This is a genomic window from Ruminococcus bovis (assembly GCF_005601135.1).
Taxonomy (GTDB): domain Bacteria; phylum Bacillota; class Clostridia; order Oscillospirales; family Acutalibacteraceae; genus Ruminococcoides; species Ruminococcoides bovis.
In genome coordinates this window covers 1,095,760-1,152,699 of record NZ_CP039381.1, presented here as the reverse complement: position 1 = coordinate 1,152,699, position 56,940 = coordinate 1,095,760, and the positions used below count along the sequence as shown (strand labels likewise).

Below are 56,940 nucleotides of genomic sequence, written 5' to 3'. Positions count from 1 at the left end.
GATAAAGAAGGAGATTATATTCTTGCACTGAAAGAAACTATGGACAAGTTAGTTTTTAAAGTATATTATAGAAACATAATATATTTGGCTGGATACTTCAATAGATGATTATTGGTCGGTTTCGTTTCCACCATTAATGGCGGCAAAAAACAATAAAAAAATCAGATGAAACTGAAAACAACTGAAATATGTTGTAACTATTAACAAATGCGGCAGAGCAATTATTGTCTACTATTCACAAAAAACACCTCTTGGTATGGAGCTGTAATACGTCAGAGCCGCTCCAAAACCGCGTGCCGAGGGTTCAAGTCCTTCTGCCCCTGCCAAACAAAACACCTTAAAAACGGCTTAGGTATGCGGTTTTTGGGTGTTTTTTCTTTTATCTAATTCAACCAAATTTATGCAAAAATCCTCGGGTTGCCGTCCGTTTGCCGTCCAACACTATAAAAAATTATAAAAAATCATCAAAAATAATTAAAAGGCTTTGACTATTGAAAAAAATTTCTTTAGTCAAAACCTTTATTTTTTTACCCTATATTCTTTTTATTATTCCCATATAGTAAAGAGTCTAATTTCTCACTAGCTTTTCTATTGGCTGTTTGTATTGCGTGTGCGTATATATCCGCTGTGGTTGAACTTGTACTATGTCCTAAACGGTCGGCAACTGTTGTAATTGGTGTACCTAAAGCAATTTGTAATGTTGCGTTGGTATGTCTTAACTTATGCAAAGTAATATAAGGTAGTTGGTCGGTATGCTTTTTCATAAACTTACTAAACCAACTAGAAACAGTATTAGGGTTTAGGGGTTCGCCGAAGTCATTAGTAAAGATATATCCTTTATCCTTCCACCTATCCCCTACTTTTAACCGTTGTTCTGTTTGGTATCGTCTATAGTCCTTTAGTTCCTGCATTATGCTATGTGATAATGCTATAACTCTATTAGAACTATTATTCTTGGTTTCGTCCTCATACACTCCATTTTCCTTAGTGTATTGAATAGTTCTGCATATCTTCATAGTGTGGTTATCAAAATCAACATCACACCACTTTAAACCTAAGCACTCGCCCCTTCTCATACCTTCCATTAATAACAAGTGTATCAATGTTTTATATGTTGGTGTTTCGTGTTCTAATAGTTCCAATAGTATTTGGCATTGCTTTTCATCAAGATAAATAGGGTCTTTATGTGCTACTTTGGGCGGTTTAGTTCTCTCGCAAGGGTTAGAGTAAATATATCCCCATTCTACTGCTGTACTTAAAATACTAGATATTAAACGGTGGTGGTGTCTTATTGTTTCGTCTGCTAGTGGTTTACTAATATCTACAGCAGTAAAGATATTTTCTAGTGCCATATCTAAAGCATTACACACCTTTTCCGCGTTCTCTTTAGAAACATTGTTCCCTTTCCGGATAGAAATAACTGTAGTATTAGGAAGGTTTGACCGTCTGCAAAATTCCGCAGTAGTCAAGTTATTTTCCTTTAAGTAATCATCAAGGCTAATATTTAGCTTGTATTTAGTATCAAGTCTAATTCCGCCTTCTGCAAGGTTTTTATAGAACTTGCGTAGGTGTGGGGGCTGTATCTTTGACAACGATAAATGCCCGATAGCTTGATTTATACGAGGTAATAAAGTCAAGTACCTTTCATAGGTTTTAGGTCTTAAATCTTTCTTGCGGTCTTTAAACCAAATAACTGCAAAATCTTTGAATTTCATATTACCGTTAAGGACTTGACCGCTCAAACACTTTTCCTCAAATAATACAGCTTGTTTCTTTACCTCTTTTTCTATCTGCTTTGGTGTTTTGGCTGTTGGTGTATAGGTTAGATACTTTCTTATTCTCTTTCCGTTTACATCATAACCGAGGGAAACAGTAATTAAATAATTATCCTTGCGTTTCTTTATTGTTGCCATTACTTACATCACCACCTTTAAAAAGGTAAATCATCTTCATACATTTTTTTATAATAACTTTCATCAAGAAATTTTCTAACATCATTATCAGTAATGTTTGCATATCTTTCATAACAACCGTTATATAGGTTTGCCTTCATATCATCTGTAAGGAGTCCAACTTTTTCTACCTCAATAATTTTTGTACATTCATTTATGAAATCATATGCAAAATTTTTAGTAAACTGACAACAAGCAATACCGTAATAATCGTTATTATTAACAGTAAAATACCCATATTTGGTTAAATCTTTAAGTGACCGCATAAGTTCATCAAATGTTGAGTCAACACTTTTCTTTTCATTGCCACTATTATCAGACAAACCACATAACCAATCAATAGACACACCTAATTGTTTGGCTAATAAATAAACATTCTCTAATGTTGGGTTTTTTCCGGTTTTTGCATTTTCATTTTCATATGCTGAAATCATTACAGCAGATACACCCGATAATGAAGAAAGCTCTTTTTGAGTTAAATTTTTGTTTTTTCTTGCTTTTTTTAATCGTTCACAAAAAATTTTTATATCCATATTACACCTCATAAATTGAATATTTTTGACTATAATTAATTATTATTGATTAATAATGATTATTATTGTTGTTATCATTCTATAACATAAATAATTAAATGTCAAGATTTTTAAAATAAGCCACTTGCAAAATTTTATCATTGTATATATAATAATTATTGTTATAGTTGTTATTAACTATTATAACATAACAATATTGTTAAGAAAGGAGACTATAGGATTGCAAAAGAAAAATTCTATAATAAAGCAAACCGCCAAAAATAAAGGTGTATTTCTTTGGGAAGTTGCTGATGAATTAGGAATTTTAGATAGTAACTTTTCTAGGAAGTTAAGAAAAGAACTGCCAACAGAAGAACAAAACAAAATTCTTACCATTATTGAAAAGTTGGCAAAAGAAAAAGCAGTAGAATAATATCCTACTGCATAAAAGAAAACCGCTGTCATAACTCCAAATCAAAACAGCGGTACATCAGAAACAAAGACTATTATTGAATAGCCTTTAAGTTGATTATAGCATTATTTTATAGGTGTTTCAATAATTTTTATTTTTTATAGAAAGGAATTTTATTATGACTAATTATAACAATGTAACTCCTTTAAAAGTTCCTAAAATGCGAACTATAAAGGAATGTATTAATGAAATCAGGGAACTTGACCCACATACTGCAGTAACAGAATACCACCTAAGACAACTAACTATTACCGGTGTTATTCCTCGTGTTAAGGCAGGCAAGAAGTATTTAGTTAACCTAGATACTGTACTAGAGTATTTACAAAACCCTACAGCAGAGAAATTCAAGCAAAATAATAATACTGCTGTAAGTGTTGTAAATGGCATTAGGGCGGTTTATTAAGGTGGTGGCACAATGGCGGAAGAAAAAGAAAGAAAAGAACTGCCACAAGTTGACCCGATAGGAACGGTTAATATTGACTACATAGAAGTATTAGGAGAAAAAGCAAAAGATTTAGCAGAAAATTATATTGAGTATCTAGGCGGAAAATTAGAAAACATTTTCCCTCTTTATGATATGTATATTGTAGCTAAATCTAATGTACTAGACAGGATAGTTCTTGACTATATCTTTAATCTTGATAATGATGATATGTTTAGAGAGTTAGTGGACTATGAACTTACACCACTAGCAAAAGAACAGAAGTGTAAAACCGAGTTTTTGAACCATATCAAGCAAGAGAAAAGGAAAAGAAAGGAAAGAATTAAGAAACAACAGGAAGAAGAAAGGAAAAAATATTTTTCCGAGGTACAGAAGTTACACCCCTACTATGGTAAACCACTTTCAAAAAATGTTATAAGGGATATTCTTATAGAAAATTATATTGATATTAGTTACAATCAAGCAACTAGAAAAATAGAACTTTCTAAAAGTGATTTATTATCCCCTTACCCTAGAGAAAATCAACTTTCTGTATTGCCTACTATTCTCTATGATATATGCAAAGAAAACGAAGTTACAGGACTTCCCACCGGTTTAAAGATGATAACTAATTATCTAAATAATTTAGCATTAGAAAATAGGTACAACCCTATTTTAGATATGTTAAAGAAATATAAGAACGATAATGAAAGCTACTTACAGCAGATATATAATATTCTCAATCTTACTGACGATTTACAAAAAGAGTTATTAAGAAAGTGGCTTATACAATGCGTGGCACTTGCACATAACACAACGGAAAATCCTGTACAGGCGGAAGGTGTTCTCGTTCTTCAAGGCTTACAAGCTAAAGGGAAAACCTCATTTTTCCGTAAATTGGCAGGTAAACGGGAATGGTTTATAGAGGGTGCCTCTATTGATGTTAGGAATAAAGATACCATAATAAACGCGTTAAGTGGTTGGATATGTGAACTTGGGGAACTAGACAGTACATTGAAAAAGGAACAAGCAGAACTAAAAGCCTTTATTACTCAATCATTCGATAATATTAGGCTACCCTATGCCCCTACCTTTACCACTAACCCCCGTACTACTTCATTTTGTGGTACTGTGAACGAGGAAAAGTTCCTAAAGGATACTACCGGTAACCGCAGGTTTTGGGTAATTCCTATCACTTTCATTGATAAGGAAAAATTGCACAAGCTAACTGAGGAAGATATATTCAATATGTGGGGCTATATAGAAAACCTATACCAAAAGGATAATAATTCTTTTAGGCTTGCTGACTTTGAACTTCAAAAACTTAACGCGAAGAATGAAGAATACAAAACCGAGTTACCTTTTGAACAGGAAGTATTATCTTTACTAGACTTTAATAAGTCGGTTGAACTGTGGAATTATTATTCACCTGCTGAAATTTCTATGTGTATAAGAAGTCAAAATTTAGGTAATTGCACCGCCAAACAAGTAGGTACAATTCTTTCAAAGTTACAAAAAAGTTACAAAGATATGAACAAAAAAAGAACAAAACAAGGTTATAAGTATTTTTTACCTTTAAATATCGGTGAAATTGAAAGGCTAATTAATCGACACTTATTATAAATATGTTGAATAAAGTGTAATTCTGGTGTAGGTGGTGTATGAAAAGTGCATACATTTCCACTACCTACCTACACCCTCGATAACCTAGATAAATACTGTATTACTTAATATTTAGTGTATGTGGTGTATGTAACTTCTAATAGAATACCATAGAATATAAAAAATAATAAATTATATTTTTTTATTTTTTTTTTTAGTTTTATATAATATATAGAATTTAGGTGCTATACACCTTTTCACATACACCACAATATTGAAAGGAAAGGAATTTAATAATGATAAATAACAATTTATTTGCGAAACAGATAGAAGAATTTAACCAACAAATAGATATAATCAAATCTGTTTGTGGTGTTTCTACTGCTGAAAGTATTGAGATTTTAAAGGCTTATAAACTCAATGAAATCAAGTGTGAACTTGTACAAATCAGTTGCCGACTTGAAAAGCAGATATAAACAAAAAGACCGCCCCACCGATACAGCAGGACAGCCCTATAATTTTCCTATTAATTTTGCAGTTGACTGCAAAATAATAAATTATACTTACAGCAGTAAACATATCCCCCCTAATCAAAAGCACATATATTTTTCAATAGATACCGGTGCAAGAGTTTGAAAAAACACACATCTTACGCGTGTGACCCCCCCTCCCCTAAAATTGGATAAAATAAAGCAAAACACACCTAAGATTTGTAAATATCTCTTAGGTGTGTTACATTTTATTTATACTGCTGTATAGGGTGGTTTATTTATTGCTTGTAAAAGTACCGGATATAAAAAAATAACCGCCCTGCACTGCAATTGCAAGACGGTTATTAAATAATAAAAAGTTTTTCAATTGTGGAACAGCTTAAGCCGTTCTCCTATATACATTATACAGCAATAAAATCATAAGGCAAGTTATATTTGAACTATAATTCCTTTTATTTTGCCTTGTATGGGGTGTTGTGGTTTTATGGGTACAACTTCCCCACCATAATAATAAAACTGCTGTAGTGAGAATATAGAGCCTAAAGGAGAAAAGAAAGGATATACAAACACCACACATAAACATACTTCTATATTTTCCACATAGCAATAATAAATTATAGCAATAATAAATTGTGGATAAATTCAAGTATTATATACAGCAGTTTTCACACTATGAAATAGGGTTGTTTTTTTGCCCCTCGGGTGACCGTTTATTGACCGTTTATTCTACCGCGTAAACGGTCAAAATTACGAGAAGTTACAAAAATCAAAAGTGCTAAAAATGGCTTACCTATGCGATTATTTGAGATGGCAAAAAATGACAAAAAGTTAAAAATAGCACTCCAAAACCGCGTGCCGAGGGTTCGAGTCCTTCTGCCCCTGCCATCAATTTTTGGCTTCGGAAAGCGATTTCCGAAGCCTTTTCTCTTTTAATTCTACCAAAAATTATACCACCTTTATGCGATGTTCAAATTTATGGCGCTGTCGAGAGCGTTTATCGTCGTCTCCTTTGCGGTCTTTCGACGGTTGATATAAATCCTCTCGGTGGTCTGTACGCTTTCGTGTCCGAGCAAAACGGAAATGTCCTGAATCGGTACGCCGTTATCGTCGAGGATACTCGCCACAGAGTGACGAAAGCCGTGGATCGTACAATGCGACAAGCCGGCGTTTTCAGTCAGACGGTTTACCACTCGATTGATTGCGCTGAGGTTGACATACGGTTTTCCGAGAACGGTGCGGACAATGAAGTTGTGACTTTTGTCGTAGCCATTGCCCAACAGCTTGGCATAATCCTCCTGCCGTTGTTTTTCCTCTTTCAGTGCTTCCATAACGGTATCATTGAGCGGAATCTTGCGGTTACTGCTCGCCGTTTTCGGCGTTGTAATTTGCATTGTCACGTCCTTGCGACTGCCTGTTCTGCTCTTGTTTACCCGTAAGAGCTTTTTATCATAGTCTACATCATCCCACGTCAGGGCGAGCAATTCGCCCTTTCTCAGCCCTGTATAGAGCGCTAAAAGCAGGAATATGTAGATATGGCTCTCGTGCTCTTTTGCGTAAAGCAGGAGCTTTCTGACCTGCTGTGCGTTGTACTCAGGAACGTCCTTCTTGATACTGTGCGGAAATGACGGCATACGGCTCCTTAATACCGGATTCTCGTTAACGTAGCGATTCTCAAGAGCGTATTCATACGCCGAAGACAACACTCCCCGGATATTTTTGACCGTTTTGTAGCTCAATCCGCCCTTTCCGTTTGACTTACCGTGTTGAGAGAGAAACACAAAATACTTGGTGAACACCTCCGGCTTCATATCCTTGAACTTGTATCTCTTTGACTCAAAATAGGGCTTTAGCTTGCCGCTCACGGTCTTGTCGTAGGATTCCCACGTAGAGGGCTTTATGATTCCCTTGATACCCTTCAGCCATTTGTCGAGAAAGTCGGTAAAGAGAACATCGTCGCATTCAAGATTGATATCCTTATAGCTCTCAATGATTTCTTTCATCTTCTGCTCTGCTCGGCGTTTGTTGTTGCCCTTAACGGGTATCTTAGTGGCAATCATTTTCTGTTTGCCGTTGACACGAAATTTGGCATAGTAGTAATTGCCTTTTATTATTAAGCTTCCTTCCAAAACAATTAACCCTTTCTAAAAAATGATTCTCCTGTTGAGATAAAGTCGATAATGCTCTGCTTGGGAATGATATACTTTTTGCCTACCCTGATTGTGCGGATGATTCCTTCACGCAACAAGCGATAGACAGCTACTCTTCCCAAACCTAACATTTCCATTACCTCGCATACTGTGACAACGTCTTTATACTCTGCAAAAGCTTCTTTTGTTTTATCCATACAATTTATCCTCCTATCTAACAGCTTTCAAGAAATTCCGAAACACATCTCTTTGGGATAATGTATCTCTTGCCAACTTTGATAGTTCGGATTTTGCCGGATTTTAATAACTTGTAAACAGTTACTTTGCTGAGCTTTAGCATTTTCGTAACATCGTCAACCGATACGACGTCACAGTATTCAGCGAATAATTCAGTTGTGTTTTTCAAAGTGTCTCCTTTCATTTGGATGAAAGCCCGCTGTGTATATAGAATAGCACAACAGGCTCTCAAACATCAAATGTGCGGATTAAATGAACTTATATGTTAAGAAAATTGATAACGCTTTTCTTAGGTATCACATATCTGCTTCCTACCCTTATAGATTCAATTCTGTGATTCTTCAGCAGATCATACACTGAATTTTTACCGATATGAAGCATCTTCATAACATCGTCAACTGTTACGACATCTTCGTAATCGGAAAACATTTCATAAGCCTTGTCGGTCATCATATTCACCTCCCTCTGTCACGGTTTTTATTCAAATATCTTCTGTAATGCTCGCAGGCTTTTATAACAAAATCCTCGAGCTGTGTATTGCTGGCTTTGGGCGCAAAACGCCTTACTTTCTCCATCGAGATTTTTAGAACTTCACGCTGATTGGGCTTTTCCTCGGACATAATTCTTTCGAGCAAACGGCTGTCCAGACAATTATCCTTAAACGCACGGTGCATTCGGAATGCCTGAGAATACGATGGCGTGCAGTTGTCTCTTTCGATGATTTCAAATAATCTGCGCTGGTGATTTTCGGAAAGATAAGATAATTCCACACCGACAGAAAAAGCGATTTTCTCATCGTCCATCAACTGCAAAAGTTCCGGAATTAAATTGGTTAATCGAATATACCTGTAAACCGTATCCCGACTTTCTCCTGCGTCCTGACCGATAACGGAAGCGGTGTCCAACTTCGTTGCAAATTGCGACAAAGTTAAATCACTTCTCTTTCCCTGACGCTTCAATGCTTCCAGCTTCAACTTATAAGCAAAAGCTTTTTCACTTGGCAGAATTCTGCTTCGGTGTAAGTTGCTGTCCACCAGCATTACGGCGGCTTCGTCACGATTTACAAAACGAACGCTAACTTCAACCTCTTTCTGCCCTAATAATTGGGCGGCACGATACCGGCGGTGTCCCGATATTATTTCAAATTCATCACTTGTGTTTTCAAGCGGTCTGACTATGATTGGAGTAAGAATGCCCTGCTCCTTTATACTTAAAACAAGATCATCCATTTCTGCGTTATCAATCACCTTAAAGGGATGATTATAGAACGGATGAAGCTTGTTGATTGCTATTTTCATCTCTCATACACCTTCTTTCTCGTATTTGGTTTCCGTCCTCTTGCGAGGTTTTGCGCCTGAATTTCACAGCTAATATTTTCGTTGATCTTCGGTTCGTCCTCAATGATCGTGAGGGCGATTTTCTTTTCCCGGCGGAGCTGCCGCAACAGCGTTGTGCAATCGTCACGGCTCTTTTTCAGTTCCTTGATTCTGTCGTCGTCATCGCAGCGGCGCAGCTTGTTATACACCTTCTCACGCAGTTCGATGACTTCATTAATCTCCTTATCGGTATCGGCTATAAAGGATTTTACATCGTCAATCGTTTGCAGCTTTTTGTTTGAAACCAACGTCACTTGCCGTGAAAATCTGTCCAAATGCCGCCACGCTTCACGCATCTCGAGCGACAGCGGTTTGCGCTGATTCCACCTTGGTAACTTACCCATCAGGAACATATAGTGCAGGTATTTGGCGTATAAACCGCTAAAGCATTTGAGCAGCTTGAAACTGCCACGGTATCTGATTTTCTTTGGTCTAAAATCTCTCATTCTGACTCTGGAATATTGATATCCATCAAAGTGCTTGTAGCCGTACTGCTGGTAGTGAATCTTGATTCTGCGGAGGATGGCTTCGTTTGTATATTCATCACCCAACCGATACATTCTCACAGACTTGTTGCTGTTTACGGAGCAAATCGTCCAATATCTTCGCCGAGGATTGGTGTTGACAATAAAGCCTTGGTTTTTCATTACACGGTCAAAACTTGATATGCTGTATGAACGTTCTATACCGAAATCAATCGCTTTCCGCATAAGATTGAACGTCGTCGGCTCGCCGTTTTTCTCCGCAAAGTAAATGCTCCTCGGCGTTTTGCCCGACGGATTTTTGATGACGGTCAAATTGTGTTCGGCGCACAGCTTGTCCGACAGAGCTCTGAATTTCCAGTAAGCGCCCTCGTTGCAATTGAACTTTTTGCCCGTCCACATATTAGTGCTGCAAACGACAAAATGATTGTGCAGCGTACCGGTATTCAGATGTGTCGCTACCAACACCTGATACTCGTTTCCCCACATTTTCTTTGCCAACTCAACGCCGATTTCGTGACAAAGCTCCGGCGTGATCTCGCCTGTTTTGAAGCTCTGGTAAGCGTGATAGGCGACGTTTCCGCCTGTTTTCCCGAAGCGTTCCTGCACGGCGTTCATCTCCTCAAAGGCAGTTTCAGCGTTGCAGTTTACGCCTGTTACATAGCAGCGGCTTTCCGTTTTTGCTTCGTCTCCGGCGTAGCGGAGCGCCTTTTTCAAATCGGAATCAACCGTCTTTTCGGGGTTGGCTGCATAGTTCACCGTGCGCTCCAAGTTGTCCTTAACCGCCCAGATTTTTGTCGTCGCCACCGCTGTCATCCTCCTCTCTTTCGTGGTAAGCGGAAAGAATTTTCTGCTCGATATACGAGAGTTTTCTCTCCAAAATTCTTCCGTCAAGCGGATATAAATTGTTCCGCAAATCGTTCACCGAAGCGTACACTTCATAGAGCTTTTGGCTCGGTTTTTCGGTCAGCTTTTTGTTCAAACCGACCTTTCTCAGATACTCCGAGAGCGAAATCCCATAGTGCTTTGCGGCTCTTACCGCTGCCTGCACCGCGTTCTTTATTGTAAAGGATAAGCAAAAGAAAGACGACGAGGAGCTTATGGAGTACCTCGACAGCGCAATTGAATAACGTTTTCTGCCCGACGGTTTGTCGGGCATTTTTCGTTTTAAAAGGAGGAATAATATGACTGAACGCGAGCTTGAACGCCTGCTTTTTGACGCAAAGCGCGACGAAAGCTTAAAGGCGGCTCTGCTTAAAACGCGCGAAACAGATAATCCTGTAGAGGATTTTTGCGAACTTGCCTTAAGCCTCGGCTACAAAATTAACGCCGGCGAGCTTATGGCGCTGGGCTTAAATGAAAACGACGCAAAACTAAGGAGCGTAAACGGCGGCGGAGTTAACGCCATTGAGGGCTGGGACGACGCCTATGAGCAGTTTTTTTCGAGCCTGATTTGGAGCAAATGACTTATAAAAGGTTACAAAAATGACAACAAAAAATCGGCAAAAGTATTGCATTCCACTAAAAAATATGGTATATTTATTTTACAGAAATATAATCCATATTCAAAGGAGGAACAAATATGGAATCTATCAAAAAATACATTGCCGAATTTATCGGCACACTGGTTCTTGTAGTTATGGGCTGCGGTACAGCAATGCTCGTAGGCTGCGACGCTAAAAACGGCGGCGGCTACATTCTTACCGCTCTTGCGTTCGGCCTTGTTATCGTTGCAATGGCTTACAGCGTAGGCAATATCTCAGGCTGCCACATTAACCCCGCGGTTTCGCTGGGCTGCCTTATCAACGGAGACATCTCCTTTAAGGACTTTATCGGCTACATCATTTCGCAGTGCCTCGGCGCTCTTGCAGGCTCAGGTATTTTGGCTTTCGTATTCTGGAAAGGCCACATTGTTGACCAGACAGGCGGCTTTGGCACAAACGGCCTTGCAGGCGTAGGCGGCAGCAGACTTGCAGGTCTTGTTGTTGAGGCTGTTCTGACAGCTATCTTTGTATTCGCTATTCTCGGCGTTACCTCAAAGAAGGCTAAGCACGGTTCCTTCGGCGGTCTTGTAATCGGTCTTACACTTACACTGGTTCACATTCTCGGCATCGGCCTTACAGGCACATCAGTTAACCCCGCAAGAAGCTTCGGCCCTGCAATTGTAGCGGCTATCAACGGCAACGCCGCTCCCCTCGGCCAGCTTTGGGTGTTCATCGTAGGTCCTCTTGTAGGCGCGGCATTCGCGGCTGTTGTTTACAGATTTCTCGAGGGCAAAAAAGAAGCTTAAGAATAAGTAAAGCATTTAATTCTTCCTTAACACAAACAGCGTCGCTTTTACAGCGGCGCTGTTTGTTTATAAGGCTTATTCGGACGCGTAGGAATATTATTTGAATTGCCCGAACGCGCCTTAATTTATTTTATACGGCGCAAACGCCTTTGTCACAAAAACCGTTGCCATTTTTTATATTTGTGTTATAATACATTTGGAGATGATAATATGAACACTGAAATATATTCGCAGGCAAAGCGCGCCGCTGAGGAGCTGTGCGAGGTTGCCGCGCTGAAAAAGGGCGATATTTTTGTGGTAGGCTGCTCCTCAAGCGAGGTTGCCGGCGGCGTTATAGGACACAACTCGAGCCTTGAAACGGCTGAGGCGGTTTTCGCCGGAATTTATGAGGTTTTAAACGCAAAGGGAATTTACCTTGCCGCGCAGTGTTGCGAGCACCTTAACCGCGCTATCTGTGTTGAGCGCGAGGCTCTGCCGTTTGCCGAGGAGGTTTGCGTAGTGCCCCAACCCAAGGCAGGAGGTTCGTTCGCGACGACTGCTTACAGAACCTTTAAAAACCCGATGATGGTTGAGGAGATTAAGGCAGACGCGGGGCTTGACATAGGCGGAACGCTGATCGGTATGCACCTTAAAAGGGTCGCCGTACCGGTAAGGCTGAGCCTTGACCATATTGGAAGCGCCATAATTATCGCCGCGAGAACGCGCCCGAAATACATCGGCGGAGAGAGAGCAAAATACGAGGCAACAACGTGACGTTGCATCCAATCCGCGAACCGTCTTTGTAAATTTATTTGAGTATGAAATCCCGCGTCACCCTGAAGAGCGCAAGCGACGTGGCAATCCCCCAAGATTAGATGAAACAGACTAGTAGTTAAAAATGTGAGGTAACAAAAATGAGTTCTGCAAGACTTGAAAAACACACGGAAAAACCGCGTATTTACCTTTTTGACAATGTGAAATGTCTGGCGATAATACTGGTTGTAATCGGTCACGCCATCGACTTTTTGACACACGCGGGAGCAAATCAAAACCAGTTTGAAAAAAGCCTGTACGTCCTGATATATTCCTTCCATATGCCGCTGTTCCTCTTTGTAAGCGGACTGTTTTTAAAGCCTATGGATAAGGATACAAAGTTTCCGAAGGACAAGGTTATAGCCTTTATAGCGATAGGAATTGTGCTGAGGGCGTTTACTTCTATTTTAAAGCTGTTCCTCGGCGAAAATCCACAGTTCGCCGTGCTGGATATTTACGACTCTTACGCTTGGTTTATGGGCGCTATGGCGGTTTTTATTGTGCTTACCTGGCTGCTCAGAAGCTACAGCATAAAAATCGTTCTTCCAATAGCGCTTTTGGTAGGCTGTATGTCGGCGCTGCCAAAGCGTACTTTCCTGACAGGCAATCCTACTCGACGCTGTGCCGTCAGCCTTTCGGCTGCGCTCGCTCCGTAGAGGTCGTGGCGGTTTATCCTTCGCTTGGCAGCTATTCAATTGTAAGTTTGTTTTGGCGAGCATCACCTCAAAAATGCCCTTCACCTATATGGACAAAATGATGTGTTTTGTTAGGGTGTTTTCTGAAAACTTTTTTTACAAGTTGCTCTTTGCACAAAAGCTATCTAAAATCTTGTGTAGTATTCAGTTTTCAAAATAACCCTTTCACCTATACCCAATGGGAGAGGTCATTTTTGAAGTCTGTTTACAAATCTTTGTAGCATTGCACAAATTCAGTGCATTGTTATTGTGCAATATTCAGTTTTAAAAGTATCCCTTCACTATTACCCACTGGGAAGCGGATTTTGTTACCCCATTTTGAGAAAAAATATTTTCTTCTTTTGTTCTATCGGGATATAGATGTATTCGTTAAAAAATAATCCCCTCACCCTTAATGCAAAATAATCAAGGGAAATATGACCATACGTGAAAAATTTCTTTCAAAAAAATATTGTCCCTTCACCTATACCCAATGGGAGAGGTCAAATTTTAAGTCTATTTCAAAAATTTTTTGCAAAAAAATAACGCCTGCCGAAAAGCAGACGCAAAATCATCATATTTAAAGGTTGATAAGGCCATTCAAATATGATAAAATATAATAATAAACTGACAAGAAGTGACATAGATGGACAATCATACTCCGGAGCAACGTCGCCGTAATATGAAAGCGGTAAAAAACAAGGGCTCCAAAATTGAAACTATGCTGCAAAAAGAATTATGGCACAGAGGTTTACGATACAGAAAAAACGCTAAAACCGTTTACGGGAAACCCGATATAGCCTTTATCGGAAAAAAAGTTGCCGTATTCTGTGACAGTGAGTTCTTTCACGGATATGATTGGGAAAACAAAAACAAAGAGATTAAGTCCAATCGTGATTTTTGGATACCTAAAATCGAAAAGAATATGCAACGTGATCGTGAGGTAACCGAAAAGCTCACGTCCGAGGGATGGATAGTATTAAGATTTTGGGGTAATGAGATCAAAAAAGACTTATCAGGCTGTGCCGATAAAATAGAAGCAGCTGTTAGGAGTATAAAATGAAGTGGTCATATTTTCCGAGAAACCAAAGAATAACAGATGACTTACTTAAAGTTATTGATGTATTTAATCGTAACAACAATCATATTAATTCGTCTGAACACAAATTAAAAAGCGATGAAGTATTGCATTCGATAGCAAATGGACTTGAAGAGATTGGATATTCCGTTGAAAAAAGTAAGCGTGACGAAGATAAGATCAAAATGCCTGTATTATACGGCGAATGCGGTAAACCATCACTAAACTTTGAAGCAGATGCATTTAATCCAAGTAATAATATTGTTATTGAAGTTGAAGCCGGCAGAGCAGTAACAAACTATCAGTTTCTGAAAGACTTCTTTGAATCGTGTTGTATGGACGACGCCGACTATCTATGCATCGCAGTAAGATTACTGTACAGAAAGAATGACGACTACAAAAAAGTCTGCGAATTTTTTGATGCTATGTATGCCAGTAATAAGTTTTCTATTCCTTTAAAAGGAATATTGATTATCGGATATTGAATGGAGTAAGAATTATGGTTTATAAGTCAATCGATTTGTTCGCTGGCATAGGCGGAATCCGTTTAGGGTTCGACCGTGCTTTCAAGGATGAAATAGAAACAGTATTCGTTAGCGAATGGGATGAAAAGGCACAGGAAACCTACCGGGCAAATTTTGACGACGATTTTGAAATCGCCGGAGATATTACAAAAATAGATGAGAGTCAAATCCCTGAGTTTGATATCTGTCTTGCCGGTTTCCCGTGTCAAGCGTTTAGTATGGCCGGTCGTAAGCAGGGATTTGATGATGACTATAAAGGCACTTGCAGAGGCACATTGTTTCTTGATGTGGCTCGTATCTGCGATTACCATAAGCCAAAGGTGATCTTTTGTGAGAACGTGAAAGGACTCACTATTCACGATAGAGGACGCACCTATAAAATTATAAAGAAAACTTTTGAAGATTTGGGATATAAAGTCTTTGATAAAATTCTTAACAGTAGAAATTTCGGAGTACCACAGAACAGAGAAAGAATCTATCTTGTTGCTTTTCGAAATGATATCGCACCTAAGAATTTTATATTTCCCGAAGCCACCGATAGCTCAAAAGTTCTTTGGGATATCAGAGAAGAAGAAGCTGTTCCGGCAAAGTATTATTTGAGCAGCAAATATATGGACACCCTTATTGCTCACAAAAAACGTCACGAATCCAAAGGAAACGGCTTTGGATATGAGATAAGAGATTGGGATGATGTTGCAGGCGCAATAGTATGCGGTGGTATGGGCAGAGAGAGAAATCTCGTTACAGACAGTAGGCAAAAAAAGCTCGTTCCCACCACAAATATTAAAGGCGAAATCAATCCTTACGGAATCAGAAAAATGACGCCTCGTGAATGGGCTCGTTTACAAGGCTATCCCGATGATTTCGTTTTACCGTTGGCTGATACTCATTTATACAAACAACTCGGAAACAGCGTAACAGTTCCTGTTATTGAAGCAATCGCCAAAAAGATCAAAAAAGTACTTGAAATGGCAGACGGAACATATAAACCCGATTTATCAGGAAATAAAGGCGAATGGTCGGAAATATATGTTTTCCTCCGATTGTTGGAAATAGGAAAACTATACGCAGCCGATGAAAATCTCAACAAAATGAATGACGTATTTTATAACATTATAAAAATACTACGTCAGGAAAACATTGGAAAACTGGAATTTAGAGTTAATCAGAGCGAAGACACCATTACAATAATAAATACAACCGATGAAAGCGTTCTCGGAACAATGCCGGTAACAGAGTTTAAAGCAGCTGCTGACAAGCTTTATTCTGAAATCACCAAATCGCAAAACAATACGAAGGGCGCTTTCTCGTTGAGAGATACAGAAGCTTTTTTGGATAATTTAGGAATTTCTTCACTCAAAGCTCCATCTGAGGACAAAGCTGACATAAGAATCAAGATTCACGATATTAACTCCGGATTTGAATCGGTACAGGGATTTAGTATTAAATCAAGACTCGGCGGTCCGTCTACGCTTATTAACGCTGGTAAAACAACAAACTTTATTTTTGAAGTTAACGGACCGATCAACGATGAGATTATGAGTAATTTTAATACCTGTTCCAAGAAATTCAAAGACAAGTTTACCGTTTTGCATAATAACGCTTGTGATATAGAGTATGTCGGAATGGAAAACTCTGTGTTTGAAGGTAATCTAATGCTGATTGACGGAGACTTACCGAAAATATGCGGATATATGCTCAAAAGCTATTATAGCTCCGGTTTGAATAAAGTAATTGATTCGCTGAACAGTATTACAGAAACAAATCCTTTGAATTACAACCTTTCAAACGGTCATCCGTTCTATTCATATAAATTCAAAAGAATGCTTTCGGAATGTGCCCTCGGTATGTTACCCGGAAAAACTTGGGACGGAATAGCCGATGCTACAGGAGGATATATAATTGTAAGAGAAGATGGCGAAGTGCTGTGCTATCACCTTTTCAATCACAATGAATTTGAAAATTACTTGCTCCAAAACACCAAGTTTGAAACTGCAAGTACCAGTCGCCATCAGTTCGGAACTATATATAAAGAAAATAATAAATACTATTTGAAATTAAATCTTCAAATTAGATTCATAAAATGAGGTATTTTTATGCTGAAAAAACTAAAAATTGTTAAAAGAAAGACTAAAGGGTACAATGTATTTAACGAATACATTTGTCCTGATTTTCTTACTAACACTATGTCAGCGAGTGAGTATGTAAAGTATTGTTGGGATAAATACACGCAAGCAAATATTAACCACAATAATTCTCTTAATGGAATTATATTTGAATTAATTATTTCATCATTATTAGTGAAAGAGGGTATTCTGCCACTTCATCTTCAGGCTCAAGTAGCATTTGTTCCTAACGCAAAATTTGATGCAGTTCTTTATACAGCCGAAGGACCAATTGCATTAAGTTTGAAGACAAGTTTACGAGAAAGATACAAGCAAGCCGATCTGGAAGCAGTTGCTCTAAAATATGTTCATAGAAAAGCTGAAAATTATCTGTTTACAATGGATGAACAAGAAGCAAATACTGTATCAAGAAAAATTAAAAACGGCGATTTATTGGGATTAAACCAAGCTATACTTACAACAGACGATTCTTTTGATTCATTTATTACGAATTTAAAAACTAAATGCTTTATGGCCCCAGGTAAGGTAGATGTTATTACAGCAGCAAGTGTCATAACACCTGAAATGGTTTCAAAAATCACAGAATGACAATCGGTAGCTTATTTTCTGGAATCGGCGGAATTGACCTTGGATTTCAACAGGCGGGATTTGAAATTGTGTGGGCAAATGATATAGACAGCGATGCCTGCAAAACTTATAGATTAAACTTCACCGAAACAACTATGTTTGAGTGCGATGTTCGGAAGTTGATCACTTCTTCACTCCAAAAGGTTGATATTATTACTGCGGGGTTCCCTTGTCAACCGTTTTCGGTTTGCGGTAATCAAAAAGGCTTTATTGATAATCGAGGCAACCTGTTCTTTGAAATAATGCGTATTACCGATGCCGTTAATCCGCAAATCATTTTTCTTGAAAATGTCGCTAATCTTGTTGAGCACGACAAGGGACGCACATTTAATGTAATTCACAACGAGTTAGTATCAAGAGGATATTATCTGCGCTATATAGTTGCCGACGCTTGTGATTATGGTATTCCTCAACATCGCACCAGAACATATCTTCTTGCATTTCGTAACGTTGATCAATGTGAATCCTATCATTTTCCCGAAAAGGTTAGATTGAAAAAACGTGTATTTGATATTATTGATAAAACTGTCAAAGTTGATGATAGCTTTTATCTTCCCGAAAACACAGCAAAATACAATAAAATGGTTAAGGCTATTATCGATGATAATCAAATCTATCGTTTCTCAGACTATGGGATACAATCCAGCAAAGACGGCATCTGTTTTACCCTAAAAGCAAATATGGGCACTTGGTATGATCGAGTACCCATAATAAAAGACAATTACGGAATCCGCACCATTACACCTGATGAGTGTTTAGCGTTGATGGGGTTCCCTGGAAGTTTCAATATCGCCGAGACATCACTGAAAAGCGTTTACAAACAAATCGGCAATTCAGTATGTGTACCTGTTATTTATAATATTGCGAAAATACTTTATGATATATCAAAATAATAATGCAGCAGACAAGTGTGATCTTGGCTGCTGCATTATTATTTTTAACTATAATTTTGATATATAAAATATATTCTAAGAATATTCAGCAAATATATTGACAATATATGTCGCGTTATGTATAATAATGTCAGGATATAAAAGGAGGACTATAATTATGGAATCAAAAAGAGATAGATTTGTACGTATAGCAGAAGCAAGAACTAATAAAATTCTTGAAATGATGCGGTTGCTGGGAAACTGTTCCAGTAAAGCAAATTACGAATACACCGAGGAAGACGTAAAACAAATTTTTTCCGCTCTTGAAAAAGAGCTGAAAATCACTAAAAATCGTTTTATGGGCATAGATGCAAAAGATGAGAAATTTACACTAAAATAAGGAGTTGTTTTTTGTGGGAAAAATCTGCTGGGATTTTCCTTTATTGGGCACCGGAAATGAAAGCGGTAACAATATTGCTGCTATTACTATGTTCAAGGGAAGCGGCGTAATGGATGGATTAGCAAGAGAAATCTGTCAAAATTCTCTTGATGCAAAAGATAGTTCTCTCCCCTCTGATAATCCTGTGAAAGTAAAATTTGAACTATTTGATGTAAATAAAAGTGATTATCCGATGTTTAAAAGCTATGAAGAAGCGGTAGATAGCAGTATTGAATATTGGAACAACAGTCCTCTATGTACGCCTTCAATAACAGAATTTCTATCGAATATAAAAACAGCATTAGATAGTGAAACGATTCCAATGCTTGTAATGAGTGATTTTAACACGGTTGGATTGAACGGTGTTAATGCATTACCACACGAACAATCTTTTTGGAATCTTCTGGTTAATACAGAGGGTATCTCAATTAAACAAAATGACAATAGCGCAGGAAGCTTTGGTATCGGAAAAAATGCTCCTTTTGCCTATTCTGCTTTAAACTTAGTGTTTTATAATACATTAGCAAAAGACGGTGGTAGAGCATTCGAAGGAGTAACTCGATTAGTTACAACTCAAAGAGAATACAACGGTACTATGCGACCAACTCAACCTATCGGTAAATACCTATATTTAATTGACGATTATACCGGAAGACCGCTTTTGCCTTCCGATGATTGTCCAATTGCGCAAATGGATGTTTTTAAACGTTCTGAAATCGGAACAGATGTTGCTGTTGTCGGTTTCAAGAAAAGTGATTATACTGATTGGGAAAGACTTACTGCCGTTGCTATTATTAAAAACTTTGTTCTTGCTATTATGAACGGCCAACTGACGGTAACTGTTAAGTCCCCTAAAATCGAATATGTAATTGAAGCAAAAACGTTAGAGCAATTGTTGTTTAATGAATTCAGCGATGATCCTCAATTGAAATATACTCGTCAAACGTACGAAACAATCACAAACGGTGAGTTAATAAAAGCCAAAATCGCCGAAAAAGATGATTTGAGTATTTATGTAAAATATGATGAAAAGTATTCTGCGTCTTTGTCCCGATTCAGATCTACCGGTATGCTTATTAATACAACAACAAATGATGTGTTACCGCATTTCTCTGTTGTTATTATGTAACCGTCAAATAAGCCAGCGTCTTGAAGCGGATTTGAAAACATGCGAAAATATCCAAGTAAATAAGTTGTAGACGAACATCTACAATAGACTACAACAAAAAACGATTGGAGAGTTTCGTATGAACAAAGGTATCAGAACATTAAGAAAAGAACAGAACCTGGCTCTTTGGGCAAACCAAGTAGAGAAATGCAACAACAGTGGGTTAAGTGTTGCGCAGTGGTGCAGAAATAACAATATTCCTGTAAGTACATTTTGGAGCAGACAGAAAAAGGTATACGAAGCCTACACTCAAAAAAACAGACCTCAATTCATAGAAGTGTCAGTAGAACCAGAAGTAAACGCTAACTCACCTATGATTTCTATCAAAGAAATGATTTCACAGTAGAAATCAATAATGGTGCTGACGAAGCTACAATAACAGCTGTGTTGAGGGCAATGAAAAATGCTTAATGATTTTAATTGTAATTGCCCGATATACCTTGCAAGTGGATATACTGATCTACGCAGAGGAATAGACGGACTTGCAACAATAATAGAAAAGCAGTTTAAGCTTGAGTCTTGTACAAATGCTTTGTTTCTCTTCTGTGGACGAAGAACGGATAGAATTAAAGGTTTGTATTGGGAAGGTGACGGATTTCTGCTTCTGTATAAAAGGCTTGAAAAAGGTAAGTTTCAATGGCCTCGAAAATCTGAAGAATGTGTCACAATAACACCTCAGCAATATCGTTGGTTAATGGAGGGACTTAATATAATCCAGCCTAAGTCAACACAAAAAATAAGTGGAATAAAGTTCTCATAAAATGGCTTAAATACTGTACTTTTGCCTTGTTTTGTGGTATAATATAGGTATGATAATCAAGGATAAAAACAGTGAAACAATTACTATTTCACTGGATGAATATAATGAACTAAAATCATTAAAAGAGCACTGTTCAGAACTTGAAACACAGGTGAAGTGGCTGATGGAGCAGCTTAAGATAAATAATAAAAAGACCTATGGCTCAAAAAGTGAACAATCGGAATATATTTACGAACAGCTTAGTCTTCTTCATAACGAAGCAGAGCTCTACTCAGATGTAGAAGCAAAGGAAGAGGTTAAGGTGGCTTCTCATACCCGAAAAAGAAAGAAGCTACTCTTGACAAATTACCAGAAAACATCAAGACAGTTGTTGTAGAGCATACTCTTCCCGAAGAAGAAAAGGTATGTCCTAACTGTAATGAACAGCTTGAGGTTATTGGTAAGGAAGTAAAGAAAACATTAAAAATCAAACCTGCTGAGGTGATTATTCAGGAGGATGTATATTACACCTACGCCTGCAAGAATTGTGAGAAAAACGGTATTGAGACCCCAATAGTAAAACACCACAGGAAAAGCCAGTAATCAAAGGCAGCTTTGCTTCACCAGAAGCAGTGGCTCACATTATGACACAGAAGTTTGTGATATACTCACCACTCTATAGACAAGAACAAGACCTGAAAAGGCAAGGTGTTGAATTAACAAGACAGACAATGTCTAACTGGATACTTAAAGCGAGTCAGCTGTGGTTAGAACCAATATATGAGAAGTTAAGAGAGCTTCTCATAAAAGAGGAAGTAATCCATGCAGATGAAACAACACTGCAGGTACTGAAAACCAAAGAGAAGCCTACTCCAAAGAAAGCATATATGTGGCTGTACAGAACGAGTGGATGCTCTGAAAAGAATATCGTACTGTATGATTACAAACCAAACAGAAAGATTGAAAATGCGGAGAACTTTCTTGAAGGTTTTAATGGCTACATACACGCAGATGGTTATCAGGGATATCACAAACTTGGAGATAACTTCACAGTTGTTGGTTGCTGGGCGCATTGCAGAAGAAAATTTGCTGAAGCATTAGAAATGATAAGCAAGGACGAACGAGCAAACTCAACAGCTGGAATTGCTTTAGATTACTGCAATCAGCTATATGCAATAGAAAAGAAATAGCTGATAAAAGCTATGAAGAAATACTAAAGGTGCGACAAGAAAATCAAAGCCAATTCTTGACGCTTTTGTGCTGGGCTGAAAAGCAAAGCATAGCATTTAAAAGCAAACTTGGTGGTGCGTTTACCTATCTTAAGAATAACGAGAAATATCTCAGAAGATATTTAGAGGACGGCAGATTAGAAATTGACAATAACCGAGCCGAAAGAAGCATTAAGCCTTTGTGATGGGCAGAAAGAATTTCCTGTTTGCCAATACTGAGTCAGGAGCTACTGGCAGTGCTGTTATGTACAGCATAATCGAAACAGCCAAAGAGAACAATCTGAATCCGTTTAGATATCTGACCTATATCTTCAAAAAGTTCCCTAATATTAAGGAAAATGAAACGGCTGATATTCTACTGCCTTGGAATGCACCAGAGGAGTGCAAAGTTAAAATTTGATACATATGTGGAAATCCCTGCGAGAACAAACTCGCAGGGATTTTTTAGGATGATTTGACGGTTACGTTATTATTGTTAATGATGTAGGTGAAATGAGATTGAGCAAAACATTGCGTAGTGCCGAACCACCTCAGCACACTGAATGGAGAGCCAAAAACATTACCGATAACATCACCTTAAAAAACCGTGCAGGCAGATATATACGAAAAATCGGGAAAGAAATACAATCGGTATTAGATGATTATGATCGTGCAGACATTACCGATAAAATGGATGCAGGCATAGGAAACTATTTGCCTGACGCTACCGATTCAAGCGGCGCAACAGAAGGATCTGATGGATTAAAGACAGACGTAAAGATAAAAGAAATCAAGTCATACGACGGGCGAGTATTCTACAATAGTCAGTATGAATCTGCCGAAAGTGCATCGGGTTCCGAAACACAAAAATCAGGCGTAAAAACAGGAAAGAAAAAGCGCAAAAAGAGATCAAAAAACAGAATCCCAGTAGTTAATCCTGATGGACAATCACCGGGTGTTTCAACGGGTAAAGGTAAAGTAAAAATTGTTTCTCCAAAGATAGTAGAACATCGAACTTTTTATCTTGCAGGAAACAAATATCGATGCTTTATTAATTCACCCAATGATTATGAAAAAGTATTCATTCAGTATTTTGCAGGACGTGATGATGATAAACAGGATTCACTTGTTGTGAGAAATCTAAAACTCGAAGGATCCCCTCGTATTGAAGTTAACAGCGAAAAGATCGGTCCGATTTCTCTGAAAAAAGGTATCAATACTTTGTATGTAGAATTCAGCAACAACGAAATAATGGCAGTTGTTCCTGTTTTCTCAATGGAGGTTTCAGATGAAAAACAGAGCAATTGAATATCCTCATCCAGTTCTTAATGAATATACAAACGATTTTGATAATTGCGCGTTCAATCTTTCTGTTGGTTCACACAGTGACACGGGAAATTCAATAGACATTGAACTTTCATATTCATTAACTGGATCGGGAATACAATCTTTAATTTCACAAGGTCTGGCAAAAGTATTTATCAGAGTAGTTTGTTTCAGAACATCATTCAGAAAAGTTTTTGAGATGAGCAACGAAGATATTACTGTTATTTCATTACCAAAAAAGAATGTTACCGACTCAATTGATATAAGCGCTGCAATAGTAGCTGCACAGAATATAAATAATTACTGCTTGCCGGAATTTAATCAGGATTACTTTGGCGGATATCCGGGCTTTAAACTGAGAAAAGGTGATATCATTGCAAACGAGCCGGGCTTAACAATAAAGCTGAATACAATACTCGAAAAGAATATGGCGGGAGTAGTTTTTATCAATTCCAATTCAGCTATTACTGAACCGAAAGTTTATTTTGCATCAGTTGAAGAAACCGATCCTTCGCTTACTGACTACATTACAATTTCACTACCTGATTCTGAATATAAAAACTACGCAAAACTAAGCACTAAAAAACACTTAAAGAATGTTTTGGCTCGTTTCCTGCAAGGAGCACTTGTTTTTCCCGCAATCACCGAAGCTATCGCAAGGTTACGTCGTGAAGAGGAACTTGAGGAGGATCCTGATTGCCATTATCGTGGGACCATTTGGGCTGAATCTATATACAACGCCTTAAACAAAATGGGTATAGATGAGTTGGCTACCTGCAATCAATCGGATTTTGAAATCGCCAATAAACTATTAGGTGATGTCGTAGGAGATTCAATTAATACACTTATGCAGAAAATGATTGATTGGTCAACTATTCAGCAAGAGGATGAAGCACTATGAATCTTATATATTTTACAAAAGACGCATATAAGTATTTGAAAACAGATTTAAACAACAATAAAGACAAGTATTATTCCGATGAACCTTGGTTGACCGAATACTTTTCTTCAAAGGGATTGGATGAATTCTATAAAACCTCTTCTGTTACTGTTCCTAATATTCAACTTGTTACAGGAGGAGAAGATTCGGAAACAAAAAACAGAAATGATTTGATTAATATCAAGATTCTTTATAGTGAGTACAAAGACAAGCTCAGTCCGTTACAGGCATCCGATCCTTTGCTATGGTCTGCATTGTGCCACATTACCTTTAAGCAATACGTCCTTGATCGATGGAAAAAAGACGACGGAACAGTTCGTTTAGACAGACGATTTTTCGCAACGGAAGGAAGAGCATCTTTACTGTACTATAATGCAATATCAAGATTGTGGTGGTCCGGTTATCTGACTTATGATGAAGAAAAAGATGATACAAATCCTTGGTATCTAACCGAAACACTGTTTTCGGCTCAGCAAATCCAGAAAGATTTATTTGATCAATCATTCAGTATGAACCGAGATATTGTTAAAGGTTTGCTAATGGCACTCAAACGATTACAAGATGAACGGGGCAATTCCTGTACAACACTATTCCGAAAGTGTTGTGACTCATACTTAAATCACTATGGAGCTGTTGCTATAATTGACACCCTTGAATCGAGCGAAATTGAAGCAATCGCCTATGATTATATGAAAAGACTATAATTAAAATTTATCATTGTTGTGATTCTTTGAAAGTATTAAACTCAGGATCAAACACTTCCCCAAGAGTTAAAAATATACCCTAAACTATCCGCTGAATATAATCTTGAAACATTTCGAGACAACAAGAAAATTATTAAACAGATGTCTTTTGTTAGGAGGAAAATAAATGTTACGTGTCGATAAATCAATTCTGGATACAAACAAAGTAATCTGTGAAAATATTACTCGGTTTTCTGCTGACGACAGGGGAATACTAAGCCAAAACATTCTTAGTCAAGTCCGAAATCTTGTAGAGTACATTGCTATAAAGATATATTCAAATGGTCACGATGTAAATCCTAACGATTACGAGGTCAACGTTGAAGCTCTAAAAGATATGCAACGACACGGGAACTTAAGATTCTTATACAAATTTCACGAGTTGCTCCAGAAATCAGTGTCTCATTACACGTTAGACAAAGACGGTTCTGAACGTTTGATGTTAAAATATTATGAACATCTTCTTAAAATCAAAATATATTTAAAGAACACTTTCAATTTTGAAGTATTACAAAACATCCAGGATTTCCCGTTAAATACCGATACGGAATTATCTGACTATTATAAAAGAATAGCTGAGCGGATTGAGTTACCGAGCACTAATAGATTTCCCGTAACATATAATGACCGATACTATGTGCAGAAAATAAAACCGTTTTTTGTCAATCAAAGGATATATTATGAGGTCACTTTTACTGCAGCAACATCCAATGCCAGCAAATTTGATCGAGTAATAGCTTTTACAAAACACGAGATTTTAGAAAACTATGCCGTCAGATTTTCTATTCACAATGATCTTATTCGTATTCTTGATAAAAATATGTCAGTATTAATTATCGATAGTTATGAGGTATCTATACGACCTTGTGAATGGGATAATCTTTCTGAAATATTTGGCCCAAAGATTAAGATTAGTACAAGCTCGATTGAATACAAAGAAATGATGAGCTTCCTAACGAATGTTAGAATGTCATTAACAGAACTTGTTTGTAGCGATCAAACATATTATGATGTCATAAAAAGTAAAATTATCTCCCGAGCAAAAACGATTAAAATCTATGAACTACTTGATCAATGTCGAGAATTAATAATTGAATCCAAGCCAGGATCTAATGTATTACGCTATTTGCTTCACAAAATGAATAATCGTATTATTAAAAGGCAGATTGATTTTGAAAGATGCAGTTTACTATCAAATCTTTATCTAAGCTTTGGGTGCATTCCTTTTGACAGAATGCCTTATTGCACATCACTTCGTCAGCACAATCCGAGAATATATGATTTGTTTGAATCTATTCCTGTTTTCGGACGTCAACACGAATTGTTCGCACGAAATATAAAAAACAATACGGAAATCGAAGGATATCTTTTTACTCCTAAAAATGAAATCAATGGATTTACAGATATCGATACTTTAATTTACAAATACAATATCGACACATTAATCCGGATATTTGATGCACTTGGATTTGATATTTCGATTTCTCTGAAAGACAAATAAAGCTATTAACTTCAAACAAAACCTTCCGGAAGAGATTTTTGCAACCTTTAACACTTTTCTCTTTTAGGAACAAAGAAAAAAGCTGATGTGACCTTTTTCGAATCACATCAGCCTTCGTGTTAGTTATAGATTATTTCAGCATTCACAACTTCTCTCGCTCGCTGGACAACATTATTCATCCTGCTTACCCATAGCATTTGATCGGTAGCTTTTAGCTGCTCAGTGCAGCCTTCTTCCTTTGCAAAAGCCTTTACAAGCTCGTCGTACATCTTCTGAGCCTGTTCATCAATGTCGGCAAGGTATTCATTCAGCTTGCATTTAGTGAGCAGATTGGTGTAAAAAATCGGGCGGCTTCGTTTTATATAGCGAAGGTGTTGTTGTCCCCACAAGCCGATTGGTCGGTTGTCCTGTTCGGGTAACGATAAATTAGGCAGCAAATAATCTCCTTGACGTGTATATGTAATCTCCATTATTAGACCTCCTTAATCTTGATTTTCTTGACTTTAGCTTTAGTGAACTTGATTATCAGTTCATCTACGATGTCGGTGTATTTACCTCGTGAGATGAGATCGTTTCTCAATTCAATCAGGCTGTTGATAACGACTCTGCGTTCCTCTGCTGTGAGGTAAATATGATATTTATCTCTCATAATTCAAACTCCGGTTTCAGAATAATTCAGCGGGCAATTCTTCTACCATTTTTCTACCAAAATTATACCAAAATGATTTTTCATTATGATCTATACTATTATGCAGGGGTATCTGATTTCCAAACAGAAAACAGGATATAAAACTATATAACATCACAGGTGATTAAATAACATTTGATTATATCCCTATTCCGCTTCAAGTCCTTCTGCCCCTGCCAAAATGAAAGCACATCTTTTGATGTGCTTTTTGTTTTACGAAAAAGCAGAAGGAGTCGAAGGCGACCGTTAAGAAAACAGTCCTGTGGACTGTTTTTAGGGAGAGCGTAGATGCCTCTTTCCTTTCGTATTTGTGCGCAACAAGCGTGGTAGGTACTTTCGGTAGATTAATAGTATTCTGCCCCTGCCAAACAAAACACCTTGAAAACGGCTTAGGTATGCGGTTTTTGGGTGTTTTTTCTTTTGTCTATTTCAACCAAATTTATGCAAAAATCCTCGGGTTGCCGTCCAACACTATAAAAAATTATAATAACGCTTATAATTTACTAACGTTAGGATTTTAACTTATCTATTATATTGTTTAGCATAACAACTGTAACCGTCAAATCATCCTAAAAAATCCCTGCGAGTTTGTTCTCGCAGGGATTTCCACATATGTATCAAATTTTAACTTTGCACTCCTCTGGTGCATTCCAAGGCAGTAGAATATCAGCCGTTTCATTTTCCTTAATATTAGGGAACTTTTTGAAGATATAGGTCAGATATCTAAACGGATTCAGATTGTTCTCTTTGGCTGTTTCGATTATGCTGTACATAACAGCACTGCCAGTAGCTCCTGACTCAGTATTGGCAAACAGGAAATTCTTTCTGCCCATCACAAAAGGCTTAATGCTTCTTTCGGCTCGGTTATTGTCAATTTCTAATCTGCCGTCCTCTAAATATCTTCTGAGATATTTCTCGTTATTCTTAAGATAGGTAAACGCACCACCAAGTTTGCTTTTAAATGCTATGCTTTGCTTTTCAGCCCAGCACAAAAATGCGTCAAGAATTGGCTTTGATTTTCTTGTCGCACCTTTAGTATTTCTTCATAGCTTTTATCAGCTATTTCTTTTCTATTGCATATAGCTGATTGCAGTAATCTAAAGCAATTCCAGCTGTTGAGTTTGCTCGTTCGTCCTTGCTTATCATTTCTAATGCTTCAGCAAATTTTCTTCTGCAATGCGCCCAGCAACCAACAACTGTGAAGTTATCTCCAAGTTTGTGATATCCCTGATAACCATCTGCGTGTATGTAGCCATTAAAACCTTCAAGAAAGTTCTCCGCATTTTCAATCTTTCTGTTTGGTTTGTAATCATACAGTACGATATTCTTTTCAGAGCATCCACTCGTTCTGTACAGCCACATATATGCTTTCTTTGGAGTAGGCTTCTCTTTGGTTTTCAGTACCTGCAGTGTTGTTTCATCTGCATGGATTACTTCCTCTTTTATGAGAAGCTCTCTTAACTTCTCATATATTGGTTCTAACCACAGCTGACTCGCTTTAAGTATCCAGTTAGACATTGTCTGTCTTGTTAATTCAACACCTTGCCTTTTCAGGTCTTGTTCTTGTCTATAGAGTGGTGAGTATATCACAAACTTCTGTGTCATAATGTGAGCCACTGCTTCTGGTGAAGCAAAGCTGCCTTTGATTACTGGCTTTTCCTGTGGTGTTTTACTATTGGGGTCTCAATACCGTTTTCTCACAATTCTTGCAGGCGTAGGTGTAATATACATCCTCCTGAATAATCACCTCAGCAGGTTTGATTTTTAATGTTTTCTTTACTTCCTTACCAATAACCTCAAGCTGTTCATTACAGTTAGGACATACCTTTTCTTCTTCGGGAAGAGTATGCTCTACAACAACTGTCTTGATGTTTTCTGGTAATTTGTCAAGAGTAGCTTCTTTCTTTTTTCGGGTATGAGAAGCCACCTTAACCTCTTCCTTTGCTTCTACATCTGAGTAGAGCTCTGCTTCGTTATGAAGAAGACTAAGCTGTTCGTAAATATATTCCGATTGTTCACTTTTTGAGCCATAGGTCTTTTTATTATTTATCTTAAGCTGCTCCATCAGCCACTTCACCTGTGTTTCAAGTTCTGAACAGTGCTCTTTTAATGATTTTAGTTCATTATATTCATCCAGTGAAATAGTAATTGTTTCACTGTTTTATCCTTGATTATCATACCTATATTATACCACAAAACAAGGCAAAAGTACAGTATTTAAGCCATTTTATGAGAACTTTATTCCACTTATTTTTTGTGTTGACTTAGGCTGGATTATATTAAGTCCCTCCATTAACCAACGATATTGCTGAGGTGTTATTGTGACACATTCTTCAGATTTTCGAGGCCATTGAAACTTACCTTTTTCAAGCCTTTTATACAGAAGCAGAAATCCGTCACCTTCCCAATACAAACCTTTAATTCTATCCGTTCTTCGTCCACAGAAGAGAAACAAAGCATTTGTACAAGACTCAAGCTTAAACTGCTTTTCTATTATTGTTGCAAGTCCGTCTATTCCTCTGCGTAGATCAGTATATCCACTTGCAAGGTATATCGGGCAATTACAATTAAAATCATTAAGCATTTTTCATTGCCCTCAACACAGCTGTTATTGTAGCTTCGTCAGCACCATTATTGATTTCTACTGTGAAATCATTTCTTTTGATAGAAATCATAGGTGAGTTAGCGTTTACTTCTGGTTCTACTGACACTTCTATGAATTGAGGTCTGTTTTTTTGAGTGTAGGCTTCGTATACCTTTTTCTGTCTGCTCCAAAATGTACTTACAGGAATATTGTTATTTCTGCACCACTGCGCAACACTTAACCCACTGTTGTTGCATTTCTCTACTTGGTTTGCCCAAAGAGCCAGGTTCTGTTCTTTTCTTAATGTTCTGATACCTTTGTTCATACGAAACTCTCCAATCGTTTTTTGTTGTAGTCTATTGTAGATGTTCGTCTACAACTTATTTACTTGGATATTTTCGCATGTTTTCAAATCCGCTTCAAGACGCTGGCTTATTTGACGGTTACTAACAACTTAACATATTGACACTTATTAATTATTATAATATAATGAAAATGAAGATAGGATTGGCCTATCAAGGGGTGTATGTCCTTACCCAGCGAAGTGGGAGTGTTTAAAGATGGGATGTTTTACCATATAAAATAAATAAGCAAAATTGATGGAACTTGAACCATTTTAAAAAATCAGTGAGACGGAACCCAACCGTTGCGAATTAGGACTCTTAACGAAAAGTAAGACAGGTAACATTTAGTTATGTTACCTGTCTTTTTGTTTTTATAATATATTTTTATTTTCCAAACACTAACAGAACGCACCTTAGTCCTGAGTATAGTATGTTATAGCTTTTTCCTTTAATTGATTAAACAAGCCTATATTTTTCGGATTTATCACTAGATTATCAAAAGAATTATTATTTGAAAAATAATAGTTACTTAAGGATTCCAGAAAAGCCAATTCATCTATATTGTCATAATTTGCTAACATATCGTTTATTGTTTGATTAAGTGTAGTACACAAAACACCCTCTGAAACAAAATAATCTATCTCATCAAACGAATCAACAACATTATATTCAATATTGCTAAACTGACCTTTTTCCTTTGCATATACCTGAATTTTTGATTCATTCATATATCCGTTAAATAGTTCAAGGTATTCTAATGCAGAAACTTCACACAAAATCAACTCACAATCTTGCACTACAGTCTTCAACCACTCAACTGTAGAAATATAATCTTCGCTAGTAGTTGACTTCATAAGCACCACCATTTAACACATAAAAATTAATCAAAAGTATTCCTTTATTTTCTCCAAAATAACTTTATCTGCCGGACAGAAGTTATAATTTGGAATTTCATTTTTAGTTATCCATTTTAAGTCGTTATGTTCAAGAAGAGTAGGTTTACCACTTACTATTCTAGAGTTAAAGACAGTTAGGTTAATAGTAATATCAGGATAAGTATGTTTTACGCTGATAAATTCGCTGTCAACTTCAATCTCAATATCCAATTCTTCTTTGCACTCTCTTATTAAGGCTTGTTCCTTTGATTCACCTTTTTCAACTTTGCCACCAACAAATTCCCACAACAATCCTCTCTTTTTGTTAGCAGGTCGCTGACAAATCATAAATTTTTCACCGTTCCAAATTAGAGCTGCAACTACTTCTACTATATTCATTATATTTATACCACCAATTTATTAGTTTTCTTTAAGAACCTTGCAGGTATTGGTTTTTCTAATCTCCATGTAATATTCATCGGTTTTGAACCGGTATGGCTGACATAAGTTGCCTCACCAAGAAATGTATAAGGCGACACATTACCAAAAGAATCATTCTTAAACTCTCTCACAAATAGCAAGACCTTACTGCCTTTTTCTTTATGATGAATATACCTTTGACCTGTCTGTGATGTTTCCGAAGTTGTACTTTGGCTTTGCCAATGGAACAATTCCTCATTTATGGAATAATCGTTATACATTGTTGTAGGAGAATAGTCCTTATCTGACTTATTTAATGTTACTAAAAATACATCTATACCTTTATCTTTTAGCCAAATAACACCTTGTCTCATTGCACTAAAGTTTAGATAATCAAGACCTGCTAATAACTGTCTTTGAGAATATGTACAGTACACATCCAAAGGACTGTCAAAACCCAAATCAATAGTTTCATCCACAAAATCAATACTGTTGAATTTGTATTCTAATAACTCAATAAGTTCCTGTTTCATTATAGGGCTATCAGATAATGAATACAAATTACGTAATACTTCTTCATCACTAAAATCTTCAATTGCCTTACTCCAAACTGTAATATAAAACATTTGTAACATTCGTTTATCAACTGAAGATAATTTTTCAAAATCTATATTATCTATATTGTTTAGAAAATCAATTAAGAATTTTATCCATCTTCTAGAGTCAATAGAAGTAAACCTTACAAATGCTTTTGACATTACTTCTTCTATCGGTTCAGAAAAATTATCTAGTTTTCCGGCTTTAACACACAATCCGGAAAATGTGGAATATTTATAAACTGCTCTAGGGTCTAATCTGTAGTGTTGTAGGAAATTTGACAAAGTTAGTGTCTTGCCTGTATCTTCTTCAAAACTTGCAATTCTTGCAACAAGACCTGCAGTATTTCCATATGAACTGCGTATATTGTCTAGAATATACTTTTCTGCTTTTCTCTCAAGTTGAATATAGCAACCCTTAGGAACTGAAACAAAGCCATCCTTAATTTCTCTGGTTATTCCTCTTGTTGTGTTTGATAATAAAGCAGAAAATTTATCTTCAAAATTATACTTTTTATTGGCCTGACCGATAAAATCAAGAACAGTGAGACATTCCTTATCTTCTGATAAACGAAGTCCTCTACCTAACTGTTGCAAGAAAACTGTAAGGGACTCTGTAGGTCGTAAAAACAAAACTGTATTTACTTCAGTAATATCCACACCTTCATTGTAAATATCAACTACAAAAATAAATTTAACATCACCATTTACAAGTTTATCTTTTGCTGAGTTTCTCTCTTCATCTGATGATTTACCGGTTAAGAAAATTGCCGGAATACCACATTTATTGAAGTAGTCACTCATAAATTCTGCATGTTCAATAGAAACACAGAACCCAAGACCTTTTACATCATTAATATCAGTTACATATTTAATAAGAGAATTTACAACTAAATCAGCTCTACGGTTAGCAACCATACCACTAAATGTATAAATTTTTGAAAGTTCTTTCTTGTCATATCCACCTACTGACCATTTTAGACTATCCAAATCAACATTATCTGTTACACCAAAATATTGGAATGGACAAAGTAATTTCCTGTCAATAGCCTCCGGCAATCTAATTTCTGCTGCAATTCTGTTGTCAAAGTAGGATAAAATACTTTTACCGTCCATTCGTTCAGGTGTAGCAGTTAATCCCAACAGTACAGTCGGTTTATAATAGTCAAGTAACTTCTGATATGTTTTAGCAGCTGCATGATGGAATTCATCCACAATTATATAATCATAAAAGTCATTTGTTGTAACTTCATTGAATTTTTGTGAATTAAAGGTTTGTATCGAAACAAATAAATTATCAATACTATCCGGTTTATTTTTGCCAACAAATAATTCACCAAAATTTGCATCTTTAAGCACTGCCCTAAAAGTATAAAGGCTTTGCTTTAAAATTTCTTCTCTATGTGCAACAAATAACAATCTACAAGGTTTTCCCTTATTATTTCTTCTAAAATTTCTATAATCAAAGGCAGAAATAACTGTCTTACCTGTACCTGTTGCAGCAACAACAAGGTTACGATAATAGCCTTTAACTTCTCTTTCGGCTTGAAGTTTATCCAGAATTTCTTGCTGATATGAATATGGCAAAATATCAAGGGTATAACTCTGAGACTCTATATTATTATCAAAGTGTTTTTCTGCCTTTAATGCTCTTGATAATCGTTCCTTTTGGCTTTCTACATAATATTCAAATTCTTTAGAATTCCAATAACTTTCAAAGGTAGCTTCAATTTTTAATATAGTCTCAGGCAAGTCCTTCTTAGTAACCTTAACATTCCATTCAAGGCCACTTGAAATTGCTGCATTTGAAAGGTTTGATGAACCAACATAGGCAGTAGTAAAGCCTGTATCACGATAAAAAACATATGCCTTAGCATGAAGTCTTGTTACCTTAGTATCGTAACTAACCTTGATTTTTGTATTAGGAAGTTTCCTAAGTTCTTCAATAGCCTTAACATCAGTTGCACCCATATATGAAGTTGTTATTATGCGTAATTCCCCACCATTTTGGGTAAATTCCTTTAGTTCGTTAATAATTAATCTTAGACCACTCCACTTAACAAATGACACCAACATATCAATTCTATCAGAAGAAACAATTTCTTTTTTTAGTTCTGTGTACATTTGTGGTTCATGAACTGCACCGGTAAAAAGTGAACTTTGTGCAATAGAAGTTTCCGGTCTTATTGTCTTAACTTTATTATTAACTGATTTTACACTATTCTTTTTATCAAAAACCGATAGAAGTTGTTCTGCCTTACTATTAACTGAAAAACTATCAAAATCTTCATCTTCTGTTTCTTCCTTTATAACAGAAACTATCTTGTTAATTAAAGAAACTCTATCAGATAAATTATCATCACTAATATAGTTAAGTCCTTTTTCAATAATTTCAGTAATATATTGTGACAAAATCTTTGAAGATTCAGCCTTGTCAATTTCTTTAATTTCAGAAAATTTATCAACTGACTCATCAATATCCTTTTGTAAAGACTCATTTATAACCTGTTCATATAAACCATCTTTTAACATTTTGTCACCTACTTATTAGTTAATGATTTTAGTGTATCACTTATTATAAAATTAATAAAGCTATTAATTAAAAGTAATACTACCTTTTTTGTTGTAACTTCTTGTGACCTTAAAAAGTTCATAGGAAGTTACTGCTGAGAAATAGTCCCTATATTCTTCCTTATAATTTTCTTCAATATTTTTTAAAATATTTTTCAACTGCATAATTACTGCAACAATATGCTTACAAGCATAGTTACAGTAGCAATCACAAATAAAGTTACTTACTTCACCGTTTTTATATGTAAATTCAATTTCGTAAATATTTGTACCATCAACAATAGCCTTGCCTGTATCACCGTCAACTGAAAGATAAATTACTCTACCGTCAAGGTAATAATCAATGCCTTTTTCCTTAACATTATAAGGTACTTTCAGTTCTGAAATATCCTTTTCCAGCAAAAAGCCTTCTTCATCTTCATTTGAAACAACAATTTCTTCTTCATCAACAACAGGTGGCTTAAGCCAAGTTATAACCTTTTCATATGGGATAACCGATTTATCGAAAGAAATAAAATAGTCACCGGCAAAGAAAAACCTACCTTTTACTGTAGTATCTGCTAAGACAACAACCTTTTTATAGTCAGATAGCTTTATCTTGAAGTTATAATTCACTTCTTCAACAAAGCCTCTTTCACCCTCTAACTTACCATCAACAAAAACAATGTCACCTTTATGTAAATCGAATTTATCATTGTAATAAGAAAGAACTCTGTTATTCTTCTCAAAACGAATACTAACAAGGGATTTTCTAGCTTTAACTTCAGGCTTTTCTACTGCTATAGTTTCTGTATTTTCATTAATTTCTTTATCATCACAATAAAAACCTATTTTGTTTGTCATAAAAATTCTCCTTTACAAGTTAGTTTTTTCTTTTCTACAATAACATAATACCACATTCACTGTCCCAAAAATGGGACAGTTCTTTTGTAAATTTAAAATTTTATATTACATTTCATCATACTTATTATAAAAAATGCTCTGACAAAATCAGAGCATTTATGTTTCTTATTAATTACTAACTTTCAGCCTTAACACATTTTAGTTTATAACCGTTTACACAACCTTGAAGAATACCTTTAATAAGTGTTTCGGACTGTTGGTCAGCCATTTCTAGGATACCAGATTTTGTACTTTCTTTTTTAGCATCCTTTTCGGCAAAAGTCTGTGCTTTGTTTGCACTTTCTTTTTCGTCAGACTTAAACAAAGAGAATGACTCGTCATAATATCTAATTGAATTAGGGTCAATCTTTACTTCAAGGATTTTAGCTTTAGGAATTGTAATAGTAATTTCCTTTTTGCTTTCATTAACATTAGTTTTTACTTCTTTCATATCAATACCTGCTCTTACTGTTGCGTTATATACCATAGTAAAAGCTCCCTTATTGATAAATGTTACACCGTTATCATCATAATCTATTAAGCCTGTATATTTCAACTTAGCAGATGTTAACTCACTTGACTGTTCAAGTTTGCCACTTATATATGATGCTGAAATTGTAGGTTCTTTTTCTTTACCACAACTACCTAACTGAAAAGATAAAAATAGCAATGCTAGAATTACAATACCTCCGGCAACATATGAAATAATCTTTTTGAATGAAATTTTCTTTTTCTTTTCTGCCATCTCACATAACCCCTTAAAATTTTAATATGTTATTATTGCTCTAATTAATAGAACTAAAAATATACCTAAAATAATACCACCGGTAATCAATAATGCTTTTTTCATTCTACCACCCCACCAAACAATAATTTACTTTGTAATATATTTTACTACAATATGCAAAATAAATCAACATATATTTCTTAATTTTTATTTATTTTGGCATATTCTCTATAAATACTGTAGAAACTTCTTTACTGCTTGGGACAAGGTTTTCTTATTTTTTAATGCAATGGCTATATTACGGGTAGCTGATACATCAAGGTGTTTACAAGTGATTTTATAGGGAATTCTGTTTAGAATTAGGCTAGTCGGTTTTATAGAAAATTAAGTAAAAAAAGCTAACCATAACGGTTAGCTTTTTTCAGTATTAAAAAGTTTTTGAAATTATTTCTCTTATATTGTTTTCAGCCTCTTTTACTTCTTGATAAAATTCTTGTGATGACACTCTAAGGCAACCGTTACCCATAATAATAAGTTGCTCTAATCCATCAGAAGTAACAACTTTTACCCTATTATTCTTGGCTAATTTTTTAGTTACTTTTTCAATATAGGAGTCGGCAGTTTCTGCCTCTTTGGTATAGACAATGTTAATATTATTCAGCTTATCAACTTCACCTACACCACCCTTAACCTTGTAGGCATCAAAAACTACTATTACTTCACATTTTTTGTACCCTTGATAGTTACAGAGAATATTCAGCAATTTTTCTCTTGCACCATCAATGGTGGTTTTTGCAAGTTCCTTTAAATCATTCCATGCAAAGATTACATTATATCCATCAACTAACAAGTATTCTTTACCGTCATAGTTAGGAGCTTTTGATGGTTTATACTTAGGGTCTTTCTTTGTAAAGTCAAAATGTCTTTTCTCTACATTTGTTTTCTTCTTTTTAATAGGTCCGTAAGTTTGCTCAAAAATTTGCATTAACTCATTATCAAGTGCAAACAAATCTTCTTTACCTTTATAGTTAGTAAATGACCTTTTCTTTTCAGCAATAGTTTCTGTCACTTTAGGCTGAGATAATACACTTGTTAGGTGCATTTGGGACTTAACCTTATCCCACTTAACATTATAACCGGCACCCTTAGAACAAAATACTGAGTCACAAGTGTTGTCAACATCACTGTCACAATCATAACCGATACTTTCAATAACTTCTTCACTGTTGTGGCAAGGTTCATAACCCTTTAAGTTACACACCAACTTGCCTTTACCATGGGTATATTGGATAACATCCTTAGTATAATCGTGCATTGTAGATACAGGTGCAGTACCTGTAATTATTGAAAAATCACCGTCAAGTTCAGGTGGGTTAAATGAACCACTCATATACTGAATATCAGCCATAGCCTTGCCTACATTTTCTGTTGGCACTTCTAATGTAAATTCATAAACCGGTTCTAGCAAAATACTTTTTGCTTCCCTAAGACCTTGTCTAACTGCTCTATATGTGGCTTGTCTAAAGTCACCACCCTCAGTATGTTTTGGGTGAGCTTTACCGGAAACTAAAGTGATTTTCATATCTGTTATAGGTGAACCTGTAAGCACACCTATATGAGTTTTCTCATACAAATGGGTAAGGATAAGCCTTTGCCAGTTTTTATCAAGCAAATCTTCTTTACAATCTGTTGCAAAGGTTAAGCCACTGTCCCTTTTAGTTGGCTCTAAAAGTAAATGTACTTCTGCATAATGGCGTAATGGTTCAAAGTGACCTACACCCTCAACTGTATTTTCTATTGTTTCTTTATAGATAATATTTCCTTGACCAAATGTTACATCAAAGCCAAATCTATCTGAAATAATAGACTGTAACACTTCAAGCTGAATATCACCCATTAACTTTACTTGAATTTCTCCCAGTCTACTATTCCATTCTACTTTTAGCTGAGGGTCTTCATTTTCAAGTATTTTCATTTTTTGCAATGCAGTATGGGCATCAACTTCACTCGGCAAATTGATTTTGTATGTAAGTACCGGCTCTAATACCGGCAGACTTGAATTATTTTCAACACCTAAACCGTCACCGGAAGAAGTAAAGGTAATACCGGTTATTGCACAAATTGTACCGGCAGTAGCCTCTTGAATAGCAGTAAACTTTTCACCGGAATAAATCCTAATCTGCTGTACCTTTTCTTGCTCTTTATTCTTAGGACTTTGCAAGATTTCTTTTACCTTTAATGTGCCACCTGTTACCTTTAGATAAGTTAGCCTTTGACCTTTATCCTCAGCAATTTTATACACTTTACCGGCAAATTCATCACCATAACTATTCATCTCAGAATAATTATAAATACAATCAAGGAATTCTTCAGTACCCTTTAATTTAAGTGCTGCTCCAAACATACAAGGGAAAATCTTTCTATCCTTAATTGCTTTTACTATATCGGGTTTCTGTAAAACACCCTCTTCATATTTAACCAATAAATCTTCATCACATAGGGCAATATTTTCATAAAATTCATCAGTATCTACAGTATCAAAGTCAACACAATTATCACTTAGCTTTGACTTTAACTTAGCCATTGCTATACCTTTATTAGCACCATCAAGGTCCATTTTGTTAACAAAAATAAAGCAAGGCACATTATATTTTGCAAGAAGTTTCCACAATGTTTTGGTATGACTTTGCACACCCTCAGTACCACTTACTACAAGAATTGCATAGTCAAGAACTTGTAAAGTTCTTTCCGTTTCAGCAGAAAAATCCACATGACCGGGAGTATCAATTAAGGTGAACTGTGTATCCTTATAATTCAGTACTGCTTGTTTAGAAAAGATTGTAATACCTCTTGCTCTTTCAAGAGAAAATGTATCCAAAAAAGAATCTCTGTTGTCAACTCTACCGATTTTGCTTATGTTGCCGGATTGATATAACAAAGTCTCAGAAAGTGTTGTTTTTCCTGAGTCAACATGAGCTAAAATTCCCACAACAATTTTCTTCATTTTCTCACTTCCTTAATACATCTTTTAATATTTTATCATACCCACATTTGTTATTCAATAACCTTTACAAAAGAAAGAAAACTAACCGGGGAGGGTTAGCTTTCTTTCATTTGAGTGGTTTTTATTTATCTATATTTTGGTAGTTATCTTGGATAAAGTCTTTTACTTTGCTATAGCTTGTGCTACAACCTTTGTATGTTGAAGTACCACTATAGTCATTGTAATAAGTTCTAAGGAGACCATTTGCATCAGTATAACGAATGTATGAACGAGCAACAACCGGTTGCTTAATTGCATTAGCAATTAGTTCAGGACTTAAGTTGTCATATGTTACTACAAGTGAGTAAATTCTATACTTACTTGCATTGAAATGATCTAAAGTGATTGCACTTGCTGAGTTAGTCTTTTTACTTGTACAGTCAACATTCTTAATGTACTTATAAGTAGTTGTAGTATCAACACCGTTTACATTCTTACCGTTATACTGTAATTCGTAATCACTGCTACCCTTAGCATATGTATTTGCAGTAGATGTTTTAGCAAGTACATAACCGTAACTTGGCTTTGTTTTGCTATCCAGTGAATTTATTTGATTTAACAAATCTTCACTTAATGAAGTTACAAATCTTAAGCCTTGTGTTGCATAAGCAGGTGTAGAGCCTGTACCATCCGGATAGTTAGGGTCTTTTTCGGCACTTCTTAGCTGAACACCAAACAAGTCAAAACCAATATATGAAGATGAACCTGTTTGCTTTGTATCTGAACTATCCTTTGCAACTGTACCTCTGTCAATCCAATGGGCATAAACGTCTGTATCAATATCAAACTTTGTTTTATCCCATACTATTGGCTTAGAGTCATCATCATTATCTTTGTTTAAGTACCAACCCTTAAACACTTTATATGTCTGTTGTCCATTCTTTGTTGTTTTTGGAATATCATAAAAATAACTGATAGTGTTATCACTGTTTAGGTTTCTGTCACCCTCAACATATGATGGGCTATAGATACGGTCACTTATTACATCAGCTGAAGTATCTGATGCAGTAGAAACTGTATCTTCATCATTTATGTGGAAACGAACATTATAGCTATTGTACTTAAATCTTGCAAATTCTGTTTTACCAATGTTAGTAACTTGAGTTTTATGATTTTCGCTAAGTGTAATCAACTTATCATTTTCGTCATACCAACCTAAGAACACATAACCGGATTTAGCAGTAGCAGTAACATTGAAGTCTCTGTTCATATAAGAATAATATTCAAAGCTACCGTCTGTGTTTTCAGAATAATCATACACTTCATCGGTTTTTTCAATAGAAACTGTACCACCTACATTTGAGTCAGTATATGTACCGTCACTATTTTCAATTTGAGGAACAATCTTAACATGAGGTTGCCATCTTGCTAGGAATGTTATACCGTCAACTGCTTTCATAGTAGTTACTTCATGACCCTTAGTATCTTTAATAGTAAAGCATAGGCCATCTGTACTACCACCTGAATATGTATATGTAATAGTTGTATCTCTGTCAAAGATTACAGGATTACCGTTAGCGTCCTTATAATCAAGAAGTTCCCAACCATAAAATCTACCGTTTGTATCTTCAGGATTCCACCACTGACAAGTTTCTGAAACATATTTACCTGATGTAACACTATTAAATCTTACAACATTATTACTGTCTTCTGATACTTCTACACCTTCTCTTGTACCTCTTGTGGTAGCATCATACTTTTTACCACCATTTTCAAGGAAAGTTACTGTATAGATTTCAGAATAATATAGGTCAACAATTACTCTACCGGAAACACCACTAACTGTGTATTCATAGGTATCATAATCTTGGTTTAGTTCATCATTATGCTTTGTTACCTTTGTCCAACGGCTATCATCTTTATCTATATAATGGCTTTCACCGTTATAAGTAACATATGCACCAAGGAAATTATTTTGGATATAATTACCGTCTTTGTCTTTCTTATAAGTACCACTAGAGTCCTTTGCAAAGTCAGGAATAGCAGTTACCTTAACTGTGGACTCATCATCTACCATTGTATCAACAGACTGTTCTGCCCTAAAATCGGTCTTTGTTGTAGTTCCGTCAAAAGTATATTCTACACTACCACTACCACCGGTATTTGACTGAGTCTTTGCAGGGTGGTAAAGTTCAAACTCAATACCGTCTAGGAAGTTACCACAAGTTAGGTTACCGTTTGATGTGGCATATGCTACAAAGCCAAAAATAGACTCATTTGATTCTTCCGGTACATTATATATGTTATACTGACTTTCTCCTTCAGGTAAATCAGTTTCATCACCATAGTGATGCCATTCTTTGTTATCACTTTTCATAATCCAAACATCCCATCGTTCGGAATATATATAACTTTGTTCAAAGCTGAAATTATTGTCTGTTGAATTTTCAAAGTCACCGTTATTATCAAAAGGTTTTGAATACACAGTAAGCTTAGTTGGAATATCGTTTGTTTTTATTTCGGCATTACTGTTTCTTGGTTCAGCAATGTTATTCTTAGCCCAATCAACAATTTTCATAAATTGGTCTTTGCTATTAGCAGAAGTTTTCTTAGGATTATACTTTTGCTTTGGACCGATAACAAGTGCCATTGTATCATCGCCGGTACGACCACGATGATAAAGATTCCATTTATATTGACTGCCACCACTGGTTTTAACATACTGATAAAGAGTACCTGTTTGTTCAGCATTTAGTTCAGCTGCTTGACTACCTTCAGGAGGTGTAACCTTGACACCTTTTATCATAGCAGTATTTTCCTTAAACATCTCAATTTTATTATCTGTAGCCGTTGTTGACCAATAAGGAACTTCACTTTGAGGTTTCTGTGCACCCCATCCTACCGTTATTACAGGTTTTTCAAAACCACCATTTTCAATTTTTGAGCCATATGTATCATTTGAAGTAGCATAGCTCTCTAGACTACTTTCCTCAGCTGAAATTGTTGGTATAATACTTACTGCAGTTGTGCTTAGCATTACACCACAAAGTGCTAAAGATAAAACTTTTTTCAACTTCATAAATATTCCACTCCAATTTACAGAATAATTTTAACAGAGAGATTTTAACATACTTAGTACAACAAAACACCAACAAATCCTATTGTTTTAATCAAGAAGTTGTTTTTTTTAAAAAAATATTGTATAATACTATAGTTAGATTTAATAAAATTTTATTATAGAAAGAATATAATTTATGAACAATATTGCAAATAAAATAAATTCCATTTTTTTAAGAAAATATAAAGATGAAAATATAAATCGTTTTGATAATATTTTAGCATCCGGTAATTTACAATCCTTAAAGTACTATACCAAAGGTGGTGCATTGCTTCTTATTTATATAATGATAGTGAGAAGTATGTTACTAAACTATACCTTAATAAATATAGTACCTTTCCTTATTGGCATATGTATACTTTTAGCTGTTGATTTCTGTACCAAAAGAGCATTAAAAAACGGCAAAAATCTTCTTACATACTCCAAAATACTAACTACCACATTTTCAGTTACATTTGTAGGACTTGCTATTTTTTTATGATACTATTGTTCAGAGGAACGATATTAGTGTACTGTTATGTGCTGCACTACTGATTACCGGTGCAATCTTTGACAGTTACCCTACAGACACCTTACTGTTTCTTATACTTACTTTTACAGTTGCACTTGTTGGTGAGGCTTATCTTGCTCCTACTGAAATTTTTTGGCGTGACCTTTTCAACTGTTCTATTATGTTTTTAGCAAGTTTTTATATTAGTGTTACTAAGTTAAACAAAAAGATTTACATACTGATTAAGGAAGAAAAAGAACAAGAGAAAATGGTGAAAGAGGCTAAAACACAAGTTATCTTAAATCAGCTAAAGCCTCATTTCCTATACAATACACTTTCTACAATTAGAATTCTTTACAGAAAAGATCCTGAAAAAGCTGATGAGGCTATGGATAATTTTTCTAATTACTTAAGAAGTAATATAGATACCGGTCTTAGCAAAAACTATATTATATTTTTTGAAGAAATTAAGAATGTAAAATACTATCTTGACCTAGAAAAATTAAGGTTCGGCAAAAAACTGAATATTGAATATGACATAAAAGAAATGAACTTCTACCTACCTGTACTGACACTTCAACCAATTGTAGAAAATGCAGTAAAGCATGGTGTTGGCAACAAGAAAGGTGGAGGTACAATTAAGATTTCTACCTTTAGTGATGGTGACAATGTAGTGCTTGAAGTAAAAGACAATGGTGTTGGGTTTGAATATAACAAATCGGAATTAGAAAATGATGACAAAAAATCCCACATTGGTATTTCCAGTGTTACTGAAAGAATCGAGATAATGGTTGGTGGTACTGTTAACATTAAAAGTGAAGTTAATGTTGGCACTACTGTAACAATCACAATTCCTAAAAAGATAGACGAGGCGAAAATTGATGAATATATTGGCATTAGATGATGAAGAATTAATGCTATGGGCATTGACAGACAGCTTAGAAAAAGTTTTTGATGAAAACGACATTATAAAAGGTTTTGAAGAATCGGAAGATGCTATAGGATTTGTAAAGTCTCTAGGAAACAAACCCCTTGACTATGCATTTCTTGACATTAGGTTAAGGGGTGGCAACGGCATTGATGTGGCAAAAGAAATTAAAAAATTAAAACCTAAAACAAAGATACTTTTCTGTACTGCTTATTCAGACAGAGCTATTGATGCTTTCGGTGTAAATGCAGTTGGGTATCTGTTAAAACCTATTACACCGGAAAAAATCAGAAATTCCCTGGAACAACTTAGCCTTATGTTTTCTAATATTGGGGATATTCCTACTGAGAAAAAGGTGGAAATCAAAACCTTTGGCAACTTTGATGTTTTTGTTGATAAAAAGCCTATTCATTGGAAAAGGTTAAAGGCTAAGGAGCTTCTTGCACAATTAGTTGATAAGAAAGGTGCTTCCGTTACTAATGTTGAGATTGCAATAACTTTGTGGGAAGATGACAATAAAGTAAAAAGTGTACCAACAATTATTTCTTCACTTAGACATACACTTAAAGACTATGGTGTTGAAGATATATTAATAAGAAGCAGAAATCATACTGCTATTGATACAACCAAGGTACTTTGTGATGTGTATGAATTCTATGAGGGCAAGGCTGCTGCACTTAACCTTTATCAAGGTGAATATATGGCTAATTATAGTTGGGCAGAATTTACAAATGCTTATTTACAATCACAAGTTTAAAAATGTTCATAAAAAAGAATAAAAACAAGAAAAATTATCGTTTTTATCAAAAAACCTAGTTATTTGTTGTTGTTTTGTTATTCTTTATATGTTAATATATAGTTCCGTAGTAGGTTTACTATTAGATTTATATATTATTATAAGGATAGACTCTATGAAAAACACAAGAAAAACTAGGTTTTTTATTGTTGTATTATGTTTTTCACTTTTGATATTTATTTTTAGTGGTTGTTCTAAAAAGGACAATGCTATCGTTTCATCAGGTAAAAATGACACAACCGTCATTACTACCACAACAAATAATACGAAAGAAAGTAAAAACAAAGATACTACAGAAAATTCCCGGAAGTTTTCCACAAGTAGCAATTCTGATGAGGAAAACTCAAGTGTAAGTAGTAACACAAATAACAGTAATAAAGATACCCTGAGTAACTCTACTTCCAAATCCAATAACAGTAGTTCTGTTAACAAGAACAACTCAAGCAGTAGCAAGTCAAGTAGTTCAAAAAGTTCTAAAAGCTCTAAAAAATCAAACAAAAAGAGCAAAACAGAAACTACAACAACTAACAAAAACAACACAAACAAAAAGCCTACTAAACCAACTACACCACAAAGTGATAGTGAAGTAGAAAGAGAAGTTGACTTCTTTACATTAGAATAATTGGAGAATAGATATGAAAAAAATAATTAGTTTAGTTATTTTGCTGTCAATGGCTATTACTTCAATCGGCGTTGTATCGGCATATTCCGGTAATAATGATGCTAAAGTTACAAGCAACTACCGAATTGGTGATGTAAACAAAGATGGCAAAATCAATGTAAAAGATGCAGTTTACATTCAACACAAAATTGTAAACAATGAAGATTTCTCAGCTGAAGAACTTACTTTAGCTGATGTAAATAAAGATGGTAAAGTAACAGTTGCTGATGCAACAATGATACAGAAGTATTCAGTTAAGATGATTTCATCTTTCCCAAGTAAAGGACAAGATGAAACTACAACAAAACCATCAACAATAATACTACCTACTACTACAACGAAACCAACTTTAACTACTGATCCTGATGGATATTTTGATATAGTTGTAAAACCATAAGAAAGGACTTTTTAAATAATGAAAGAAGTTTATAGCAAGATTGAAATTGAGATTGAAGAAATTAATAACGATGATGTAATCACAACATCAACACCATCACCGGATGACCCAATTGCAGAAGACTCTGCAAGAGATAATGCTTATGTAAGCTGGTTTGATGATTTAATATAATAATTTCTTGGGGACTGTTAAGTCCCCTTTTTTGGTGGAAAAATGCCTATATATAAAATTGCAAATATTAATATAAAAATTAACCCTAAAAGCCAGTATTTATCTGCCTTACTAAGGGATTACGAAACTAATGAAAATAACTTTGACTTTACAGTTACTGTTACCGAAAATGACATTATAAATGAAAAGAAAATTGCTCCTAACTTTCCTGATTTTCTGTATGAGTCCTCAGCTACTTTAAGAAATATCAGTAAAGAAATTTTCAACAATTATAATGGAGTATTGTTTCACAGTGTAGCAATAGAATATAGTGGTAAAGCCTATATTTTTACTGCAAAGTCCGGTACAGGAAAAACTACTCACATTATGCTATGGAAAAAATGTTTAGGTGATAACGTAAAAATAATTAACGGTGATAAGCCTTTTATAAGATTTATAGAGGATAAGCCTATTGTGTTTGGATGTCCATGGCAAGGTAAAGAAAATTTAGGTGAAAACACTTCTTGTGAACTTGGTGGAATTTTCTTTTTGCAAAGAGCAAAGGAAAATTCAGTTGAACCTTTACCGAAAGAAAAGTCCCTTTTCCCACTACTTAATGCCTGTGATTTTCCAAAAAATTCTATGGGTAAAATCAAAGCAATGGACTTTATAGAAAAACTAACCAAGAACACACCTATATTTTTGTTAAAATGCAATATGAATGATGATGCTTGTTATACTGCACTTAGTGCTATAGGAGAAGAAAATGAAAATTAAGAACGGTTTTATTTTAAGAAAATTTGCAGACAAAATTGTTGCAGTTGCCACAGATGAAATGGCTGATTACGACAATACATTTATAAAAATGAACTCTACCGGTGAATTTGTGTGGAATGTTATGCAAAATGATGTTACCTATGATTTCATCATTAAAAGCCTACTTGATAAGTACGATATTGACGAAGAAACTGCAAAAAATGACCTTGATGAATTTTTAGCAACTATAAAAAAGGCTGGACTGCTTGATGAATAAACCTGAAGATATTATTGCAAAATATGGGTTTTATTCAGCACCGGTACATGGCACAAGTATGTACCCACTACTAATTGACCACAAAGACTCAGTATATATTACCTTTCCAACTAAGCTAAAGAAATATGATGTTGTTCTCTTTAGGAGAAACACAAACCAGCTTGTACTTCACAGAATTCTCAAAATTAAAGGCAGTAAAGTTACTATGTGTGGTGACAATGAATTTCAAAAAGAGGTTATTGACAAAAGCCAAATTATCGGCAAAATGAGTGAATTCTCTCACAATAACAAAATCACAAAAGTAACTTCCCTAAAGTTTAACCTGTATAGCAGATTTTTCTGCTTATCATTTCCCACAAAAAAATTCCTATTCTCTATAATAAGAATACACAACCGGTTTAAAAGAAAATTTAACCCAAAATAAGGCAACTGCAAGTAAAAGTAAAATACTTACAGTTGCTTTTTCACAATAGAAACAGTTTTACACTGTTAATTATTTACAAACTCCACATAATATGAAATATTCATTGTAAAGCACTAGGAATTGTGGTATCATATAGTGGATAATTTGAAATGAGGTGCCACATTATGGACAAAAAAAGAGGAAGTTTTTCCGGTGGTCTAGGATTTGTCTTTGCGGCAGCCGGTAGTGCAGTTGGTTTAGGTAACCTATGGCGTTTCCCATACCTTGCTGCTCAATACGGTGGTGGTATCTTTCTACTGGTTTATTTAATCTTAGCAGTAACATTTGGTTTTGCTCTATTAACTGCTGAAATTGCTATTGGTAGAAAGACAAAGCTAAGTCCTGTACTTGCCTACAAAAAACTAAACAAAAAGTTTTCTTTCTTAGGGTACATTGCAACCCTTGTACCAATCATCATTATTCCTTACTATTGTGTTATTGGTGGTTGGGTTACAAAATATGTAACAGTTTATGCTCAGGGTCTTGTTGCTCCGGCAGCAAAAGATGGTTACTTTAGTGACTTTATCGGTCACCCTGTAGCTCCACTAGTATTCTTCTTAATCTTTATGCTAATCAGCATTGTTGTTATTATGCTTGGTGTAAAGAAAGGTATTGAAAAGTTAAGTAAATTCTTGATGCCACTACTTGTTGTACTTACTATTGGTATTGCAATTTACGCACTGACACTTCCAAATGCAATGGTGGGTGTTAAGTACTACTTAATCCCTGACTTTAGCAAATTCTCTATTTTGACGGTAGCCGGTGCTATGAGTCAGCTATTCTACTCAATGAGTATTGCAATGGGTATTATGGTTACTTACGGTTCATATACAAGAGATGATGTTAACCTAACTAAGTCAGTAAACCGTATTGAATTTTTCGATACACTTGTTGCTTTATTAGCAGGTTTAATGATTATTCCTGCAGTTTACATCTTTAGTGGTGAAGAAGGTCTTTCTTCTCAGGGTGCAGGTCTAATGTTTATGACATTGCCTAAGGTATTCCAGCAAATGCCCGGTGGTGACATTATAGCTTTACTATTCTTTGTACTTGTATTCTTCGCAGCAATTACAAGTTCCATCTCTGTTATGGAAGCTATTGTTTCTTCACTAATGGACAAGTTCCATCTAAAGAGAATTCCTTGTTGCTTAATCGTTATCGGTATTTGCCTACTACTTGGTATTCCATCATCACTTGGTAACGGTTTATGGGCTAATATTAAGATTCTTGGAATGGACTTCTTAACATTCTTCGACTACATTAGTAACAGTATTCTAATGCCTATCGTTGCATTCTGTACTTGTATTCTTGTTGGTTGGGTTATTAAGCCAAAGGCTCTTACAGATGAAATCACTAAGAATGGTGAAAAGTTCGGCAGAAAGAAACTTTTCAATGTTATGATTAAGTACATTGCTCCAATCTGCTTACTATTTATCTTTGTTACAGGTATTCTAAGTCAGCTTGGAATTATCACAATCTAACATAAACAAATTAAGGACTCAACAAAAAGTTGAGTCCTTTCTATTTATATATGTATATGCAAAAACTGCTATGGAGATTTAATTCCATAGCAGTTTATTTTATGTGTAGTTTTAGATTACTCTGTGCTTTTTCCACTTACCTGACAAGTATCTTGCTAAGTAAGCAACACCTCTTGCGTACCAGTCAATGAACATTCCTAGCCATACACCTAGGACACCCCAACCAAGTACCATAACCATTACATAGCTACAAATAATTCTGAATACCCACATTGAAATCATACTAACACCAAGTGAGTAGTTTACATCACCGGCTGCTCGTAATGAGTTTGGAAGTGCAAAGCTTAGTGGCCATACAGGTAATGAAGCAATACTGAAGCATCTCAAAACGAATACTGCAGTTTCTGTTGCTGATGGTGAAAGTGAGAATAGACTTACTATATACGGAGCAGTTACAAGTAACAACAACTTACATACCCAGTCACTAAGGTAAGTTAGTTTCATTAACTTTTTGGTGTAAACCTTAGCATCCTCAGCACTACCTGCACCTAAGCATTGACCAATGATAGTTACCATTGAGAGGCCTATTGCTGTACCCGGAATGTTAGGGAAGTCAATAACCTGAAAGGCAATTGAATTGGCAGCGATTGCATCTGTACCAAGGGTAGCAACCATACTTACAACAACAATTTTACCGATTTGGAACATACCGTTTTCGATACCACTAGGAATACCGATTTTAAGAATTCTAACAACAAATGCTTTCTTAGGAATATATTTCTTAAGATTATGTACTGCCATAGGGTTTTTCTTAGATAGTGCAAAAATTGTCATTACAACACCGGCAACAACTCTGCTAATCAAAGTAGCAAGTGCAACACCGGCAACACCAATACCGGCACCAAAAACAAATACTGCATTTAGCACAATGTTAATTGCATTCATCAGTAAGCTGATGTTCATACTGATTTTGCTGTTACCCACACTTCTGAAAATAGCAGCACCGGCATTATACATACCAAGGAATGGATATGAAAGAGCAGTGATGAAAAGATATGTTGTAGCACAGTCCATAACATCTTTTTCGATAGAACCAAAAATCAATGACAAAATCGGACTTGTAAACACACAGAAAATAAGTGCAGCTGCAACTGAGAAAATCATCATAATAGTTTCAAGCTGAGCACAGGTGTGTCTTGCTCTAACTCTATCATCACAACCAAAATACTGACTGGCAATAACAACACCACCGGTAGCAAAAGCAGCCATTATCTGAATGATTAATCTATTTATATTATCAACCAAAGCTACGCCGGATACTGCTACCTGACCAACTATTGATACCATAAATGTATCAACCATACCAACACTAACTGCCAAAAGTTGTTCAAAAATTAGTGGGACTATCAATCTGCAAATGAACTTGTTACTAAACATTAACTACCCTTCTTCAAAATTACTAATAAATACATCAACTTTTCTACATTATAAATAGAAAAGAAGAAGAAAATTTCTGCCACAAAATTTCTTTAAAATACCACCTCAAATTTATTTCGTAAATATAATATTCCTATTGAGAAAAATTGTCAATGTTTAAATCAATCAAATTTAAAGTTAAATTTTTAGGATTTTTATTACATTTTCTTGCTTTTTATTTTGATTTTCCACAAAATCTCCTTTTGTATAATATATACATATAACAAGGTTAGTATTTGTGCATTATAACGAACAAATTAAGACAAAAGAAAAACACCTACCGGTTTCCCGATAGGTGAGTTTCCTTTCTAAAGGGGGTTATAGAAAGACTATTTTTTGTCATATACTTCTTTATTTAAGCGTTTTTCTTTAGCATTAACAATAACATTTGTAGCTGCGTCACCAACAACATTTAGTGTAATAACAGCCATACCAGGTAGGTAGTTCATTGCCAAAACCAGAGAATAACCAATCAAGCAAAGTTCTGTGTTGAAACCTAAGCCCATCATAACAACATAAACCATTGTTGTACCTGCAACAGGAACAGCCGGTGTACCGATAGCAGTACAAATTGATAGGAATGCAGTTAGTGCTAAAGTAGCAGGAGTAATATTAATACCTGCTGCAGTACCGATAAATGTAATAGCAATCATATGCATAGCAGTTGTACCATTCATATTGATTGTCATACCTGTTGGTAGAACAAAACTGCTGATTTCTTTTGAACAACCAAGTTCTTCTGTACATGTCTTTGTGTTAAGTGGAAGTGTAGCTGCTGATGAGTTTGTTGCTGCTGCAAACATACCAATCTTAGCAGTTTTCTTTAGGAATGTAATTGGGTTTAGGCCTGTTGTGATAAATACACCGATAGGATAAATTGTAACAACAAGTAGTAAGCTAACAATGATAGTTGTTGCAATCCAAACAAGTGTTGGTGAGATATATTCTGTACCGTAAACTGCAAATGCTCTAGCGATCATACAGAAAATAGCAATTGGAGCAACCTTGTTAATAATGAAGTTAAGTGCCATCTGTACAATGTCATTTAGAACTTCAATAACTCTCTTAAGTGGCTGAGCCTTTTCGCCAAGTGCTGTCATACATAGACCAAGCACAATAGCAACAACAACTACTGAAAGAATTGTACTATTGCTTGAAAGTGAACTAACAATGTTAGAAGGAACTGCATTAACAACTGTAACAAGTGGGTTATAACCATCCATTGTTACAAGTTCCTGAGCTTCCTTAGCCGGTAGGTTAACATCGAACCAACCCATTGACTTAACAAAGTAAGCTGCTGCACCTGCAAGAGCTGCTGCTACAACATAGAAACATATGTAGCAGATAAATGTTTTACCTGCGATTTTACCAAGTTTCTTTGGATCAGCTAAGCTACATAGTGCCAAGCTAAGTGAACATAAAACCAGAGGAACAATCATCATCTGCAAACCGTGCATAAACAACTGTCCTATAATATAGAAAATACCAATACCTTCAATACTTTTTGTTGCTGTAATATCTTGGAAGAATATTGCATCTACAACATCCCACACATCAGCGTTAATTTGTCCTTTAATAAATAGACAAAGAATACCAACTGCAAAACCGGCAACAACAGCAATCAACATCTTCTTAATGATAGACATCTTTTGCTTCTGAGCTTTCATACCCATCTCTCGTTTATCATCTTAAAATTTTTAATCCGTTATATTAATTAAAAAGCACAAAAACCTTTGCCCCCTTAATCAGTGCTTTTCAATAATATCCAAAAATAAAAACGGCCACCTGTTAAACAAGTGGCTTGCAATACAAAGTTCTTAGTAAATCAACTTTATATCATTTTCATTACAATAATCAACCCATTTATCATCAGGTTTTTCATCCGTAATCAGATAATCAAGCTTATCAATACTTAAAAAGTTCACGAAAGCTGTTTGGTCAAATTTTGTATGATCTGCAAGTAACACCACTGTGTTAGCTCTTTTTGCCATTTCAGATTTTAGGAAAGCTTCACCCTCTGTAGAGTCCATTAAACCACCCTCAAAGCTAAGTCCCTTACAACTCAAAAAGGCAACATCAACATTATATTTTGAGATACTGTCAATAGCCAAGTTACCCTGGAATGAAAGAGTATCTTCGTCATATCTACCACCGGTAGAAATAACTCTCATTTCAGAACCATCAAGTTCTTGGAATATCTGTGCTGAAAAAGTAATTGTAGTAATATTATTCTTATTCTTCAAAAGCTTCATAGCTTCCATAACTGTTGTACTGTTATCAGCCATTAGTGTACGCATTTTAGGCATAGCCCTTACAGCCATTGAAGCAATCTTTCTTTTTTCTTCTATATTAATAGATTTTCTCTTGAAAAAGTGAATGTGGTCCTTGTGGTTAACTGTGTTAAGAACTGCACCACCAAAGGTTCTTGTAACCACACCTTCATTTTTTAACTTTTCAAGATCTCGGCGAATTGTTTCTTCCGTTACATCATATAGTTCGCTTAACTCTGTAACAAATACCTCGCCTTCTGTTTCAACTTTATGTCTAATTTTATCAATTCTCTTTTCCATAATTAGGTCTCCCCCTCGTTGTTATAATTATACCAAATATAAATTATAAAGTAAAGAGATTTTTGTGTTTTTTATATAATAAATTGTAAGAAAATTGAGAAAATTCATAAATATTGAATATTCATAGGAAAATTATTGCCACCCACTCCGAATGGGAACTTAGAATAGGTGGCAATGTATAAAAGATGATTCGGAAAATCACAAAATGAGCAATTAATTATTTATCAATTTCTTCAACCATATCACGCATCATAGCTACATCTGCTGGTTCCAGTTCTAGTTCAGTTGATTTAACATTTTTCTTAATCTGGTCAACTGTTGTTGAACCACTTAGTAGGTTAATGAATTCGCCCTGAGCAAGAATCCAAGCAAGTGCTAGGTTTGCAATTGTACAGTTGTACTTTTCGCATAGTGGCTTCCACTGATCCATAACATCCATAGCCTTCTGCATATTGTCTGGCTGGAACCACTTCTTAGGAATCTGAGCACCAACCGGCTTGTAATCTCTTGGCATTGTACCTGAAAGTAGACCCATTTCTAGTGGTGAGTAAGCCTGAATTGTAACACCATTTTCACGACAGCAAGGGATGATTTCATCTTCAATGCCACGGTCTAGAATTGAATACTTAGCCTGAACAATGTCTAGTTCGCCATGCTTTAGATATTCCTGAATTTGCTTAATATCAACATTAGCAGCACCAATAGCCTTAATTTTACCCTGAGCTTTAAGGTCGTTTAGTACTTCCATTGTCTTCTGGATAGGAACATAATATTCACTACCTTCGATTGACTGCCAGTGAGTCATATATACATCAACATAATCAGTACCCATTCTCTTTAGAGATTCTTCAATTTCTCTCTTGATTGAGTCACTGTTTAGGTTTTTATATAGTTGAATACCGTTAACCTTATTGAAAAGGTCACCCTTCATTTCTTGATCCCAAGTAACACCACACTTAGTGATGATCTTAACATCTTCTCTGTTCATTTTCTGAAGAGCCATACCAAGAATTTTTTCACTGTTACCAAAGTTGTAACCAGGAGCTGTATCAATTAGGTTAACACCTAGCTTTGGTGCTTCAACAATTGTATCAACAACTGTCTGTAAATCGTGGTCGCCACCCCAAGCTGAGCCACCACCAATGGACCATGTACCAAGACCCATTCTTGAAACTTCCATACCTGTTTTACCAAGTTTCATAGTCTTCATTTTAATCACCTTTTTCTAAAACTATTTATTTTAATGTAGCCTTTAGTTGCCTAAAGGCTACGGCTATTTTAAAGAATATAATCTCTGTGGTACTTTGCTAACATTTCTTCAACCATTTCCTTGTTTTGAACACCGGATGTTGCCCCTGTGTGTTGAACTGAAATAGCAGCAGTACAGTTAGCATATACGCCACATTCACGAATGTTTTTACCTTGAAGAATTGCTGAAATAAAGCCTGATGCAAAGTTGTCACCTGCACCGATTGTATCAATAGCTGTAACGCCTTTACAAGCCGGAACAATCATAGCACCGTCAGCGTTACGAATATAACAACCTCTCTTGCCTATCTTCATAACAACATTCTTAACACCACAGTTATAAAGAACATCTGCAACCTTAGCTTCATCTGTTTCACCTGTCATCAGACAAGCTTCATCAAAGTTAGGGAAGAAATAATCTACATAACTAAGTGCTTCTTTAATATCATCAAGGGTTTCGCCCAGTCTTGGCTTAATCATATCAGCAGTGATAGTCATACCCTCTGCTTTAGCAACCTTGAAGATTTCAACAAGTGCTTTACCATCTAGTAAAGGACAGTTAAAAATACTTGCAAGAGAAAGAATCTTGGCTTGTTTCATTTTTTCAAAATCAACATGCTCAATATTTTCTTTCCATAGACTACCGTTTCTGTTAGTAACGAAAGTTCTTTCGCCATCTTCAGTAACAAGTCCAATGTTCATTGATGTATCAATGTTAGGGTCAATCTTGATACCTTCAACATCAATGTTGTCTTTTTTACAAGAACGAAGAATGAACTGACCGGCAGCATCATCGCCAATACAAGCGATGATACCTGTCTTAAAGCCAAGTCTGCTAATAATAGTAGCTTCGTTCATTGCATCCCCACCAACAGTCATTGCAATTTTATCAACAGGGTAGGATTCAATATCAAACATATCTCTTGATACAGGTCTTAGAGGAATATCAACTACTGCTGCACCAAGACATATTACATCTAACTTCTTTTCACTCATTATTCATCAGCTCTTCCGTCGTCACCGAACAACTTAATCTTGTACATAGCTCTTTCTTTGATAGCTTTTCTTACTTCTCTCTGCATAGCTAGGAATGGTTCATCCTTGTGAGCATTAACTGCTTCCATAGCTGCCTGACAAAGTTCTGTATGAATGTTGATCTTAGCAATACCTAGGGAGATAGCCTTCTTAATATCTTCATCACCGATACCAGATGCACCGTGTAGAACTAGTGGAACATCAACTTCCTTAGCAACTGCTTCAAGTACATCGAAAGCTAGCTTTGGTTCTGATGAATATACACCGTGAACATTACCAATAGCAACAGCTAGTGAGTCACAACCAGTTCTTTCAACAAATTCCTTAGCCTTTGTTGGGTCTGTGTACTGGTATTCTGAAAGAGCTTCTTCATAAACTGTTTCGTTACCAACATGACCAAGTTCAGCTTCAACAGGAATGTTGTATGCGTGGAAATAATCAACACATCTCTTGATTTCTGCAACATTTTCTTCATATGGAAGAGCAGATGCGTCACGCATTACTGAATTCATACAGTGGTTAACAGCATTCTGTAGGATTGTCATATTACGACCGTGATCCCAATGTTCAATAACAGGAACAGTAGCTTTCTTAGCCATTGAATCCATCATATAACAGAAATCTTCAAATGAAGTATTGCCTGTGAAACCTGTACCGAATGAAATAATGATTGGAGCTCTTAGTTCTTCTGCTGCGTCAATAACACCCATTAGCATTTCAGCATTCCAAACATTAAAGTGAGGAATAGCGTAATGTCCTTCTGTTGCTTTTCTTTCCCAATATCTGATATCTGATAACATAATTAATTCTCCTTATTTTATTTTGTAATTTTACTCAGCTACTTTAACTACGCCCTTAACCATATCTGCCTTCTTAACAGGGTCAATAGCATCTTCAAATGCCTGTTGTACATCTTTATAATCGTAAATATGAGTAACCATATCCTTAACATTGAACTTACCACTTGCAATAGCTTCGATTGTCTGTGGGAAGTTGTTGCAATAACGGAAAGAAGTCTGAATTGTAACTTCTCTGTTAATCTTTAGGAAGTCAATTGGTACTGGCTTTGACTGAGTACCAACCATCATAATCTTACCACCACGAGCAACAATCTGAACTGCCTGTTGAGCTGTAAATACAGAACCGGCTGCTTCAAATACTAGGTCAACACCATGGTCACCATATAATTCTTCTGATCTTAATAGAGCAACAGTATCTTCTTCTTTACCGTTGATAACTCTTGAAGCACCTAACTTCTTAGCAAGTTCAAGACGCTTATTAAGAACATCAACAACTGTAATATCTGTTGCACCTAGACTCTTACATGCCTGTAGTACCATCAAACCGATTGTACCACCACCAAGAATAACAATACTCTTACCAAGCATTGCACCACCAAGAATTGCTGCATGCATACCAACTGCTGCAGGTTCTACTAAAGCACCTTCTAGTGTTGACATACCTTCAGGAATATGATATGTCCATTCTTCTGGCTGAGTCATATACTGTGTTAATGCACCCTTGTAGTTAGGCTGTGTTGCCATAAAATCTACACCCGGGCAAATGTTATATCTACCTTCACGGCAGTATTCACATGTGTTGTCAGGAACACCCGGTTCAATAAGAACCTTGTCACCAACTTTAAACTTTGTAACCTTTGAGCCGATCTTTACAACTTCACCGGC

General features: G+C 35.7%; 62 protein-coding genes and 4 pseudogenes (2 of these 66 cut by a window edge). 36 read left to right on the top strand and 30 right to left on the bottom strand.

Annotation, left to right across the window (positions count from 1 at the left end):
• A pseudogene (locus E5Z56_RS11885) lies at positions 1–54 on the top strand (ISAs1 family transposase); its annotated part reaches 162 nt to the left of the window's first position; the annotation flags it as partial.
• 473 nt (positions 55–527) lie between these two features.
• Here E5Z56_RS11885 and E5Z56_RS05430 read toward each other — a convergent pair.
• Positions 528–1,913: a tyrosine-type recombinase/integrase gene (locus tag E5Z56_RS05430; protein ID WP_138156918.1), complete on the bottom strand. Its 1,386-nt coding sequence runs from the start codon at positions 1,911–1,913 to the stop codon at positions 528–530.
• A gap of 17 nt (positions 1,914–1,930) precedes the next feature.
• Complete coding sequence (locus E5Z56_RS05425; protein WP_175405386.1) at positions 1,931–2,485, bottom strand: helix-turn-helix domain-containing protein; 555 nt, start codon at positions 2,483–2,485, stop codon at positions 1,931–1,933.
• A 220-nt stretch (positions 2,486–2,705) separates the two neighbouring features.
• Here E5Z56_RS05425 and E5Z56_RS05420 point away from each other — a divergent pair, with 220 nt between their 5' ends.
• The 4 genes from E5Z56_RS05420 (at position 2,706) to E5Z56_RS05405 (ending at position 5,435) form a co-directional block, all read left to right on the top strand.
• Positions 2,706–2,897 (top strand): hypothetical protein, encoded by a 192-nt coding sequence (locus E5Z56_RS05420; RefSeq protein ID WP_138156916.1) that lies wholly within the window; start codon positions 2,706–2,708, stop codon positions 2,895–2,897.
• A 157-nt stretch (positions 2,898–3,054) separates the two neighbouring features.
• Positions 3,055–3,339, top strand: a complete 285-nt coding sequence (locus tag E5Z56_RS05415; RefSeq protein WP_138156915.1) for a DNA-binding protein — start codon at positions 3,055–3,057, stop codon at positions 3,337–3,339.
• Between the two features lie 12 nt (positions 3,340–3,351).
• Positions 3,352–4,980, top strand: a complete 1,629-nt coding sequence (locus E5Z56_RS05410) for a VapE domain-containing protein (protein WP_138156914.1) — start codon at positions 3,352–3,354, stop codon at positions 4,978–4,980.
• 275 nt (positions 4,981–5,255) lie between these two features.
• Entirely contained in the window at positions 5,256–5,435 is a 180-nt protein-coding gene (locus tag E5Z56_RS05405; RefSeq protein WP_138156913.1) for a hypothetical protein, read from the top strand.
• Between the two features lie 971 nt (positions 5,436–6,406).
• Here the strand turns inward: E5Z56_RS05405 and E5Z56_RS05400 are convergent.
• The 7 genes from E5Z56_RS05400 to E5Z56_RS05370 form a co-directional block, all read right to left on the bottom strand.
• Positions 6,407–7,576, bottom strand: coding sequence for a tyrosine-type recombinase/integrase (locus tag E5Z56_RS05400; RefSeq protein ID WP_138156912.1), 1,170 nt, complete (start codon positions 7,574–7,576; stop codon positions 6,407–6,409).
• 5 nt (positions 7,577–7,581) lie between these two features.
• Positions 7,582–7,794, bottom strand: a complete 213-nt coding sequence (locus tag E5Z56_RS05395; protein ID WP_138156911.1) for a helix-turn-helix domain-containing protein — start codon at positions 7,792–7,794, stop codon at positions 7,582–7,584.
• A gap of 17 nt (positions 7,795–7,811) precedes the next feature.
• The gene (locus tag E5Z56_RS05390) at positions 7,812–8,003 is read right to left on the bottom strand and encodes a helix-turn-helix domain-containing protein (protein WP_232842486.1); all 192 of its coding nucleotides are present in this window, start codon (positions 8,001–8,003) and stop codon (positions 7,812–7,814) included.
• Between the two features lie 89 nt (positions 8,004–8,092).
• Entirely contained in the window at positions 8,093–8,287 is a 195-nt protein-coding gene (locus E5Z56_RS05385; protein ID WP_117523227.1) for a helix-turn-helix domain-containing protein, read from the bottom strand.
• A 2-nt stretch (positions 8,288–8,289) separates the two neighbouring features.
• Positions 8,290–9,132 (bottom strand): ParB/RepB/Spo0J family partition protein, encoded by an 843-nt coding sequence (locus E5Z56_RS05380; protein WP_138156910.1) that lies wholly within the window; start codon positions 9,130–9,132, stop codon positions 8,290–8,292.
• Positions 9,129–10,499 (bottom strand): relaxase/mobilization nuclease domain-containing protein, encoded by a 1,371-nt coding sequence (locus E5Z56_RS05375; protein WP_175405385.1) that lies wholly within the window; start codon positions 10,497–10,499, stop codon positions 9,129–9,131. Before E5Z56_RS05375 ends, E5Z56_RS05380 begins: the two co-directional genes overlap by 4 nt.
• A complete protein-coding gene (locus E5Z56_RS05370; RefSeq protein ID WP_138156908.1) occupies positions 10,471–10,674 on the bottom strand; it encodes a hypothetical protein in 204 nt (67 codons plus the stop codon). Before E5Z56_RS05370 ends, E5Z56_RS05375 begins: the two co-directional genes overlap by 29 nt.
• A gap of 202 nt (positions 10,675–10,876) precedes the next feature.
• On the opposite strand from E5Z56_RS05370, the gene E5Z56_RS05365 reads away from it, so the two are divergent.
• The 21 genes and pseudogenes from E5Z56_RS05365 (at position 10,877) to E5Z56_RS05260 (ending at position 26,739) form a co-directional block, all read left to right on the top strand.
• The gene (locus E5Z56_RS05365) at positions 10,877–11,158 is read left to right on the top strand and encodes a hypothetical protein (RefSeq protein WP_138156907.1); all 282 of its coding nucleotides are present in this window, start codon (positions 10,877–10,879) and stop codon (positions 11,156–11,158) included.
• Positions 11,159–11,274: 116 nt separating this feature from the next.
• The gene (locus E5Z56_RS05360) at positions 11,275–11,982 is read left to right on the top strand and encodes an MIP/aquaporin family protein (protein ID WP_138156906.1); all 708 of its coding nucleotides are present in this window, start codon (positions 11,275–11,277) and stop codon (positions 11,980–11,982) included.
• A gap of 210 nt (positions 11,983–12,192) precedes the next feature.
• Positions 12,193–12,735, top strand: a complete 543-nt coding sequence (locus E5Z56_RS05355; RefSeq protein WP_138156905.1) for a TIGR01440 family protein — start codon at positions 12,193–12,195, stop codon at positions 12,733–12,735.
• Positions 12,736–12,875: 140 nt separating this feature from the next.
• Positions 12,876–13,430: an acyltransferase family protein gene (locus tag E5Z56_RS05350; protein WP_138156904.1), complete on the top strand. Its 555-nt coding sequence runs from the start codon at positions 12,876–12,878 to the stop codon at positions 13,428–13,430.
• Positions 13,431–14,094: 664 nt separating this feature from the next.
• Positions 14,095–14,511, top strand: a complete 417-nt coding sequence (locus E5Z56_RS05345) for a very short patch repair endonuclease (RefSeq protein WP_138156903.1) — start codon at positions 14,095–14,097, stop codon at positions 14,509–14,511.
• Positions 14,508–15,011 (top strand): hypothetical protein, encoded by a 504-nt coding sequence (locus tag E5Z56_RS05340; RefSeq protein ID WP_138156902.1) that lies wholly within the window; start codon positions 14,508–14,510, stop codon positions 15,009–15,011. The genes E5Z56_RS05345 and E5Z56_RS05340 overlap by 4 nt, the downstream gene beginning before the upstream one ends.
• A 14-nt stretch (positions 15,012–15,025) precedes the next feature.
• Entirely contained in the window at positions 15,026–17,137 is a 2,112-nt protein-coding gene (locus E5Z56_RS11780) for an HpaII family restriction endonuclease (RefSeq protein WP_207668589.1), read from the top strand.
• Between the two features lie 9 nt (positions 17,138–17,146).
• Entirely contained in the window at positions 17,147–17,764 is a 618-nt protein-coding gene (locus tag E5Z56_RS05330) for a hypothetical protein (RefSeq protein ID WP_138156901.1), read from the top strand.
• A complete protein-coding gene (locus tag E5Z56_RS05325) occupies positions 17,761–18,696 on the top strand; it encodes a DNA cytosine methyltransferase (protein ID WP_138156900.1) in 936 nt (311 codons plus the stop codon). The genes E5Z56_RS05330 and E5Z56_RS05325 overlap by 4 nt, the downstream gene beginning before the upstream one ends.
• Positions 18,697–18,853: 157 nt before the next feature.
• Positions 18,854–19,075: a hypothetical protein gene (locus E5Z56_RS05320; RefSeq protein WP_138156899.1), complete on the top strand. Its 222-nt coding sequence runs from the start codon at positions 18,854–18,856 to the stop codon at positions 19,073–19,075.
• Between the two features lie 13 nt (positions 19,076–19,088).
• Complete coding sequence (locus E5Z56_RS05315; protein WP_138156898.1) at positions 19,089–20,243, top strand: hypothetical protein; 1,155 nt, start codon at positions 19,089–19,091, stop codon at positions 20,241–20,243.
• Positions 20,244–20,361: 118 nt separating this feature from the next.
• Positions 20,362–20,628 carry an IS66 family insertion sequence element accessory protein TnpA gene (gene tnpA / locus E5Z56_RS05310; protein WP_138156897.1) on the top strand — a complete coding sequence of 89 codons (267 nt, stop codon included), beginning with the start codon at positions 20,362–20,364 and terminating at the stop codon, positions 20,626–20,628.
• A 57-nt stretch (positions 20,629–20,685) separates the two neighbouring features.
• Positions 20,686–21,042 (top strand): IS66 family insertion sequence element accessory protein TnpB, encoded by a 357-nt coding sequence (gene tnpB, locus E5Z56_RS05305; protein WP_138156313.1) that lies wholly within the window; start codon positions 20,686–20,688, stop codon positions 21,040–21,042.
• Between the two features lie 49 nt (positions 21,043–21,091).
• The gene (locus tag E5Z56_RS05300; RefSeq protein ID WP_138156896.1) at positions 21,092–21,418 is read left to right on the top strand and encodes an IS66 family transposase; all 327 of its coding nucleotides are present in this window, start codon (positions 21,092–21,094) and stop codon (positions 21,416–21,418) included.
• Entirely contained in the window at positions 21,400–21,624 is a 225-nt protein-coding gene (locus tag E5Z56_RS12170; protein WP_138157946.1) for an IS66 family transposase zinc-finger binding domain-containing protein, read from the top strand. The genes E5Z56_RS05300 and E5Z56_RS12170 overlap by 19 nt, the downstream gene beginning before the upstream one ends.
• Positions 21,625–21,665: 41 nt before the next feature.
• Positions 21,666–22,435, top strand: a pseudogene (gene tnpC, locus E5Z56_RS05290) (IS66 family transposase).
• Positions 22,435–22,650 carry a transposase domain-containing protein gene (locus E5Z56_RS05280; protein ID WP_138156894.1) on the top strand — a complete coding sequence of 72 codons (216 nt, stop codon included), beginning with the start codon at positions 22,435–22,437 and terminating at the stop codon, positions 22,648–22,650. The pseudogene tnpC (E5Z56_RS05290) and the gene E5Z56_RS05280 overlap by 1 nt, the downstream one beginning before the upstream one ends.
• A 98-nt stretch (positions 22,651–22,748) precedes the next feature.
• On the top strand, positions 22,749–23,537 hold the full coding sequence (locus E5Z56_RS05275; protein ID WP_138156893.1) for a hypothetical protein: 789 nt from the start codon (positions 22,749–22,751) through the stop codon (positions 23,535–23,537).
• Entirely contained in the window at positions 23,518–24,456 is a 939-nt protein-coding gene (locus E5Z56_RS05270) for a hypothetical protein (protein WP_138156892.1), read from the top strand. The genes E5Z56_RS05275 and E5Z56_RS05270 overlap by 20 nt, the downstream gene beginning before the upstream one ends.
• On the top strand, positions 24,453–25,199 hold the full coding sequence (locus E5Z56_RS05265) for a DUF6339 family protein (protein WP_138156891.1): 747 nt from the start codon (positions 24,453–24,455) through the stop codon (positions 25,197–25,199). Before E5Z56_RS05270 ends, E5Z56_RS05265 begins: the two co-directional genes overlap by 4 nt.
• A 166-nt stretch (positions 25,200–25,365) precedes the next feature.
• Positions 25,366–26,739 carry a hypothetical protein gene (locus tag E5Z56_RS05260; RefSeq protein WP_232842484.1) on the top strand — a complete coding sequence of 458 codons (1,374 nt, stop codon included), beginning with the start codon at positions 25,366–25,368 and terminating at the stop codon, positions 26,737–26,739.
• A 119-nt stretch (positions 26,740–26,858) separates the two neighbouring features.
• Here E5Z56_RS05260 and E5Z56_RS05255 read toward each other — a convergent pair whose 3' ends face one another.
• The 14 genes and pseudogenes from E5Z56_RS05255 to E5Z56_RS05195 form a co-directional block, all read right to left on the bottom strand.
• Positions 26,859–27,209: a TnpV protein gene (locus E5Z56_RS05255; protein WP_138156890.1), complete on the bottom strand. Its 351-nt coding sequence runs from the start codon at positions 27,207–27,209 to the stop codon at positions 26,859–26,861.
• Between the two features lie 2 nt (positions 27,210–27,211).
• The gene (locus tag E5Z56_RS11670; protein WP_175405384.1) at positions 27,212–27,388 is read right to left on the bottom strand and encodes a hypothetical protein; all 177 of its coding nucleotides are present in this window, start codon (positions 27,386–27,388) and stop codon (positions 27,212–27,214) included.
• A gap of 656 nt (positions 27,389–28,044) precedes the next feature.
• Positions 28,045–28,443: pseudogene (locus E5Z56_RS12305) on the bottom strand (IS66 family transposase); the annotation flags it as partial.
• A gap of 43 nt (positions 28,444–28,486) precedes the next feature.
• Positions 28,487–29,080, bottom strand: a pseudogene (gene tnpC, locus E5Z56_RS05245) (IS66 family transposase); the annotation flags it as partial.
• Between the two features lie 19 nt (positions 29,081–29,099).
• Positions 29,100–29,492, bottom strand: a complete 393-nt coding sequence (locus tag E5Z56_RS05240; protein WP_138156887.1) for an IS66 family transposase zinc-finger binding domain-containing protein — start codon at positions 29,490–29,492, stop codon at positions 29,100–29,102.
• Positions 29,493–29,654: 162 nt separating this feature from the next.
• Positions 29,655–30,011 carry an IS66 family insertion sequence element accessory protein TnpB gene (gene tnpB, locus E5Z56_RS05235; protein WP_138156313.1) on the bottom strand — a complete coding sequence of 119 codons (357 nt, stop codon included), beginning with the start codon at positions 30,009–30,011 and terminating at the stop codon, positions 29,655–29,657.
• The gene (gene tnpA, locus E5Z56_RS05230) at positions 30,004–30,336 is read right to left on the bottom strand and encodes an IS66 family insertion sequence element accessory protein TnpA (protein WP_138156885.1); all 333 of its coding nucleotides are present in this window, start codon (positions 30,334–30,336) and stop codon (positions 30,004–30,006) included. The genes tnpB (E5Z56_RS05235) and tnpA (E5Z56_RS05230) overlap by 8 nt, the downstream gene beginning before the upstream one ends.
• A 432-nt stretch (positions 30,337–30,768) precedes the next feature.
• Positions 30,769–31,209: a hypothetical protein gene (locus E5Z56_RS05225; RefSeq protein ID WP_138156883.1), complete on the bottom strand. Its 441-nt coding sequence runs from the start codon at positions 31,207–31,209 to the stop codon at positions 30,769–30,771.
• 30 nt (positions 31,210–31,239) lie between these two features.
• Complete coding sequence (locus tag E5Z56_RS05220) at positions 31,240–31,629, bottom strand: (deoxy)nucleoside triphosphate pyrophosphohydrolase (protein ID WP_332870335.1); 390 nt, start codon at positions 31,627–31,629, stop codon at positions 31,240–31,242.
• Between the two features lie 5 nt (positions 31,630–31,634).
• Positions 31,635–34,778, bottom strand: a complete 3,144-nt coding sequence (locus tag E5Z56_RS05215) for a DUF3427 domain-containing protein (RefSeq protein WP_138156881.1) — start codon at positions 34,776–34,778, stop codon at positions 31,635–31,637.
• A 63-nt stretch (positions 34,779–34,841) separates the two neighbouring features.
• Positions 34,842–35,660: an SWIM zinc finger family protein gene (locus E5Z56_RS05210; protein WP_138156879.1), complete on the bottom strand. Its 819-nt coding sequence runs from the start codon at positions 35,658–35,660 to the stop codon at positions 34,842–34,844.
• Positions 35,661–35,835: 175 nt separating this feature from the next.
• Entirely contained in the window at positions 35,836–36,444 is a 609-nt protein-coding gene (locus E5Z56_RS05205; RefSeq protein WP_138156877.1) for a DUF4230 domain-containing protein, read from the bottom strand.
• Positions 36,445–36,853: 409 nt separating this feature from the next.
• The gene (locus tag E5Z56_RS05200) at positions 36,854–39,430 is read right to left on the bottom strand and encodes a translation factor GTPase family protein (protein ID WP_138156875.1); all 2,577 of its coding nucleotides are present in this window, start codon (positions 39,428–39,430) and stop codon (positions 36,854–36,856) included.
• A 121-nt stretch (positions 39,431–39,551) separates the two neighbouring features.
• The gene (locus E5Z56_RS05195; protein ID WP_138156873.1) at positions 39,552–42,488 is read right to left on the bottom strand and encodes a hypothetical protein; all 2,937 of its coding nucleotides are present in this window, start codon (positions 42,486–42,488) and stop codon (positions 39,552–39,554) included.
• 175 nt (positions 42,489–42,663) lie between these two features.
• On the opposite strand from E5Z56_RS05195, the gene E5Z56_RS05190 reads away from it, so the two are divergent.
• The 10 genes from E5Z56_RS05190 (at position 42,664) to E5Z56_RS05150 (ending at position 48,926) form a co-directional block, all read left to right on the top strand.
• The gene (locus tag E5Z56_RS05190; RefSeq protein WP_138156871.1) at positions 42,664–43,008 is read left to right on the top strand and encodes a hypothetical protein; all 345 of its coding nucleotides are present in this window, start codon (positions 42,664–42,666) and stop codon (positions 43,006–43,008) included.
• Complete coding sequence (locus E5Z56_RS05185) at positions 42,992–43,921, top strand: sensor histidine kinase (RefSeq protein ID WP_138156869.1); 930 nt, start codon at positions 42,992–42,994, stop codon at positions 43,919–43,921. The genes E5Z56_RS05190 and E5Z56_RS05185 overlap by 17 nt, the downstream gene beginning before the upstream one ends.
• Complete coding sequence (locus E5Z56_RS05180) at positions 43,899–44,702, top strand: response regulator (protein WP_232842494.1); 804 nt, start codon at positions 43,899–43,901, stop codon at positions 44,700–44,702. The genes E5Z56_RS05185 and E5Z56_RS05180 overlap by 23 nt, the downstream gene beginning before the upstream one ends.
• A gap of 154 nt (positions 44,703–44,856) precedes the next feature.
• Positions 44,857–45,363: a hypothetical protein gene (locus E5Z56_RS05175; RefSeq protein ID WP_138156865.1), complete on the top strand. Its 507-nt coding sequence runs from the start codon at positions 44,857–44,859 to the stop codon at positions 45,361–45,363.
• A gap of 13 nt (positions 45,364–45,376) precedes the next feature.
• Positions 45,377–45,799, top strand: coding sequence for a dockerin type I repeat-containing protein (locus E5Z56_RS05170; RefSeq protein WP_138156863.1), 423 nt, complete (start codon positions 45,377–45,379; stop codon positions 45,797–45,799).
• Between the two features lie 18 nt (positions 45,800–45,817).
• The gene (locus tag E5Z56_RS11665) at positions 45,818–45,970 is read left to right on the top strand and encodes a hypothetical protein (protein ID WP_175405383.1); all 153 of its coding nucleotides are present in this window, start codon (positions 45,818–45,820) and stop codon (positions 45,968–45,970) included.
• Between the two features lie 42 nt (positions 45,971–46,012).
• Positions 46,013–46,726, top strand: coding sequence for a hypothetical protein (locus E5Z56_RS05165; RefSeq protein WP_138156861.1), 714 nt, complete (start codon positions 46,013–46,015; stop codon positions 46,724–46,726).
• Positions 46,716–46,982 (top strand): PqqD family protein, encoded by a 267-nt coding sequence (locus E5Z56_RS05160; RefSeq protein WP_138156859.1) that lies wholly within the window; start codon positions 46,716–46,718, stop codon positions 46,980–46,982. Before E5Z56_RS05165 ends, E5Z56_RS05160 begins: the two co-directional genes overlap by 11 nt.
• Positions 46,975–47,406 carry a S24/S26 family peptidase gene (locus E5Z56_RS05155; RefSeq protein WP_138156858.1) on the top strand — a complete coding sequence of 144 codons (432 nt, stop codon included), beginning with the start codon at positions 46,975–46,977 and terminating at the stop codon, positions 47,404–47,406. Before E5Z56_RS05160 ends, E5Z56_RS05155 begins: the two co-directional genes overlap by 8 nt.
• A 164-nt stretch (positions 47,407–47,570) precedes the next feature.
• Positions 47,571–48,926, top strand: coding sequence for a sodium-dependent transporter (locus E5Z56_RS05150; RefSeq protein WP_138156856.1), 1,356 nt, complete (start codon positions 47,571–47,573; stop codon positions 48,924–48,926).
• A gap of 111 nt (positions 48,927–49,037) precedes the next feature.
• On the opposite strand, the gene E5Z56_RS05145 is transcribed toward E5Z56_RS05150, so the two are convergent.
• From E5Z56_RS05145 to E5Z56_RS05115, 7 genes are all read right to left on the bottom strand, one after another.
• Positions 49,038–50,363, bottom strand: coding sequence for an MATE family efflux transporter (locus tag E5Z56_RS05145; RefSeq protein WP_138156854.1), 1,326 nt, complete (start codon positions 50,361–50,363; stop codon positions 49,038–49,040).
• A gap of 368 nt (positions 50,364–50,731) precedes the next feature.
• Complete coding sequence (locus tag E5Z56_RS05140) at positions 50,732–52,069, bottom strand: dicarboxylate/amino acid:cation symporter (protein WP_138156853.1); 1,338 nt, start codon at positions 52,067–52,069, stop codon at positions 50,732–50,734.
• A 150-nt stretch (positions 52,070–52,219) separates the two neighbouring features.
• The gene (locus E5Z56_RS05135) at positions 52,220–52,972 is read right to left on the bottom strand and encodes a DeoR/GlpR family DNA-binding transcription regulator (RefSeq protein WP_138156851.1); all 753 of its coding nucleotides are present in this window, start codon (positions 52,970–52,972) and stop codon (positions 52,220–52,222) included.
• A gap of 217 nt (positions 52,973–53,189) precedes the next feature.
• Positions 53,190–54,182 carry an NADH-dependent methylglyoxal reductase gene (gene ydjG / locus E5Z56_RS05130; protein WP_138156849.1) on the bottom strand — a complete coding sequence of 331 codons (993 nt, stop codon included), beginning with the start codon at positions 54,180–54,182 and terminating at the stop codon, positions 53,190–53,192.
• Between the two features lie 68 nt (positions 54,183–54,250).
• Entirely contained in the window at positions 54,251–55,216 is a 966-nt protein-coding gene (locus E5Z56_RS05125) for a carbohydrate kinase family protein (protein WP_138156847.1), read from the bottom strand.
• Positions 55,216–56,055, bottom strand: a complete 840-nt coding sequence (locus tag E5Z56_RS05120) for a class II fructose-bisphosphate aldolase (protein WP_022504925.1) — start codon at positions 56,053–56,055, stop codon at positions 55,216–55,218. The genes E5Z56_RS05125 and E5Z56_RS05120 overlap by 1 nt, the downstream gene beginning before the upstream one ends.
• Before the next feature lie 30 nt (positions 56,056–56,085).
• Positions 56,086–56,940: the 3' portion of an NAD(P)-dependent alcohol dehydrogenase gene (locus tag E5Z56_RS05115; protein ID WP_022504926.1), read on the bottom strand. The gene runs 201 nt beyond the window's last position; only the last 855 of its 1,056 coding nucleotides appear in the window; its start codon lies beyond the right edge, outside the window — the gene reads right to left on this strand; the stop codon is at positions 56,086–56,088.

What these genes read in the sequence shown, in the direction of transcription:
- E5Z56_RS05300 (WP_138156896.1), top strand. Translation starts at nt 21,092, where the DNA reads ATGATAATCAAGGATAAAAACAGTGAAACAATTACTATTTCACTGGAT.
- E5Z56_RS05180 (WP_232842494.1), top strand. Translation starts at nt 43,899, where the DNA reads ATGAATATATTGGCATTAGATGATGAAGAATTAATGCTATGGGCATTG.
- E5Z56_RS05145 (WP_138156854.1), bottom strand. Translation starts at nt 50,363, where the DNA reads ATGTTTAGTAACAAGTTCATTTGCAGATTGATAGTCCCACTAATTTTT.
- E5Z56_RS05155 (WP_138156858.1), top strand. Translation starts at nt 46,975, where the DNA reads ATGAATAAACCTGAAGATATTATTGCAAAATATGGGTTTTATTCAGCA.
- E5Z56_RS05120 (WP_022504925.1), bottom strand. Translation starts at nt 56,055, where the DNA reads ATGTTATCAGATATCAGATATTGGGAAAGAAAAGCAACAGAAGGACAT.
- E5Z56_RS05190 (WP_138156871.1), top strand. Translation starts at nt 42,664, where the DNA reads ATGAACAATATTGCAAATAAAATAAATTCCATTTTTTTAAGAAAATAT.
- E5Z56_RS05160 (WP_138156859.1), top strand. Translation starts at nt 46,716, where the DNA reads ATGAAAATTAAGAACGGTTTTATTTTAAGAAAATTTGCAGACAAAATT.
- E5Z56_RS05125 (WP_138156847.1), bottom strand. Translation starts at nt 55,216, where the DNA reads ATGAGTGAAAAGAAGTTAGATGTAATATGTCTTGGTGCAGCAGTAGTT.
- E5Z56_RS05200 (WP_138156875.1), bottom strand. Translation starts at nt 39,430, where the DNA reads ATGAAGAAAATTGTTGTGGGAATTTTAGCTCATGTTGACTCAGGAAAA.
- E5Z56_RS05385 (WP_117523227.1), bottom strand. Translation starts at nt 8,287, where the DNA reads ATGATGACCGACAAGGCTTATGAAATGTTTTCCGATTACGAAGATGTC.
- E5Z56_RS05265 (WP_138156891.1), top strand. Translation starts at nt 24,453, where the DNA reads ATGAATCTTATATATTTTACAAAAGACGCATATAAGTATTTGAAAACA.
- E5Z56_RS05410 (WP_138156914.1), top strand. Translation starts at nt 3,352, where the DNA reads ATGGCGGAAGAAAAAGAAAGAAAAGAACTGCCACAAGTTGACCCGATA.
- E5Z56_RS05220 (WP_332870335.1), bottom strand. Translation starts at nt 31,629, where the DNA reads ATGAATATAGTAGAAGTAGTTGCAGCTCTAATTTGGAACGGTGAAAAA.
- E5Z56_RS05405 (WP_138156913.1), top strand. Translation starts at nt 5,256, where the DNA reads ATGATAAATAACAATTTATTTGCGAAACAGATAGAAGAATTTAACCAA.
- E5Z56_RS05150 (WP_138156856.1), top strand. Translation starts at nt 47,571, where the DNA reads ATGGACAAAAAAAGAGGAAGTTTTTCCGGTGGTCTAGGATTTGTCTTT.
- E5Z56_RS05225 (WP_138156883.1), bottom strand. Translation starts at nt 31,209, where the DNA reads ATGAAGTCAACTACTAGCGAAGATTATATTTCTACAGTTGAGTGGTTG.
- E5Z56_RS05340 (WP_138156902.1), top strand. Translation starts at nt 14,508, where the DNA reads ATGAAGTGGTCATATTTTCCGAGAAACCAAAGAATAACAGATGACTTA.
- E5Z56_RS05395 (WP_138156911.1), bottom strand. Translation starts at nt 7,794, where the DNA reads ATGGATAAAACAAAAGAAGCTTTTGCAGAGTATAAAGACGTTGTCACA.
- E5Z56_RS05255 (WP_138156890.1), bottom strand. Translation starts at nt 27,209, where the DNA reads ATGGAGATTACATATACACGTCAAGGAGATTATTTGCTGCCTAATTTA.
- E5Z56_RS05135 (WP_138156851.1), bottom strand. Translation starts at nt 52,972, where the DNA reads ATGGAAAAGAGAATTGATAAAATTAGACATAAAGTTGAAACAGAAGGC.
- E5Z56_RS05210 (WP_138156879.1), bottom strand. Translation starts at nt 35,660, where the DNA reads ATGACAAACAAAATAGGTTTTTATTGTGATGATAAAGAAATTAATGAA.
- E5Z56_RS05430 (WP_138156918.1), bottom strand. Translation starts at nt 1,913, where the DNA reads ATGGCAACAATAAAGAAACGCAAGGATAATTATTTAATTACTGTTTCC.
- E5Z56_RS05240 (WP_138156887.1), bottom strand. Translation starts at nt 29,492, where the DNA reads ATGGAGCAGCTTAAGATAAATAATAAAAAGACCTATGGCTCAAAAAGT.
- tnpB (WP_138156313.1), top strand. Translation starts at nt 20,686, where the DNA reads ATGCTTAATGATTTTAATTGTAATTGCCCGATATACCTTGCAAGTGGA.
- E5Z56_RS05175 (WP_138156865.1), top strand. Translation starts at nt 44,857, where the DNA reads ATGAAAAACACAAGAAAAACTAGGTTTTTTATTGTTGTATTATGTTTT.
- E5Z56_RS05165 (WP_138156861.1), top strand. Translation starts at nt 46,013, where the DNA reads ATGCCTATATATAAAATTGCAAATATTAATATAAAAATTAACCCTAAA.
- E5Z56_RS05320 (WP_138156899.1), top strand. Translation starts at nt 18,854, where the DNA reads ATGGAATCAAAAAGAGATAGATTTGTACGTATAGCAGAAGCAAGAACT.
- E5Z56_RS05205 (WP_138156877.1), bottom strand. Translation starts at nt 36,444, where the DNA reads ATGGCAGAAAAGAAAAAGAAAATTTCATTCAAAAAGATTATTTCATAT.
- E5Z56_RS05360 (WP_138156906.1), top strand. Translation starts at nt 11,275, where the DNA reads ATGGAATCTATCAAAAAATACATTGCCGAATTTATCGGCACACTGGTT.
- E5Z56_RS05330 (WP_138156901.1), top strand. Translation starts at nt 17,147, where the DNA reads ATGCTGAAAAAACTAAAAATTGTTAAAAGAAAGACTAAAGGGTACAAT.
- E5Z56_RS05140 (WP_138156853.1), bottom strand. Translation starts at nt 52,069, where the DNA reads ATGAAAGCTCAGAAGCAAAAGATGTCTATCATTAAGAAGATGTTGATT.
- E5Z56_RS05350 (WP_138156904.1), top strand. Translation starts at nt 12,876, where the DNA reads ATGAGTTCTGCAAGACTTGAAAAACACACGGAAAAACCGCGTATTTAC.
- E5Z56_RS11665 (WP_175405383.1), top strand. Translation starts at nt 45,818, where the DNA reads ATGAAAGAAGTTTATAGCAAGATTGAAATTGAGATTGAAGAAATTAAT.
- tnpB (WP_138156313.1), bottom strand. Translation starts at nt 30,011, where the DNA reads ATGCTTAATGATTTTAATTGTAATTGCCCGATATACCTTGCAAGTGGA.
- E5Z56_RS05215 (WP_138156881.1), bottom strand. Translation starts at nt 34,778, where the DNA reads ATGTTAAAAGATGGTTTATATGAACAGGTTATAAATGAGTCTTTACAA.
- tnpA (WP_138156897.1), top strand. Translation starts at nt 20,362, where the DNA reads ATGAACAAAGGTATCAGAACATTAAGAAAAGAACAGAACCTGGCTCTT.
- E5Z56_RS05270 (WP_138156892.1), top strand. Translation starts at nt 23,518, where the DNA reads ATGAAAAACAGAGCAATTGAATATCCTCATCCAGTTCTTAATGAATAT.
- E5Z56_RS05415 (WP_138156915.1), top strand. Translation starts at nt 3,055, where the DNA reads ATGACTAATTATAACAATGTAACTCCTTTAAAAGTTCCTAAAATGCGA.
- tnpA (WP_138156885.1), bottom strand. Translation starts at nt 30,336, where the DNA reads ATGAACAAAGGTATCAGAACATTAAGAAAAGAACAGAACCTGGCTCTT.
- E5Z56_RS11670 (WP_175405384.1), bottom strand. Translation starts at nt 27,388, where the DNA reads ATGAGAGATAAATATCATATTTACCTCACAGCAGAGGAACGCAGAGTC.
- ydjG (WP_138156849.1), bottom strand. Translation starts at nt 54,182, where the DNA reads ATGAAGACTATGAAACTTGGTAAAACAGGTATGGAAGTTTCAAGAATG.
- E5Z56_RS05260 (WP_232842484.1), top strand. Translation starts at nt 25,366, where the DNA reads ATGTTACGTGTCGATAAATCAATTCTGGATACAAACAAAGTAATCTGT.
- E5Z56_RS05195 (WP_138156873.1), bottom strand. Translation starts at nt 42,488, where the DNA reads ATGAAGTTGAAAAAAGTTTTATCTTTAGCACTTTGTGGTGTAATGCTA.
- E5Z56_RS05365 (WP_138156907.1), top strand. Translation starts at nt 10,877, where the DNA reads ATGACTGAACGCGAGCTTGAACGCCTGCTTTTTGACGCAAAGCGCGAC.
- E5Z56_RS05380 (WP_138156910.1), bottom strand. Translation starts at nt 9,132, where the DNA reads ATGAAAATAGCAATCAACAAGCTTCATCCGTTCTATAATCATCCCTTT.
- E5Z56_RS05280 (WP_138156894.1), top strand. Translation starts at nt 22,435, where the DNA reads ATGGGCAGAAAGAATTTCCTGTTTGCCAATACTGAGTCAGGAGCTACT.
- E5Z56_RS05425 (WP_175405386.1), bottom strand. Translation starts at nt 2,485, where the DNA reads ATGGATATAAAAATTTTTTGTGAACGATTAAAAAAAGCAAGAAAAAAC.
- E5Z56_RS05355 (WP_138156905.1), top strand. Translation starts at nt 12,193, where the DNA reads ATGAACACTGAAATATATTCGCAGGCAAAGCGCGCCGCTGAGGAGCTG.
- E5Z56_RS05345 (WP_138156903.1), top strand. Translation starts at nt 14,095, where the DNA reads ATGGACAATCATACTCCGGAGCAACGTCGCCGTAATATGAAAGCGGTA.
- E5Z56_RS11780 (WP_207668589.1), top strand. Translation starts at nt 15,026, where the DNA reads ATGGTTTATAAGTCAATCGATTTGTTCGCTGGCATAGGCGGAATCCGT.
- E5Z56_RS05170 (WP_138156863.1), top strand. Translation starts at nt 45,377, where the DNA reads ATGAAAAAAATAATTAGTTTAGTTATTTTGCTGTCAATGGCTATTACT.
- E5Z56_RS05325 (WP_138156900.1), top strand. Translation starts at nt 17,761, where the DNA reads ATGACAATCGGTAGCTTATTTTCTGGAATCGGCGGAATTGACCTTGGA.